Annotated in this window: 65 protein-coding genes (1 of these 65 cut by a window edge); 4 read left to right on the top strand and 61 right to left on the bottom strand. The window is 49.1% G+C overall.

Going from position 1 to position 56,269, the window contains the following annotated elements; all coding sequences use genetic code 11:
* The 39 genes from ACFO8Q_RS07330 to ACFO8Q_RS07140 form a co-directional block, all read right to left on the bottom strand.
* A protein-coding gene (locus tag ACFO8Q_RS07330) for a tyrosine-type recombinase/integrase (RefSeq protein ID WP_380025110.1) crosses the window boundary here: on the bottom strand, window positions 1-996 show its 5' portion. The gene continues 45 nt to the left of window position 1, outside the view; the window shows 996 of its 1,041 coding nt (coding positions 1-996); the start codon lies at window positions 994-996; the stop codon falls past the left edge of the window.
* A 403-nt stretch (window positions 997-1,399) separates the two neighbouring features.
* On the bottom strand, window positions 1,400-1,630 hold the full coding sequence (locus ACFO8Q_RS07325; protein ID WP_380025109.1) for a hypothetical protein: 231 nt from the start codon (window positions 1,628-1,630) through the stop codon (window positions 1,400-1,402).
* A 63-nt stretch (window positions 1,631-1,693) separates the two neighbouring features.
* Entirely contained in the window at window positions 1,694-2,539 is an 846-nt protein-coding gene (locus ACFO8Q_RS07320) for a hypothetical protein (RefSeq protein ID WP_380025108.1), read from the bottom strand.
* Between the two features lie 7 nt (window positions 2,540-2,546).
* Window positions 2,547-4,151 carry an S-layer homology domain-containing protein gene (locus ACFO8Q_RS07315; RefSeq protein WP_380025107.1) on the bottom strand — a complete coding sequence of 535 codons (1,605 nt, stop codon included), beginning with the start codon at window positions 4,149-4,151 and terminating at the stop codon, window positions 2,547-2,549.
* 51 nt (window positions 4,152-4,202) lie between these two features.
* Complete coding sequence (locus ACFO8Q_RS07310; RefSeq protein ID WP_380025106.1) at window positions 4,203-4,643, bottom strand: Tad domain-containing protein; 441 nt, start codon at window positions 4,641-4,643, stop codon at window positions 4,203-4,205.
* Entirely contained in the window at window positions 4,643-5,062 is a 420-nt protein-coding gene (locus tag ACFO8Q_RS07305) for a hypothetical protein (protein WP_380025105.1), read from the bottom strand. The genes ACFO8Q_RS07310 and ACFO8Q_RS07305 overlap by 1 nt, the downstream gene beginning before the upstream one ends.
* 2 nt (window positions 5,063-5,064) lie before the next feature.
* Window positions 5,065-5,484 carry an A24 family peptidase gene (locus ACFO8Q_RS07300; RefSeq protein WP_380025104.1) on the bottom strand — a complete coding sequence of 140 codons (420 nt, stop codon included), beginning with the start codon at window positions 5,482-5,484 and terminating at the stop codon, window positions 5,065-5,067.
* Between the two features lie 4 nt (window positions 5,485-5,488).
* The gene (locus ACFO8Q_RS07295) at window positions 5,489-5,695 is read right to left on the bottom strand and encodes a hypothetical protein (RefSeq protein ID WP_380025103.1); all 207 of its coding nucleotides are present in this window, start codon (window positions 5,693-5,695) and stop codon (window positions 5,489-5,491) included.
* A gap of 19 nt (window positions 5,696-5,714) precedes the next feature.
* A complete protein-coding gene (locus tag ACFO8Q_RS07290) occupies window positions 5,715-5,948 on the bottom strand; it encodes a hypothetical protein (protein ID WP_380025102.1) in 234 nt (77 codons plus the stop codon).
* Window positions 5,949-6,301: 353 nt separating this feature from the next.
* Window positions 6,302-7,045, bottom strand: coding sequence for a type II secretion system F family protein (locus ACFO8Q_RS07285; RefSeq protein ID WP_380025101.1), 744 nt, complete (start codon window positions 7,043-7,045; stop codon window positions 6,302-6,304).
* Between the two features lie 452 nt (window positions 7,046-7,497).
* On the bottom strand, window positions 7,498-8,349 hold the full coding sequence (locus tag ACFO8Q_RS07280) for a type II secretion system F family protein (protein ID WP_380025100.1): 852 nt from the start codon (window positions 8,347-8,349) through the stop codon (window positions 7,498-7,500).
* A complete protein-coding gene (locus ACFO8Q_RS07275) occupies window positions 8,346-9,659 on the bottom strand; it encodes a CpaF family protein (protein ID WP_380025099.1) in 1,314 nt (437 codons plus the stop codon). The genes ACFO8Q_RS07280 and ACFO8Q_RS07275 overlap by 4 nt, the downstream gene beginning before the upstream one ends.
* Window positions 9,656-10,270, bottom strand: coding sequence for an SAF domain-containing protein (locus ACFO8Q_RS07270; protein ID WP_380025098.1), 615 nt, complete (start codon window positions 10,268-10,270; stop codon window positions 9,656-9,658). Before ACFO8Q_RS07270 ends, ACFO8Q_RS07275 begins: the two co-directional genes overlap by 4 nt.
* Window positions 10,267-11,631, bottom strand: coding sequence for an AAA family ATPase (locus tag ACFO8Q_RS07265; protein WP_380025097.1), 1,365 nt, complete (start codon window positions 11,629-11,631; stop codon window positions 10,267-10,269). Before ACFO8Q_RS07265 ends, ACFO8Q_RS07270 begins: the two co-directional genes overlap by 4 nt.
* Before the next feature lie 13 nt (window positions 11,632-11,644).
* The gene (locus ACFO8Q_RS07260; protein ID WP_380025096.1) at window positions 11,645-11,842 is read right to left on the bottom strand and encodes a DUF5049 domain-containing protein; all 198 of its coding nucleotides are present in this window, start codon (window positions 11,840-11,842) and stop codon (window positions 11,645-11,647) included.
* 15 nt (window positions 11,843-11,857) lie between these two features.
* Window positions 11,858-12,640 (bottom strand): DNA adenine methylase, encoded by a 783-nt coding sequence (locus tag ACFO8Q_RS07255; protein WP_380025095.1) that lies wholly within the window; start codon window positions 12,638-12,640, stop codon window positions 11,858-11,860.
* Window positions 12,641-13,048: 408 nt separating this feature from the next.
* On the bottom strand, window positions 13,049-14,404 hold the full coding sequence (locus tag ACFO8Q_RS07250) for a DNA cytosine methyltransferase (protein WP_380025094.1): 1,356 nt from the start codon (window positions 14,402-14,404) through the stop codon (window positions 13,049-13,051).
* A 39-nt stretch (window positions 14,405-14,443) separates the two neighbouring features.
* Window positions 14,444-14,719 carry a hypothetical protein gene (locus ACFO8Q_RS07245; protein ID WP_380025093.1) on the bottom strand — a complete coding sequence of 92 codons (276 nt, stop codon included), beginning with the start codon at window positions 14,717-14,719 and terminating at the stop codon, window positions 14,444-14,446.
* 29 nt (window positions 14,720-14,748) lie between these two features.
* Window positions 14,749-14,898, bottom strand: coding sequence for a DNA methyltransferase (locus tag ACFO8Q_RS07240; protein WP_380025092.1), 150 nt, complete (start codon window positions 14,896-14,898; stop codon window positions 14,749-14,751).
* A 125-nt stretch (window positions 14,899-15,023) separates the two neighbouring features.
* A complete protein-coding gene (locus ACFO8Q_RS07235) occupies window positions 15,024-15,167 on the bottom strand; it encodes a hypothetical protein (RefSeq protein WP_380025091.1) in 144 nt (47 codons plus the stop codon).
* Between the two features lie 53 nt (window positions 15,168-15,220).
* Complete coding sequence (locus tag ACFO8Q_RS07230) at window positions 15,221-16,159, bottom strand: M23 family metallopeptidase (protein WP_380025090.1); 939 nt, start codon at window positions 16,157-16,159, stop codon at window positions 15,221-15,223.
* 36 nt (window positions 16,160-16,195) lie between these two features.
* Window positions 16,196-17,695 (bottom strand): hypothetical protein, encoded by a 1,500-nt coding sequence (locus ACFO8Q_RS07225; RefSeq protein ID WP_380025089.1) that lies wholly within the window; start codon window positions 17,693-17,695, stop codon window positions 16,196-16,198.
* On the bottom strand, window positions 17,679-20,150 hold the full coding sequence (locus ACFO8Q_RS07220) for an ATP-binding protein (protein WP_380025088.1): 2,472 nt from the start codon (window positions 20,148-20,150) through the stop codon (window positions 17,679-17,681). Before ACFO8Q_RS07220 ends, ACFO8Q_RS07225 begins: the two co-directional genes overlap by 17 nt.
* On the bottom strand, window positions 20,147-20,863 hold the full coding sequence (locus ACFO8Q_RS07215; protein WP_380025087.1) for a TcpE family conjugal transfer membrane protein: 717 nt from the start codon (window positions 20,861-20,863) through the stop codon (window positions 20,147-20,149). Before ACFO8Q_RS07215 ends, ACFO8Q_RS07220 begins: the two co-directional genes overlap by 4 nt.
* Window positions 20,864-20,972: 109 nt before the next feature.
* On the bottom strand, window positions 20,973-21,221 hold the full coding sequence (locus tag ACFO8Q_RS07210) for a hypothetical protein (protein ID WP_380025085.1): 249 nt from the start codon (window positions 21,219-21,221) through the stop codon (window positions 20,973-20,975).
* A gap of 22 nt (window positions 21,222-21,243) precedes the next feature.
* A complete protein-coding gene (locus tag ACFO8Q_RS07205; RefSeq protein ID WP_380025084.1) occupies window positions 21,244-22,074 on the bottom strand; it encodes a conjugal transfer protein in 831 nt (276 codons plus the stop codon).
* A complete protein-coding gene (locus ACFO8Q_RS07200) occupies window positions 22,071-22,496 on the bottom strand; it encodes a DUF4320 family protein (RefSeq protein WP_380025083.1) in 426 nt (141 codons plus the stop codon). The genes ACFO8Q_RS07205 and ACFO8Q_RS07200 overlap by 4 nt, the downstream gene beginning before the upstream one ends.
* A 70-nt stretch (window positions 22,497-22,566) precedes the next feature.
* Entirely contained in the window at window positions 22,567-26,790 is a 4,224-nt protein-coding gene (locus tag ACFO8Q_RS07195; protein WP_380025082.1) for a CARDB domain-containing protein, read from the bottom strand.
* Window positions 26,791-26,856: 66 nt separating this feature from the next.
* A complete protein-coding gene (locus tag ACFO8Q_RS07190; RefSeq protein WP_380025081.1) occupies window positions 26,857-27,084 on the bottom strand; it encodes a hypothetical protein in 228 nt (75 codons plus the stop codon).
* Window positions 27,085-27,153: 69 nt separating this feature from the next.
* The gene (locus ACFO8Q_RS07185; protein ID WP_380025080.1) at window positions 27,154-27,996 is read right to left on the bottom strand and encodes a type II secretion system F family protein; all 843 of its coding nucleotides are present in this window, start codon (window positions 27,994-27,996) and stop codon (window positions 27,154-27,156) included.
* A 14-nt stretch (window positions 27,997-28,010) separates the two neighbouring features.
* Complete coding sequence (locus ACFO8Q_RS07180; protein ID WP_380025079.1) at window positions 28,011-28,799, bottom strand: type II secretion system F family protein; 789 nt, start codon at window positions 28,797-28,799, stop codon at window positions 28,011-28,013.
* Between the two features lie 5 nt (window positions 28,800-28,804).
* Entirely contained in the window at window positions 28,805-30,061 is a 1,257-nt protein-coding gene (locus tag ACFO8Q_RS07175; protein ID WP_380025077.1) for a CpaF family protein, read from the bottom strand.
* Window positions 30,058-30,918, bottom strand: coding sequence for a hypothetical protein (locus ACFO8Q_RS07170; RefSeq protein ID WP_380025076.1), 861 nt, complete (start codon window positions 30,916-30,918; stop codon window positions 30,058-30,060). Before ACFO8Q_RS07170 ends, ACFO8Q_RS07175 begins: the two co-directional genes overlap by 4 nt.
* A complete protein-coding gene (locus ACFO8Q_RS07165) occupies window positions 30,876-31,631 on the bottom strand; it encodes an RcpC/CpaB family pilus assembly protein (RefSeq protein WP_380025075.1) in 756 nt (251 codons plus the stop codon). Before ACFO8Q_RS07165 ends, ACFO8Q_RS07170 begins: the two co-directional genes overlap by 43 nt.
* Window position 31,632: 1 nt before the next feature.
* On the bottom strand, window positions 31,633-32,121 hold the full coding sequence (locus ACFO8Q_RS07160; protein WP_380025118.1) for a prepilin peptidase: 489 nt from the start codon (window positions 32,119-32,121) through the stop codon (window positions 31,633-31,635).
* Between the two features lie 81 nt (window positions 32,122-32,202).
* Window positions 32,203-32,526: a hypothetical protein gene (locus ACFO8Q_RS07155; protein WP_380025074.1), complete on the bottom strand. Its 324-nt coding sequence runs from the start codon at window positions 32,524-32,526 to the stop codon at window positions 32,203-32,205.
* A gap of 155 nt (window positions 32,527-32,681) precedes the next feature.
* Window positions 32,682-33,311 (bottom strand): GGDEF domain-containing protein, encoded by a 630-nt coding sequence (locus ACFO8Q_RS07150; protein ID WP_380025073.1) that lies wholly within the window; start codon window positions 33,309-33,311, stop codon window positions 32,682-32,684.
* A gap of 73 nt (window positions 33,312-33,384) precedes the next feature.
* Complete coding sequence (locus tag ACFO8Q_RS07145; protein ID WP_380025072.1) at window positions 33,385-34,263, bottom strand: replication-relaxation family protein; 879 nt, start codon at window positions 34,261-34,263, stop codon at window positions 33,385-33,387.
* A gap of 77 nt (window positions 34,264-34,340) precedes the next feature.
* Complete coding sequence (locus tag ACFO8Q_RS07140) at window positions 34,341-36,767, bottom strand: type IV secretory system conjugative DNA transfer family protein (RefSeq protein ID WP_380025071.1); 2,427 nt, start codon at window positions 36,765-36,767, stop codon at window positions 34,341-34,343.
* Window positions 36,768-37,306: 539 nt separating this feature from the next.
* Between ACFO8Q_RS07140 and ACFO8Q_RS07135 the strand changes: the two genes are divergently transcribed.
* Window positions 37,307-37,771 carry a hypothetical protein gene (locus ACFO8Q_RS07135; protein ID WP_380025070.1) on the top strand — a complete coding sequence of 155 codons (465 nt, stop codon included), beginning with the start codon at window positions 37,307-37,309 and terminating at the stop codon, window positions 37,769-37,771.
* 11 nt (window positions 37,772-37,782) lie between these two features.
* Here ACFO8Q_RS07135 and ACFO8Q_RS07130 read toward each other — a convergent pair whose 3' ends face one another.
* A complete protein-coding gene (locus ACFO8Q_RS07130) occupies window positions 37,783-38,196 on the bottom strand; it encodes a hypothetical protein (RefSeq protein ID WP_380025068.1) in 414 nt (137 codons plus the stop codon).
* 49 nt (window positions 38,197-38,245) lie between these two features.
* Window positions 38,246-38,641 (bottom strand): helix-turn-helix domain-containing protein, encoded by a 396-nt coding sequence (locus tag ACFO8Q_RS07125; protein WP_380025066.1) that lies wholly within the window; start codon window positions 38,639-38,641, stop codon window positions 38,246-38,248.
* A gap of 164 nt (window positions 38,642-38,805) precedes the next feature.
* Between ACFO8Q_RS07125 and ACFO8Q_RS07120 the strand changes: the two genes are divergently transcribed.
* On the top strand, window positions 38,806-39,042 hold the full coding sequence (locus tag ACFO8Q_RS07120; protein ID WP_380025065.1) for a helix-turn-helix domain-containing protein: 237 nt from the start codon (window positions 38,806-38,808) through the stop codon (window positions 39,040-39,042).
* Window positions 39,043-39,499: 457 nt separating this feature from the next.
* Here the strand turns inward: ACFO8Q_RS07120 and ACFO8Q_RS07115 are convergent, their stop codons facing one another.
* The 13 genes from ACFO8Q_RS07115 to ACFO8Q_RS07055 all read right to left on the bottom strand — a co-directional run bounded on the left by ACFO8Q_RS07115 (window position 39,500) and on the right by ACFO8Q_RS07055 (window position 47,667).
* Entirely contained in the window at window positions 39,500-39,949 is a 450-nt protein-coding gene (locus tag ACFO8Q_RS07115; protein WP_380025064.1) for a hypothetical protein, read from the bottom strand.
* A 281-nt stretch (window positions 39,950-40,230) separates the two neighbouring features.
* Complete coding sequence (locus ACFO8Q_RS07110; protein ID WP_380025063.1) at window positions 40,231-40,749, bottom strand: hypothetical protein; 519 nt, start codon at window positions 40,747-40,749, stop codon at window positions 40,231-40,233.
* A 10-nt stretch (window positions 40,750-40,759) separates the two neighbouring features.
* The gene (locus ACFO8Q_RS07105) at window positions 40,760-41,899 is read right to left on the bottom strand and encodes an Alp7A family actin-like protein (protein ID WP_380025062.1); all 1,140 of its coding nucleotides are present in this window, start codon (window positions 41,897-41,899) and stop codon (window positions 40,760-40,762) included.
* Window positions 41,900-42,065: 166 nt separating this feature from the next.
* On the bottom strand, window positions 42,066-42,551 hold the full coding sequence (locus ACFO8Q_RS07100; RefSeq protein ID WP_380025060.1) for a hypothetical protein: 486 nt from the start codon (window positions 42,549-42,551) through the stop codon (window positions 42,066-42,068).
* A 142-nt stretch (window positions 42,552-42,693) separates the two neighbouring features.
* On the bottom strand, window positions 42,694-43,224 hold the full coding sequence (locus ACFO8Q_RS07095) for a hypothetical protein (protein ID WP_380025058.1): 531 nt from the start codon (window positions 43,222-43,224) through the stop codon (window positions 42,694-42,696).
* Window positions 43,225-43,362: 138 nt separating this feature from the next.
* The gene (locus tag ACFO8Q_RS07090) at window positions 43,363-44,013 is read right to left on the bottom strand and encodes a hypothetical protein (RefSeq protein WP_380025056.1); all 651 of its coding nucleotides are present in this window, start codon (window positions 44,011-44,013) and stop codon (window positions 43,363-43,365) included.
* 318 nt (window positions 44,014-44,331) lie between these two features.
* Window positions 44,332-44,730 carry a cupredoxin domain-containing protein gene (locus ACFO8Q_RS07085; protein ID WP_380025054.1) on the bottom strand — a complete coding sequence of 133 codons (399 nt, stop codon included), beginning with the start codon at window positions 44,728-44,730 and terminating at the stop codon, window positions 44,332-44,334.
* A 50-nt stretch (window positions 44,731-44,780) separates the two neighbouring features.
* Window positions 44,781-45,158 carry a hypothetical protein gene (locus tag ACFO8Q_RS07080; RefSeq protein WP_380025052.1) on the bottom strand — a complete coding sequence of 126 codons (378 nt, stop codon included), beginning with the start codon at window positions 45,156-45,158 and terminating at the stop codon, window positions 44,781-44,783.
* 104 nt (window positions 45,159-45,262) lie between these two features.
* The gene (locus tag ACFO8Q_RS07075) at window positions 45,263-45,619 is read right to left on the bottom strand and encodes a hypothetical protein (protein WP_380025050.1); all 357 of its coding nucleotides are present in this window, start codon (window positions 45,617-45,619) and stop codon (window positions 45,263-45,265) included.
* Window positions 45,606-45,917, bottom strand: coding sequence for a hypothetical protein (locus tag ACFO8Q_RS07070; RefSeq protein ID WP_380025048.1), 312 nt, complete (start codon window positions 45,915-45,917; stop codon window positions 45,606-45,608). The genes ACFO8Q_RS07075 and ACFO8Q_RS07070 overlap by 14 nt, the downstream gene beginning before the upstream one ends.
* Before the next feature lie 18 nt (window positions 45,918-45,935).
* Window positions 45,936-46,421 carry a cytochrome b/b6 domain-containing protein gene (locus ACFO8Q_RS07065; protein WP_380025046.1) on the bottom strand — a complete coding sequence of 162 codons (486 nt, stop codon included), beginning with the start codon at window positions 46,419-46,421 and terminating at the stop codon, window positions 45,936-45,938.
* 130 nt (window positions 46,422-46,551) lie between these two features.
* On the bottom strand, window positions 46,552-46,899 hold the full coding sequence (locus tag ACFO8Q_RS07060; protein ID WP_380025045.1) for a hypothetical protein: 348 nt from the start codon (window positions 46,897-46,899) through the stop codon (window positions 46,552-46,554).
* Between the two features lie 24 nt (window positions 46,900-46,923).
* A complete protein-coding gene (locus tag ACFO8Q_RS07055) occupies window positions 46,924-47,667 on the bottom strand; it encodes a hypothetical protein (protein ID WP_380025043.1) in 744 nt (247 codons plus the stop codon).
* A gap of 150 nt (window positions 47,668-47,817) precedes the next feature.
* Here ACFO8Q_RS07055 and ACFO8Q_RS07050 point away from each other — a divergent pair, with 150 nt between their 5' ends.
* Window positions 47,818-49,116, top strand: coding sequence for an IS110 family RNA-guided transposase (locus ACFO8Q_RS07050; RefSeq protein ID WP_380025041.1), 1,299 nt, complete (start codon window positions 47,818-47,820; stop codon window positions 49,114-49,116).
* 385 nt (window positions 49,117-49,501) lie between these two features.
* Here the strand turns inward: ACFO8Q_RS07050 and ACFO8Q_RS07045 are convergent, their stop codons facing one another.
* Genes ACFO8Q_RS07045 through ACFO8Q_RS07035 form a run of 3 tightly spaced genes read right to left on the bottom strand, consistent with a single transcriptional unit; the run spans window position 49,502 to window position 51,445 of the window.
* Window positions 49,502-49,627 (bottom strand): hypothetical protein, encoded by a 126-nt coding sequence (locus ACFO8Q_RS07045; protein WP_380025039.1) that lies wholly within the window; start codon window positions 49,625-49,627, stop codon window positions 49,502-49,504.
* A 40-nt stretch (window positions 49,628-49,667) separates the two neighbouring features.
* Entirely contained in the window at window positions 49,668-50,756 is a 1,089-nt protein-coding gene (locus tag ACFO8Q_RS07040) for a sensor histidine kinase (RefSeq protein WP_380025038.1), read from the bottom strand.
* A gap of 5 nt (window positions 50,757-50,761) precedes the next feature.
* Window positions 50,762-51,445 carry a winged helix-turn-helix domain-containing protein gene (locus tag ACFO8Q_RS07035; RefSeq protein WP_380025036.1) on the bottom strand — a complete coding sequence of 228 codons (684 nt, stop codon included), beginning with the start codon at window positions 51,443-51,445 and terminating at the stop codon, window positions 50,762-50,764.
* Window positions 51,446-51,624: 179 nt separating this feature from the next.
* Here ACFO8Q_RS07035 and ACFO8Q_RS07030 point away from each other — a divergent pair, with 179 nt between their 5' ends.
* Window positions 51,625-52,926, top strand: coding sequence for an IS1380 family transposase (locus ACFO8Q_RS07030; protein WP_380025034.1), 1,302 nt, complete (start codon window positions 51,625-51,627; stop codon window positions 52,924-52,926).
* Between the two features lie 308 nt (window positions 52,927-53,234).
* Here ACFO8Q_RS07030 and ACFO8Q_RS07025 read toward each other — a convergent pair whose 3' ends face one another.
* From ACFO8Q_RS07025 to ACFO8Q_RS07010, 4 genes are all read right to left on the bottom strand, one after another.
* On the bottom strand, window positions 53,235-53,828 hold the full coding sequence (locus tag ACFO8Q_RS07025; protein WP_380025032.1) for a class I SAM-dependent methyltransferase: 594 nt from the start codon (window positions 53,826-53,828) through the stop codon (window positions 53,235-53,237).
* A 32-nt stretch (window positions 53,829-53,860) separates the two neighbouring features.
* Entirely contained in the window at window positions 53,861-54,172 is a 312-nt protein-coding gene (locus ACFO8Q_RS07020) for an SHOCT domain-containing protein (RefSeq protein WP_380025030.1), read from the bottom strand.
* A gap of 282 nt (window positions 54,173-54,454) precedes the next feature.
* Window positions 54,455-54,733 carry a group II intron maturase-specific domain-containing protein gene (locus ACFO8Q_RS07015; RefSeq protein WP_380025029.1) on the bottom strand — a complete coding sequence of 93 codons (279 nt, stop codon included), beginning with the start codon at window positions 54,731-54,733 and terminating at the stop codon, window positions 54,455-54,457.
* Window positions 54,734-54,795: 62 nt separating this feature from the next.
* Window positions 54,796-55,467 carry a reverse transcriptase domain-containing protein gene (locus tag ACFO8Q_RS07010; RefSeq protein WP_380025027.1) on the bottom strand — a complete coding sequence of 224 codons (672 nt, stop codon included), beginning with the start codon at window positions 55,465-55,467 and terminating at the stop codon, window positions 54,796-54,798.
* Window positions 55,468-56,269 lie beyond the last annotated feature (802 nt).

The following is a 56,269-nucleotide window of genomic DNA, read 5'->3' as shown; positions in this document are numbered from 1 at the left end:
GTGACGCATGGGTGAGGCTTTGGTATGCTGCAGTTTTTTTTCGGGTTTCCAAAGATTCACATAGACTTTTACCATGTCCTGCGTCGTATGACCCAAGATTTCTTGTAAACTAAACGGGTCGCCGCCGTTTAAAATATAGAGTTTCGCAAATGTATGGCGCAGGGTATGAGGGCTGATTCGTACTCCAGTAAGCCCCGCCTCTTGTCCATAATCTTTGAGAAGTTGTTGGAACGTACGAGGCCGAATGGGTTTACCGTCGATAGTGACAAAGAGAATATCGGTCGCAAGTTCCCCGCGTATCCGGATGTATTTCATAAGCACTTTTCGTACTTCGTCACTAAAGGGAACATCCCGAGGTCTCCGGCTTTTGCCCAATACCTCCGTCAAAAAGCAGCGTTTCAGATCTACTTGCGGCACTCGTAACCTTAAGATTTCTCCGAGCCGGAGTCCAGTATCGATCATCAAAGCGAGCATCGTATAATCCCGGTATCCGGTGAACTTCTGCTGATCCGGCTGGGCAAGCAGCGCCACTACCTGTTCTTCCGTAAACGACGGTATGACGGGTTTGTGTCCACTCCTTATTTTCAGATGATAAGTCGGATTTTCGGTAATCCACCCTTCCCGCTGCAAAAAAGAAAAAAACCGTTTCAAAGTCTTGATCCGGTTGTTAATTGTAGTCAGTGCATATTTTTTGTGCTCCGCCATATACATAACAAAGTGTGTACGGATGGCTTCGACCGATACACCTGTAATTTGCGCCATAATCCCCTGCTCCTGGAGCAGCCTTTTATAAGCCCCCAAGTTTTCCCTTTCGTACTCTACGGTTCGGGCAGAGGCAGTCTCCGATTGTTTGGCACGCAGGTACAACTCCACGGCTTCCTCCCAGGTCAAATGTGTGCCAGAACCATGATACATTTCCGGATCGTACAGGGTATTCGATCGCCGACGAGACTGGGGGGACTCCTCACGGCGAAACGGTACAATGTGTCCCGACATCTTACTTCCTCCTTCCTTAAAACTTGCTTTATTTACACTGTTTGATCCAATTCCCCTAGGTATCAGGTGCTCAAGTTGCTCAAGTTAAGAAAAACGGCTTTGTTACTTTCCGCTACTCAAACTTGAACTTATTGAGAGTCTCAAAAAAACGGGAGTCTTAAAGCCCGCCGCCTTGACAAGTGGCACATACGGTCAATTCGGGATTTTGTTCATATCCTTTACGGCTTTTAATCCTGTTTTCCTTACACTTGCGGCATAAAACCATAACAAAATTCGGGTCTCCGTGTGTCAAATCCAAATACGCCTTTCGATATAAATCAACCCCATTGGGTTCTCAAATCCTTTCTGCACTCTACTTTTCATTGTAAAAGTGGAGATTTGTAGAATTCTCTCTTCTGCAGCCTCACGAATTTCTCCGATTTCGAATGGAGTACTGAAACTCTTCCCCTTGCCGTAATTCAGTGATCCCTTTTTGCCGAAGATAGTCCTCGAGATTTTCCCGGTAGACTCGGGCGCATTGACCATTACTCTCACGAATTACCAGATACTCGTCACCAAAAGCATCCTTCTTTCGGCTGATCAATTCGGCCACCGTCATTTCAGCTTCCTCTCCTTTTGCAATTTCGCCATACACCGCCGATCGGCTCCTTTGCAAAGGGAAGAGGCCCCTCAAATGAGGAGCCCCGATTTTACTTAATCATTCATACAATCGTACTTTTGGTGGAGCGGGCGGTGTAGCTGCCGGCGGCAGAACCGCTTGTACTGTTAGAGAACCAGTGACACCCTTGTATCGTGCCGTGATTGTAAAGGTTCCTTGATTATCCGGTATAAAACTGGGACCGTTACTCCAATTGGCAGCGTTCGTAATAGAACGACTGGTTCCATTACTATAAAAAGCAGTTGCCGTAAACGAATAGGTTTCACCTGCTACTAAGGAAGTCGGCCCGGAAACTGCAATTCTCAATACGTATGGAGTAGGAGGAGTCGGGTTGCTGGGACTTGAGGTATCATTGCGACCTCCGCTTCCGCTTGAACTGCCGGAGTTGCTAGATCCCCCCTTGTCCTGCTCCTGTTGTGGAGAAGTAATTTTCACAACCCCGCCTCCCCACTCTCTGTTTTGAGAGGTAGCCCAGTCAACACGATTCCCACGTGATTCGTTATCCTTCCGGACCGGGGTACTGTCAACATATGTGTGTCCTTCCCCATAAATATCCCCAAACCCGCTTAATTTACCGTCTTTGAAAATCGGTACCGTCATATAGGTATTCTTCATCCCATCTCGTTGATCCGCGTTAAATTTTGGAATACTTGCTCCTACAGCTTCACTGACAGTACCATCTGTGGGGATCAGCCTTCCTTTTCCGTTATCCTTCGCCTGCGTGACATAGCTTGTACCATCCCTCTTGACAACTCGCACCTTATTTGGCCCTTCATAATGGACGATTCGCCCATCCGGCAACGTATAATCCGCATAAGCCACTCCGGCAAGGAATAAAAAAACGAGCGTGAATATCCACGCCCGCTTACGAAGCTTCTTTTTCATTTGGTTGTCATCCTTTCTTTTTATATTTTTTCAAAACCTGTTCGAAACGTTTCCCCAGCTCCTGCTTATGAGCTGTTACCTCTTCCTCTTTCATGGATTGAATTTCCCGCCAGAAAGGATCATCACTCATTTCTTCCCAAACAATCCCGTCAATGCTTCTAACAATGGAACCTCCGCCAAAAACATTGAACAATACCCAAAGGCTTTCTACCATATCTTCTGGTGGTTGGTTAGCGAATCCCACTAGATTCCCTGCCTTGAGATAGAATAAATGGTGGATTCCCTCTTTTTGTGACAATGGTTGTTTGGATTCCAGAGTTTTTACGAGTTCTGCATTCGGTGTCTCCTTTGTCGGAACATTCATGATTCGCAAAAACTGAACTTTTCCGGGAGATGCTTCCTGAAACACTTCATTTAACGTCTCTACGGCATCTTCCTGTCGGGGATTGTCGTAGTTTCCGGTATATTCGAAGGCATAGTAGGTGCCGCTTTCATCAATATATTTAAAACTTAGCTCACGGCTAACAATCGGTTCCTGAAAATTAGGCATAGGCCAGTCCTTCTGATTGGGAGATGGCACCACGATTGGAAAATCTACAACCGCCCATTTGCGATTGGCCTGACGTTTTATCACAATTATAAATGGATCGGTCTTCTGCATATACCATTGTCCATCCATCTTTTGGCTAATTCCCAGATACCAGGATACTATGGCAAAGTCGTTGTTAATATATTTTGGATAAAACTCCCCCTTCCAGACCCAAGGACCTGAAATATCAATTTGTTTCATCGAACGAGCCGCCATCAGATAGGTTCGGTATTGTTCAATCGCACGGTCACTGGCAAAGGATTTCAAATCTGACAAATCGAGCGTATCCCTTTTTTGGGTGAATGCCTCTTCCCAGCCGGCATCAATAAACATATCCGCAGCTATTCCCGGTTCCCACGCGCCAATAAATTTATCAGATGCATACGGACTTTTCGGCTTATTTACCTGAAGCGTATTTAATAGCATCGTAGCGGCCTCAGCCCGTGACGCCTGTCTTTCGGGACCAAACGAGCCATCAGGATACCCGCTTAAGATCCTGTATCCCGCCGCTCTGGAATTATCCTGATAGTATGGGTGACCGATCGAAACGTCCGAAAATATTTTCTCCATCGTGGTTTTCTCTCCGTAGCGGTCGGCTGCTCTTGCTGCCATGCGGGCAATTTCTTGTCGGAGAATCGGTTCGTTGGGTTTTAATTCTGCTCCGTAATCTCCTTCTTTTAGCACGCCCATGTTCCATAGATGTGAAACAGGCAGGTAATACCAATCCTGCTTGTCCACATCTCTGTACGGAATGGCAGCTGAAACCTCTTTACTGTCCCCAATGGCGTTGCTTAGAGCAGTAATAAACTCAGCCCTTGTGATGGACTCGTCCGGATGAAAGGTTCCGTCAGGATAACCAACAAACAGCCGTACGGCGGATACAGTATTGATCGTGGCTTCCGCCCAATGTCCCTGACTATCCGGAAAGACAGCCGTTTTTGCGGAAGCTTTCCCTGCCAAAGAGGGAGAGAATCCTGTCAGCAAAAGCACCAGGCTAAGTGTCAAAATGAGGTATTTTCGCATTCCATTTTCCTCCTTTTCCAGAAGGTTCCTTTTTCATAATTTTAACTCTCTTTACGAATCAAATCCACCTGTTGATCGAACATGAAACGGCCAAGGGGCAATCCCGGGATATCCCAACGATTGCAGGAACTTGCTTGTTAAGGGGAGCGGCACCTCCGCGCGAGCATCAATCAGAAACCGATTGCGGCTCACTTTTTCATATAGAACCGAATGCAGGGTGACATCACGAAGAATCGGCTTTTGTTGAAGATTCCGATGAAAGGTTTGCTCCGATTTCCTCTTTGCCAATGTTTCATCGATTTCCGGAATCCAATGATTGGGGCGCCCCCAGCGATCCCAGCTATCTGGAACCATTTTGATTTGAAGAGCGCCAGCCATCGCAGCCGCATCTTCCACGTTTAACAATTCATAGCGGACCGCCACCGCATAGCCGACATCGACAGACAGGCAGATCGTGCCCGCCAACACAAAGATCAGAAGGACTTTTTCCATTAGGATCCCCACTCTCTGGGAAACGAAGATGTTGCGTGAAAAGGGATTGTATCATCAATGGCAATCCCAAACTTTTTCAACGAGAAAGGGAATTGAAAGCGGTAATAGACCGTTACGGTCGAGTATTCCCCGTCCCGAAATTGGATCCGTACATCGCGTGAGGCTTCAAATTCCGGGTTCGTTGTGGAAATCGCCCCTGCTTGCAGTTCTTTTCGGATAGCCTCAGTCACACGTCCGGCATCCTCAACCCGCGCCGCCGTTCGGGCTCCAGAGGCGGAGGCAGAGGAGACCACTTGATAGGCATGAAAAAACAAAGCTGCATTAGACAACAGGAGCACTCCAATCAATAGCAAAGGGATCGTCAAAAAGGCATGTTCCAGAAAAACGCTTCCGCGTATGTCCTTCCAAAACCGCCGCATGGTCAACCTCCTCTCCACAGTAAACTCCCTACAGCCAACGCTAGCGGCAAACCATAGGGAACGCCCGTTTTTCGTATGGGCATTTGCTTTCGCCAAGCCGCAAAAACGGCTAAAGGGATCGAGTATACGGCTGCCCAAAACCAGATGCCCAGCAGTGCCCAGGGTCCCCAAAGCGACCCGAAGGACATCATCAAGCGAACATCGCCTCCTCCCAACCACCCCCTTTGATAAGGAATCAGGAGTAAACTGGCTACCAGTATTCCGGTAAAGGATTGAAGAAATCGATCCGTGAAAATAGAAAGGAGGAATCCCGCGACGATCCCCCCTATCGTTAACCAGTTTGGAATGGTCCTAGTTTTCACATCCGTCCAAGCGCTTAGGCCCGCCAACAATAGTCCCAGTGTATCTGTGATTGGAACCACCGGCCTACGCTCCGATCCGGGAAGACCACCAACTCTTCAATCCTTGAATGATGGTGGTAAACAAATCAATTAAAAGAGGGCGTACGGTCCATATCACGCCCCCGATTACAATCGCCAACACCATATACTCCCAGAACTCCAACCCGCTGCGATTCTGGAAAAAGCTTTTTGACCATAACCAGACCTGTTTCCACTTTTTTCCCTTTGTCATTCTGCCAACCTCCCAACACTTATTTCAAACGTTCATAAAACCAGTAGGCCTTTGTATAGGTACGTACCCCTTTCTGTACCGGGATCCCAACCGTCGCTTTGCCATTCCCGTTCCAGCCCTTCTTATTGGCTGTTCGGATAGCAAGTTCGTCTGCCTGACTACCGTATATCTCCTCTCTTGTCCCCTCAATGGATACATATAGCCCTGCCATCGCATTGATGGGATTTACATAGCGGGCCTCAATCACGTGCATGATGGATCACCTCACAGCTGCTTCAATGGATCAAAAAACCAATAGATTTTGCTCTACATCCTCTGCTGGACCACTTGATCCCGACGGTTTTTCTCCCCTTCCCATTCCATCTCGCCTTCACAAGCCGTCTGTATGACCAGTCAATCGGCCCCCACGCTTGGTTCTTCCTTGGTTCCCACGATCTGTACCACCAATCTGCCGCGTTCCCGACTTGGGATGGGATGAAAGTACCCACATAGCAAACAGGCAAGGATCCCAACTCGTCAAAGGTTTCTCGTCGTCGTACAGCAAACGATAATTTCAGTAGCTTAGGTATTGCCCCGCGCTCCTTATCAATTGATAGAAAGAACGTTTCACATAGGGAGGTTTTGTTTCAGTGATTCCAGCATCACGACAAATCCCAGAATGAGGATCGGAACAAAAATAAACAACAGCACCACAAAGAAGAGACGAACCAGAACGTCTTTGATCTCTTTCTTCGCCCGTCGCTGATAATCCCGATCCATATAACCTTTTAGATTTCGTAGTTTCTCCGCCATGGCCTCGGGTCCATACCGATCCCCGTCCACCAGGACACGCACCCACTGGTTCATTTCCCGTACCTGAAGCCGCCTTGCACTTTCAAACAAGGCTTCCCGGAATGGACGTCCGGCTTGAATTTGCACCAGCAGGATCTGGGATTCTGTTCCTAACGTCCCTTCAGCCCGCCGCAACACATCAAGCAAGGTGGTTTGAAAATGCAGACCGCTTTCCAAGAGAGGAATCAAAACGGCAATTCCTTGCCGGACCTGTTTCCGCACCTCCCTTTGCCGACGTTGGATATGGCCCCGTATCTTGAATAACGGGAAACAAAATCCGGTTGCCGCAAAAAAGAACGGGGCAAACATCCCTCCTTGTACCGGCAAAATAAGCCCCAGAGTCCCCAGCAAAAGGAACATCAGAAACTGGCGGCTACAAAAGGAAGAAACGGTTTCTTCGTTGGGGCGGCCTGCGGCATCCATTTGGCTTTCGATCCACTGCAGGTATTGTTTGGGTAAAAGACGACAAGGCAGGTTTTGAAATTGATCTTTCCATGATTCAGACTCTTCCGGTTTCATTTCTGGAGAGGACTCTTGTTTTATTTGCCTCCACAAACCCCAAAGAACTACCAACAACAAAAACGGCAGTAGAACCCAGATGGCCATTCACCTCCTTCACACGGTTCCTGCAAGAGATTTCTCACCCATTTATAAGCCCTTAAGTAAGTTTCCGTATCAAAATCGGCATTCAAAACCTACAATTCAAAGTTCTTGCCGTTTAGAACCTGTTCGAGAGCCTTTCGTAGTGCCGAGTCACTCGCGATTAACACAATTTCCTCTTTCTCACGCCCCACCAAATCCGCTACATCCCGGCGGAAATTAATTGTAAACGAGACTGCTGAGAATCAAATTGACCATTTTACTTCTTTCAATCGTCACTCTTTTCATTTCCTACACCCCTAAGCAAGGCCATTTGTTTCTTTCACAATCTCACTTTTCGCCCACAACTTCCCTTGTTTCGTCATGGCTCCTTATACATCCAATTTTGAGACCATCCGCAATGAAATTCCCAGTCCGGCCAACACCGTTAAGGTGGCTCCGATAAACAGCGACACAAACCATCCTGCTGCAAATAACGGAGAAATCGTCGGCCAAAACCAAACCAACAGTCCGAGCATCAGCAAGGGCAGGAGGTAGGCGGACAACCGATACATGCCGGTCTCGGTCCGTAAATCTGCTAGTAGTTCTTCTTCCTCCTCCCATTGGGCTGCCAGATCATCCAACGCATCCGCCATGTCACCGCCTTTTTCGGCCACCATCTCAACCAAGGTGGTAAGAATCTTGAGAGAATCAATCCCCGTCCGCTCAGTCATCCGTCGAAGGGCTTCTCCTTCTGCCGAACCCAATCGGATTTCTGCCTCCATCTGAATCAACATACTTTGCAGGGGTTCCGGTGTTTCTTCCTCTACACGGTGAATCGCCTCTACCCAGGGTCTTCCCATACGCAAAACGGTAGACAGTCCGCGAAGCGCTTCTTTCCATTGCAGGAAACAGCGGCGTTTCCACCACCATCGGTACAGGCGGTCAGCCAAAAACGGACCGCCAAGAGCTGCAAGTCCACCTACAATCATGTATACGTTTTCCCTATACATTTCCCAGGCCCAAAGACCGGCCGTACAAGGAAGGAAAAATCCTAACAGAATGATTCCCCAGGAGCGCACTGGATGCTGAGGAAACCAACGGTCCAATTGGTTGAACCAGCGGGATCGGCCCGCAGTTGTACCAAGCAGAAACGATCGGAATGCAAAGCGTTTCTCTTGTTTCCTCCACCACCATGCATAGATCGCCAACCAGAGAACAATCGTAACCCCCAACCCGGTCATGCGGTTGCGCCTCCTTTCAAAGGAACCTGGATTCCCCATGCCTGAAACTCACTGGCCAGGCTTGGACTTATGCCTTTAAACGTCAGCTTGCCAACGGGAACTCCATGATTCCCAATCCCTGTTTGAACAAATTCAAAGATCGGTCGGGGAACAATCTCCTGATCCGTCCGCGTGACCTCGCAAATCGATTTTAGATAAATCTGATACCCCTGTTTTCCTTCGGCCCGTTCCATTTGGATTAGGATACGAATCCCCTCTGCCATCAGGTCGTCGACAACAGCGGCAGGCACTTCACCGGCGGACAGGCTGAGCATTTTCAGGGCGGACAAGGCCTGCTGCGGACTCCCTGCATGCACGCTTGTAATCACCTGATGTCCGGTGTTTGCCGCCCGCAGTGCATCCAAAGCTTCCGGTCCCCTCAATTCCCCGATCACCAAAACATCCAAGTACATCCGCATGGCTGCCCGCACATACTGACGAAGTTTGTATCCCTCCCCGTTCGGTCCGGGAAGGACTTCTTCCATGGAGATCACATACGGATGGTCCGGGCGCAGTTCCCGCTTCTCCTCCATGATCCCCACGATACGGTGGGGCGGCAGAAACGGCCGGGATAAAAAATGCTGGATCAAAGTGGTTTTCAACGAACCGGTATTGCCGGCAATCACCCAGGAGAGTCTCCGTTTTTGCACGGCATGCAGAAACTCGATAATTTCATCTGTCAAAATCCCCATTCGGCATAACTCGTCAATGGTTAAAAAGCGGGAAGGACGGCGGATGGTGATGATCGTTCCAGACGCCGTTTTCAAAGCATGCAAACGGGAGCCATCCGTCAGATCCAAATCCACCTCGTGCGTCGCCTCGTCGAAACTTCGTCCTGATTGGATCGCCAACCGATGCACAAACCGGCGGCAATGTTCCTCATCACGGAACCGCCGCTGCTCAAACCGCCACCGCTTTCCGTTTTGCGTAAAATGGATGAGACTCGGTCCAATCACCTGGATATCGGAAACCCCCTCCTCATGAAACAGTGGCTCCAATGGGCCATACCCGGTCATTTCCTGCAGCGTTTCCTGCAGCAGATGCTCTTTCTTTTCCCTCGTCCATTGCGGGTAACAGCTTTCAATCGTATTCAGGATCAATTTCGATAGGGCCTGTGTAGGTCTTCCCTCCTCACCCTGCTGAAAGTGATGAGGACGCAATTCACGATAGACATCCCGCAAAATGGTTTCCAATTGTTCACTCGGCGCAGCCGTTTGCACCGGTACGGTGGTGGCCCATTCCGGACGCCTGTTCCATCCCTGAAACCTCACGATTTCACCGCCTTGGGCAGCAGTGCAATCCGAACCTTAGCGCCGGAGGAGCGGATCGCATCCACATCGCGTACTTTTTCGGGGGGTATGGCTACCAGCATCACATCGTCCCGCTTCGCCAAAACTGGCGCTTCCACCACCACCCAGCTCTGTTCAGTTCCCTGGCGGATAAAACCGCTGATAACCACCTCGTCTCCCGCCTGTACAAAGGCAGAATCTGACGATTCCAAAGGAAGAGGCATTGCCACTTTTCCCCCTTGCCCCGAATAGAGCATCATCCCCGCCCAAGAATCGACCGGCAGAAGGTGCCCTTTTCGTAAAGGAGAACCCGGAAGGATCCCCATGGCCGTGTACTTTCCGATCGCTTCTTCTTTGGATTTGATGGCATCCTCTGGTACAGCGGAACGGGGAAGCCGATGGATTTCCACATCCGAGGCAGCCAGGGGTGTAAACTCCGTCAGTGCATGCGTGACCACGAGCACATTCACCTGATCCCCTCCCTGCAGTTGCCTTTGGATTTGGAACCCTACGAAGACGGCAAGAATCGCCGCCAAAGCAAACAGGAGCGTCGACCGTTTCCGCTGCCCTTTGAATTGGAAAAATCGGTTCACAGATTCTCCCCTCCGTTTCTTGGTTTTCGCATGAATGTGTTTCGGATCCGAAGCGTCCAGGGGCGGGGGCGGCTTTCCAACCCGATTCCCCATCTTTCCGCATACTGTTGTAGTTGCCGAACATACGGGGAGTCCGGTTGGGTCAAAGCGACACAGCGCCCGCTTTTGCCCTCCTGTTGCACCAACGGATCCTCCGGCAGTGCAATTGTTGGCTTCCAGGGAAGAAACTCCCCGATTTCCTCCAAGGAAATCCCCGCCGGCCCGGTTCGATTGAGAATCAACTCTACTGTGTGTTGTTCCTGCAGGACAGGCGTTACATAAGGAACCATCTTTCGAAGGTTTTTCACGCTGGCCGGTTCATCGGTTGTCATAAGCGCCACGCGATGGGCTTGTCCCAACATAAAACTCGTCAAATCGTCAAAGAAGGGCGAGGTGTCAATCAGCACCACCTGATACTGTTCTTTCAACCAGACAAACAACTGGGCAAGCGCCTCTTCCGTGATCCCCGAAACATCCATATAGGAAGTAGGGCTGGCCAGCATAAAAAATCCCGCTTCATGCCGAATGAAGCAGGATGCTAATTCTTCGGGATCTCCCAAAAGGCGTACGGCATCTGTAATGGTCCGTCGCGGGTGGATGTGCAGGATCGACAACAAGGTGCCCAAAAACAAATCCAGATCCAACACGGCAACGTGTACCCCGTGTTTGGCAAACAGTGCGGCCAAGTTCAGCAGAAATGTCGTTTTTCCGATTCCCCCTTTTGCCCCGTACACAGCCAGCACGGTGGCCTCTCCTTTCTGCGAAACCGAAGGGGGTTCAACGAATAAATTCGTTTCCTTAATCACTTCTTCCACCGTTTTTTCTACAGGCGGTCTCGGTGAGCTTGGTGATTTGGATTCGGATGCTGCCGGTTTTTCTGCTGCTGTACTTGCTCCCCACTTTTCTTCTATCCCTTGCTTGTCTGTCTTCTTTCTGCGCTGCGATAACGGCAGACCATCCGAAAGTGGGGAAGTAAGCTCCAAATCCTCTCGCTCATTCGATCGTGTGTTGCCCCTTTCACTTTGTTCCTGCAGTTGCTGAAGGACTTTTTCAACCGGCCAATCAATCAAGATCCATTTTTCTTGAAAATCCGCACCCTCTTCTTCTTGCGAAGTGGAATCCAGCAACAACCAGACGTCCCGTCCTTTGTTCCGCCAAACCTTTGCCAGCGTTTGCCACTGCCCATACGTAGTATCAAGCACAATCGGCAAATGATCCTTCACCTGGTTTTCCCGATGTATCACTTCGACCCGCAGACCGGCATTCCGCAAGTCACGAATCCAGTCGTGCCGTTCCTGTGGTCGAAATATCTGTAGTTTCAAAGACATCACCTTCTTACGAAGAGACAATTTCAAATCCTTCAAAAATCCCCTGGATGTAGTCCCGTTTATGATCTTGCATCCAGAGAACGGTTTCCGTATAGCCCCACTTTGCGGCATAGTACATCACGGCCCCGTAATCCAACATATTGGTGACTCCCGAGGACCGAACCGCTTCTAATCCATCAAACACCTTTTGCGACACCTGCACCATTACAAGTTCCCTCCTTCACTGGACTTTGGTCGGATCGTAGTTGGTGATAAACCATTCTTTGACCGTTTGGCGCCCCTCCGTTTGTCGGGAAATGCTGTATCGGGTTTCCACCGACTCCATGAAAAATGGAGCATACCACTCCCGTACCAAAGGATGGTCATTGATCGTAAGCAAAAATTTTCCTTTCACCTGACAGAGCAGATCCCGTAATCGTTCATGGTCTTCCTGTGAAAAAGGATAGAGGTAGCCGGAAAGTCCCAAATACGGAGGGTCGACATAAAAAAAGGTGTCCTCGCCGTCATATCGGGGGATCACCTCGTCAAAACTTCGGTTTTCAATGTAGACACCGCGCAGCCGCTCGTGGGCCGGACGAAACTTTTCTTTTGCCTGAGAGAAATCATAGGCCGGTTTCGATTTCGCATAGCCCCAATCGTTGCTGTTGTTATACTTGCCGCCAAAATGACTATACACCCGGTAATAAAAATCATAAGCCCGGGTCACCGGATCCCGCTCTTCCTCCCGCCGTCTCAAAATGCGTTCAAATTCATCACGGGCATACAGTGCCCATTCGAACCGTTTGACAAGTGCCTCCCAATCTTCCTGCAAAACGCGGAAAAAATTCACCAATTCACTGTTGATATCCGAAAATACTTCTATTTTTGAACGTTCTTTACCGAAAAGTACCCAGCCGCCTCCGCCAAAAACTTCCACATAACAGGAGTGATCCGGGATACGTTCAATGATCGCCTTTCGCAATCGGGATTTCCCGCCCTGCCAACGAATCGGACTGTTAATCACCCACTTCACCTCTCTTTAAAGATCGCAATCCGCGTTTCCAAAAACGATTCATCGTCAATAGTTTCATTTCCGATTGCTTTGAACCATCATCCAGGGCACGAACCGTTTTCATCTGATGCTTCTTCCTGTTTGCATCAGGAATAATGCGATGTACACGATATCAAAATCCGAACCTCTTCAAATCTTCCTCACAGATGAATTTTCGTGCCTGTACAAAAGAGGTTTGAATGACTCGTGCAGGATGATTTCGGCAAGCGGTAACAAAGCGACCTTGACAGTCCTTAGGTCCGTGTATCACTCCCCTCAGAACATACTCTTTCTCACAGATTGGACAGAAACAGAGATTGTCCCTTTCGATACTCACCGTGTTCACCCCAACCTTTTAAGAATCTTGTTCGATCCCAACGGCTACTCCATTTTTCCAATGGCTTTGTTTTTGTTTGTTTTCTTCTTTTGCAACGCATCTGCGATGCACATCGCTAACAGGTAGGCCATCCGGGGTGGAACCGCATTTCCCACCTGCCGGTACTGGGCGCTTAAACTCCCGTAAAATACAAAGAAATCGGGGAAGCTTTGGATCCTCGCACATTCTCGCACCGTAAACCTTCTCGGTTTGGAGGTGTTGGGATGAAAATGGGCACCGGCGAAGAGGGTCATGTTGGCAGTAATCGTCGGATTGGGTTTTTCCCAGACACCTATTTTTTGGCGTCCCTTGATCAAATTCGCTCTTGCAGGAAGCACCTGTTGAAGAATTTCAAACGGAATGACCCCCTGCGGGTTCGCATGCGACACCATCTTGAGAATCATTTCCTGCTCACGGGGAACGGGGCCGTGATTCGGATGAAGACCTGCCGCTCGATAGTGAGCCGTGACGGTCTTGGCAGGCTTGTCCCAGTCGGTTGCACGATTGGCCTGCTCGTACTTCCAATTCAGGTTGACATTTTGAAACAAGTGGCCCTGATGATTGGGGGGACTTCCCGGATGAGCCAGATCCACATCTTTGGCCAGGTGTGCTGTTATCGTCGCGCTTGGCTTCCCCCAGTCCATGATCCGGCAGTCGTATAATGAAGCACCCGTTCCGGCTTTTTGGAGCCGGTTCTCCATGGATTGCGTTCGCAGTTTTGTCAGATGGTGATTGGGCACTTCTGCCTCGTTTGTCAAAGGATCCGGAAGATCGCCGATCACATCCCGCAAAACCGGTCTCGTCGGATCCAGCACAGGCCATTGAAACTCCACCTTCAAATCCTGCCGGAAACCAATGATAAAAATTCGTTCCCGTGTTTGCGCCACACCATAGTCCCATGCGTTCAACAGCTTCCAATGCAGATGAAACCCCGCCTGCTGCAACAGTTCCATAATTGTGTCAAAATGGGGACGCTGCTTTTTACTCAGCATTCCCTTCACATTTTCCATGAGGAAAAACTTGGGCTGCACTTCTTTCAGAATGCGGGCATATTCATAGGGGAGCTGGTTTCTGACGTCGTGGGGATCCCGTTTTCCTGCCAGGCTAAATCCCTGACAGGGCGGCCCGCCCAGCAGCCCCAGAATTTCGTGATTTCCAACCATTTCTCTCAATCTTTTTCCAGTCAAAGTCCTTACATCTTCCCGCAGCACTTTCGCACCGAAATGGTTGTTCTGAAAGGTGATTAACGCGGTACGATCCAGATCCACTCCCAACCGCACCTCAAACCCGGCTTGCTTAAAACCACAAGAGAGTCCACCTGCTCCACAAAATAAATCAATGCAGGGTCCGCGATTGCCCATCCCCTATCCCTCACCTTCTCCGCAAAAACGAAGAACGAATCAGTACTCATCTGGCAGCAATGCGGTTGCCACCCAGCGGTTTCCGTAGTCGTCAAAGATGATCCAGATCTTTGTGGGCAACGCCACATTTAACGTTTCAAGCGTCTTGCCATTCCCATCGGTTGCCTGCACCTGACTACCCTTTGGATGAAACGCAATAAAAGTCGATAGATGAAGATGCTTCTGCGCCGTCCCAAACAACGTAGCCAAAAGAACAGGGGACAATTGAAGACGCTTCACCCCTTGTGTCATGACCTGTTCGACCGGTTTCGCCATGCTTGATTCCTCCCTTTTGTTCGATTCGATTAAGGCCATAAAAAAAACGGCTTCCAGTTGGAAAGCCGCTTTTTTGCCATCTCGACATACTGTGGATTCAATTCAAGTCCAATAAAATTCCGGTTGTGTTTTCGTTCCACCAGACCCGTGGTGCCCGTGAAAGTTGACTTTTTCCGCATAACTCCCCTCCTTCCTCAACATTGGAAGCTCTGCCATGCTCCATATTCAACTGGCGATTTGTTGCTCGAAGTGAATCCTGGTTTTCTATCAGAAATAACATGTGGTTCATCCGGAATGGCCTTCGTCACTTTCTCAGATTCTTTTGATAGGACAGATCCCGTCGAGCGGCAAAACGCCATATCGCCGTCGAAAACAACATTCCCAACACTAGAGGCGACAGTTGGCCCTTCACATCTTTTGTCTTGGCCGCTTGCATCCCGTTTCTCACGCTTATCCTCCTCCCCTTGTATGGAGTTTTGTGCTTGACCAAAATCCCAAACTTTATTTTCGGGAACGATTCGGTTGTCGGACCATGGACAAAGGATCCACGGGCTTTCCCCCAACACGGATTTCCAAGTGGAGATGAGACCCCGTTGAACGGCCAGTGCTCCCGACCGCACCGATTTGTTCCCCCCGATGCACTCGGGTTCCTGGTGTGACAAACGCCGCTGACAAATGGGCGTACCAGCTTGTGACGCCACCCGAATGCTGAATCACAATCAAATTGCCATACCCGCCGGAGTCTCGTTCCGCCAGAACCTGTACGACGGTTCCGTCCCGGACCGCCAGTACGGGGGTACCAATCGGCGCCGGAAGATCAATCCCTTTGTGAAAGTCCTGCTTCCCGGTCAAAGGATCCGTCCGTCGCCCGAACCCGCTCGAGATGTCATGAAATCCCGGGAGTGGCCATATCCACTCCTTGCTGCTAGGAATCAGAGATTGGTAGACTTTCGTCCAATGAAGGACCTCCTGCACAAACGAATCGGCATCGCGGTAACGGCGCAGGGATGTCTCTATATTTTTTGGATCGTCCAGAGATAAAAAATGGGCTGCCGTATCAATGGCATCCCACGGGTTATTCGGATCCACCCGGTTGTCGTTGTCGCCGTCAATTCCATACAGGGTCCATTGCTCATGGGAAAACGGAATCCACCCGATTCGATCCAGTTCTTCCCCTGGATGCTGCCCAAAGCCGGTGGTCACCTTCGACAAAGCGGCCAATAGTGACCACGGAACACCATATTTGGCCTCCGCCTGAAAATAGATGGAAAGCAGAGCAGTCGGAACTTCCCCCTCTTGATTCGGCTCTTTTGCATACCCGGAGTCCGAACTGACCACCGCTCCCAGCAAGGCCGCCGTGATGGCAAACACTAGAAAGACGGTCAGCATTCCGCTCACTCCCAGGGAACCGATTAGACCCCACAGCCATTTCCGTTTCATGTTCCTCCTCGTCCTGTTCCTTGACTCTCTCCCCGGTTACTCAAACCACTTGCCCACCCATTTTTTCGTTTTCATCCACGTTTCTTTTGTGTCACTCCAGTGCCGTTGAACCTCCTGCTTGGAGTGATCATACACATCGTGCGGCGTGGGGGATTTGATCGCTCCTAACAACGTCTGCAGAATCCGTTTCCGGTAGAGCAGAGCCACCACAAACAGAATGGCGACCAAAATCTGCTGTATCATTAAAAAACCGGAAGAACGGGCCAATACGTCCGCCAGCAAAAGGGTGACTCCGACGTAAAACCCATACACGACTTTGGTCCCCAGTGCCCCCAGTAACCAGGCCGTCCAGCGGAGGATCAGGGCAAATCCCCGTTCCGGCACCATCCCCACCAGAAAAATGACAGGAGCGATCAGAATCACGGCCAACGCAATCTCCTGCGCCACCACCATAATGCCTGCCACCACCGCAATGAATAAAAGGAAACAGATACTGGAGAGCAAGGACAAAAGCAAAATCAACCCCCGTCCGTCGACGCCCTGTCCTCGAAACAGACGGGAAATATCGTTGTGGTTTCCGTGATCGATTTGGGAGTCACCCATCACCAGCCGGAGAATTCGCCGCTCTTCAGAAGTAGACGGGTACTTGCGGATGCTGTTTGCCCACGCATCCCCTTCCCGGATATCAAGCGTCAGTTTGGCCTCTTCCGCCAGTTTCCGGATTCCCTCCACCTCGTCTTTCGTCATGCGAACATCGCTGGCATCCTGACGGTTAAATTCCCCGATCTGCCAGGGTCGGTCCACCAACAGTTTCCACAGCCGGTTGGACGTGGCAATCAGTTGATGGTCCGCCGCTTCCAGCGGATTACGCAAAACATCCCCGGTGATCCGTTGATAAGGCGAGGCGACGGATCCCATGACCACCTGCGCGATCCGGTCCACCGTGACCGATACGGCCCGAACCGATTGTCCGGAATGGCTCATGAACCAAAGGCTGCCGGCCAAAATGAGAATGGCCCCCAACAGTCCCGACCAGAGTTGCGTCGTCTGATTGTCCCAATACCCTTTTTTGACCGCCCACACAACCAGGAAAATCAGGGAAAACGGCAAGAAAGGGACAAACAGGCTGTTCTTTAACCCGCTCATCAAAGGGGTTACGACTTCCAACTGCTGGTTGATCAAATCGGTATGAAACGCCAACTGCATCAACCAGATCGAAAGATGAACGATCAGTGTATGGATCATAAATCCCACACCATAGAGACCGTTGCTGATCACGGGCAGTGGATCGTTGAGCTTGGGTTTGATGCCGCCCCACTCCCATTCAATCATGTCATAGCCGATGTCCCAGCCGTAATGGGTCACGGGAAACGCGCGGTAGTCGAGCGTTCTATCGCCTGCCTGCACCCCCAGATCCTCCTCCTGCGGGAGCCATTTTTCCAGCATATCGCTTTCGGCAAACGCGGTCTTCAAAGGAATCATAAGCAGGATCCAGATCATCAACCCCAACAGGAGTCGTTTACGTTTGAATGTCACGGGGTGTCCCTCCTTCCGAAGGAGAGGTATTGAACAGCTCCAGCAAATCGGAAGGCAGCGGCTCGATCCGTACCCAGCCGATCCGTCCTTCAATATCACGCATATAGCACTCCCCGGACCGAAGATCGCGGAATGATTGCCGCATGTCCTCGTCATCCCGGTCGAGCCCCAACAGAACCAGATTGTCACGAACAGCGCGGGGGTCTTCCGTACGGAAACAAAAGATGGAACCGAGGTTGTTGCGGATCTCTTCGTCGGACACATCGGACGGGTTTTGCGTAACGATCATCGGCACAATGTCAAAACTCCGCCCCATCCGAATGATCTCGTCAATCAGCAAAGCCCCTTCGGGGAACGCCTTCAACATCCAGGCTTCATCAATGCCAAAGATTTTCAAGACATGGGTCGGGCTGTGAAACATAAATTCCCGGCCAAGAGAGGCGACCAGATACATGAGACCCAGACCGAAGCGCTCGTTAAAGGTGAGATTTGTCCCCACTCTCTTGGGAAGGGGCAATCCGGACAGACTCACCACCACAAACCGGACGCCGGTTAAATCGGTGATCCCTTCCCCGTCTTTGGAAAAGACAAATTTTCCATACGGACTTTTGGCATAGGTCTGCAAACGGGTCGCGCAACGCCGGGCCTCTGCAGCCATGGCTTCAACAGGTAACTCCTCCGCCAACTCTTGTAAGATGCGAATAAGCTGAAACATATCCCGCTTCGGCTGGGAAAACACCCGTTCCACGGCTTCCAGGATGACATCCGCTCGCTCGTCGTTTTTCGTGCCTTCCAACAGTAAGCTCAAAAAATCAAGGGCAATGCTGTGGCAGCGCTCTTCACTCTCTGACAGACGAAACGGGTTTAAACGGGTCGGTGAATGGGGAGCAAAGTTCAAGACCGCCATCTCCCGCTGGAACTCCGGCAGTTGGGCAAAACAGTGATCTTCCCCTTTCGGGTCAATGGCGAACACGATTGCTTCTTGATTGAATGCTTGATAGTACAGCGTTTTTTTCAGAACCGATTTCCCCGATCCAAGGGTACCAACAATCACAATAGCGCCGGAACGGTTCAGTTCCTGCGACATCGGGCGGCGAAGGTCCAGCAGAACCGGAATCCCCTGACGTGTCCGTCCGATGTAGTCGCCCAACGGGTCCCCGATCTCCCGGCTGCCGTGCAGCATGGCGGCCGCGAGGTAGTTGGGGTCCATCGGAATGGTGTCTTTTAACATGGCGATACCCGGCACAAATTGCAGAAATCCTTTTGCCTGATCGCCCGGTGCACGCACCACCCGAATCTGGCGGTTGCTGTACAGTTGGCTCAAGGTGGTGGCGCGGGCTTCCACCTCTTCCCGGTTCGATCCGGCGACATTGATCCAGGCATCCACATGGATCAGCGGCATTCCTTTCTGTAATTTGTTCTCCAGCACGCGTCCCCGTTTTCCAGCCCACTCCAGGCTGATGGGGGCCTCTTCCGCCGCCTCCCGGTACTCCCGCCGCTGGTCGCGCAACGCTTTCCGGTTGCGTTGCAGCCCCTGTGCCGCTTCATGCGGCGATTCCACCCGAAAGCGGAGGCTTACCTCGGTTGGAAAAGGCAGATCCTCCAACAGATACAGCCATTCGCTGCCGGCCACCGGAACTTCCTCCGGGACATCCACCACATGAAAAAAGGCCTGGTAACTTTCGACCCGGCCTTCGTCGTCGTGACGGACGATCCATGTCTTCATTTTTTCTTCCGCAAACAGCTCGCCTTGCAAACTGGTAAGCAATGACGTTTTCGGTCGCACCAGCACCCGGTCGCCCCGAATGACGATACGACCGATCGGCTGTTCCCCAATGATCGGCGGCGGTTCCTGCACCGTTCCCCGAAAAAAGCCGCGGCGAATCAGCCATTCAATCTCCTGGGGGCGGCAGCGCTCCCCTTGCAGCAGTTCGGCAATTTGGCCAAACTGAAGCTGCTCCGCTGCCAACGCGTCCTCCATCTGGCGGACATCGATTTCCCCTCGCGGGCGCAGCCAAAACTGGTCTTCCACGATTTTTCCCGTATGGGACATCCACTGCTTGAACGTGGCCCCGGTTCGCGCCCAGCCGGACAGGTCCACTTCGGGAAGCCCGCGCCGCAGCAGGGAGAGATGAAGCATCAGGTACAAGGTTCGCCGCCAGGGACGCCGTTCATGAAACCGATCAGTCACCGCTTCCGCATACCGGGTGTATTCGCAGCCCTTGCCCCGCTGTTTCTGTTTCCATTCGGACGCGTCCATTGTTCGGGTAACAGACAGAAGATGGCCTTCTCCCCGGTACGCGGTAAAAAATTGTGCAAATGCGCCGATGGCCGCCCGCTTTTTTTCTAAGGATTGATAGGCATACGGTTTGAGAGGAATCCGATACGCCGCCCATGGCGTCTGCTTGAGATCAAACAAGACGTTTTCTTCCCAATACCGGACGGGAAACTTCACCCCGAATCCCCTCCTTTTACCACCACATCCCACTGTTTCCTTTCGGCTGGCCCTTGCACCGTGATCCGGGCAGACCCGTATGTCGAGAAGCGCACCGGTTTTTGCATCAGCGGAATCTGATGAACGCCCATCGTCAGTTCTTTTCTGCCCCGTTTGCCAGCCTGAATCGTCAGCCGTCCTTGTTTCTCCTGCCATGTAACAAGAGTGGGTTCTCCCATGGAAAGAGTGTGCAAACCTTTTACTTGCCCCGTGTACATTCGAGCGTCACTCATCTCGACCTGCTCCCCACCGGTACCCGAAAGAACTTGGCGGTAGACGTTGCGCCATCTGCCGGTCCATCGACAGCGGCCCCGCACCGGACGAAATGCCCGATGTTCCCAGTTCAGGAACCATTTTGGGCGGATCGTATAGCAAACCAAATCCCATAAAAAAGCCGGAACCGTTTTTCCGGCCGGGTCGAGTTTTATGCTCCAGTAGGCGCACGCAATGGGTCCTACGGTCATCCCAAGCAACGGATCAAAGGGAAGCAGCCAACGGAAAAGCGGGAACACAAAGTAGAAAAAGAAGAATACGGCCAGATAGAAAAACCATAAGACAATCCCGTCCCGCTGAATCGGCATCCACAATTTCATGTCGCCAATTTGATAGATCACCGGACGGATCCGGTACAACGCTCGATAGGATGCGGCCGTTTCCACCTGTTCCGTTTCCATCCCATCCCTCCTCCCGCAATCGTGTCAGACATCTCATTTTTCTTGCCGTCTTTTTTCCGGCGTACGCCGGTTGGCTTCTGAAATGGAAGAACGAATTCAACTTGCTTTTTCACTGCAATATGTTTGTAAAGCCTCCGTCCTCGATATGCAATTTTTTCAGTACATACCCGGCCAAAAATTTGACGATCCCCGGAAAGAAGACGAAAATCGCCAAAATCGAGGACAGCAGAATATGGCCCCACAGCCGGTTGTTCTCTCCATTCCAATACATTTTCACTCCGCGATAAATCGCGATGGTCAAAAACGCGGCTTGCAATAGCCGCGTCAGTGTCAAAATCAGTACGTCTAGCCAGTCCATCGAATGTACCCTCACTTTCTCCCTAGCGAAGGCTGGCAATAAAATATTTGCCTTGGTCTTCTGTCACCTGCAGCGTATAGATCTGCGGGACGATCACCCCTGTCGCCTTATCCTCCACTGCCAGGCGGATAACCGCCTCATACGGTTTGCTTCCGTATACGTCAAGGGTCTGAATTTCTTTCAGCTCGAGCCACCCGCCAAGCGGCCGGATCGAAACGGAGGGGGCGGTAAAATTCGCGAGTTCCGAAGATTCTTTCGCCCGAAAATAAGCGGTAAAGAATGCTTCCAGCGCCGGACGCATGGCATCCCGGACTCCTTTCTCCGCTGCCGGGCCATGGGCACGCGGAGTCCCCGCCTCCGGCGGGATGACATTTTGCAGGAGAGGCAGCCCATCAATGACCGGGTTGCCGCCAGCATCCCATGTAACAGGGACCCGCAGTTCCATCATTCTCGCTGCGGGAGTCGATAGCTGCGCCCAGACGCGTACCTGCCAGTGGGCCTCATCCAATTGGTTCATGCCCATCTGCTGCACATCGGATACGATCTGCCGCTGTTCCTGTTTGGGAAGCTGAATCCTCGCCGCTTCTTCCAGCATTGCGGGGGCCACATACGGACGCAACCGCTGTTTCCGCTGTTCCATCGTTTCTTTGCCGTCCCACGTTAACCAGACTTGGGAAAAACCAGCGGCAAATGACCCTAGTTCCTGGAGACGCGCCGCCTGCTGAACTGTCATCCCCGGTGCAGTTGGAGGAGTAGGAGGTGCTAACAGATTACCGATCACCCCCAGTGAACTGATGACGAGCATCAGCCAAAGCAGGATGCGAAGCGTCCAACGCATTCCCTCCCGCATCATGGCTCATCCCCTCCTTCCTGATTTTTGACGGTCTCCTCTTTCGATTGAACAGCTTCGTGTTCCGAATGAAAAGGTGGTTCCTTGCGGCTGATTCCGACTCTCGTGACTTCTACCGGTACTGACACATCGAACCCAAACAGCCGAAAGGAAAGAAAGGGAACACGACCGGTCAAGGTAATGGTTACCTCTTCCCCATTTGTCCCGACAGGAGTTGCCATCACGGACCACTGTTCCGGCTGCAGATGCGTTTTCTCCATCCAACGTGTCACCTGCTGCGCCACCCGTTCATCCATTCCGCCCTGCTGTTCCATCCGCTCGATCGCCGTGTCAGCGACGTTTTCAACCGATAACACGGTTGTCTGCCAACGCAGCAGATCTGCTCCCACCAACAGGAAAAACAGCAGAAAAGGCAGGATTAGCAAAAAATCAAGACTTGCTGTCCCGCGACGGTTCCGAAAAAAGAAACGCCACCTCGAGAGGCGGCTGTTCCTGTTAGGGAAGGGAAATGGCATTGGATTTCACCATCGCTGAATTTCCCGCCGGATAGCGGGCTACGACAACATATTCGTAGGCCCCCGCTTTCACCGAGGTGTCTGTAAATAACGTGCCTTTGTCCCCACTGACGCGCCCGGCAAAGGTCCGGATCGGCTCCCCGGAAAATTTGCGGTAGATCAAATATTCTTCCGCCGCTTTCGGTACTTCCCAGGTCAGCAGAACCGTCCGCTCATCCACGGTGGCCTTGACATTGACCGGATCAAACACTTTGGACGGTGAAAAGCCGTCCAGCGGAACGACCTGAATGGGATCCGCCGACAACTTGGGCGTCAGGGTGCTGCCATACGTTTCCCGGTACTGGGCCTGTACCGAATAGGTATAGGTCCTTTCCAGCTCTGCCGTCGTATCAACGAACTGGAGCCGGTCTCCTGTAAGAACGGCAATCAGTTTTTGATACAGCGAGCCTGCTTCCTGCCGGTACACAAAATAATGAGCGGGTGTCCCCTTGGCCGCTTGCCACGATATCCGGACGCTTTCACCCACCTGCTTGACCTGCACAATTTTGCTGGCGGATTCCTTCGAGCCGTCTTTCGGGTCCCAGCCTGTAGAGGGAGACGTTTCCAACCGAACCGGTGCGGATGCCGCTTTGTCCGACTCTTTGCCATCCTTCCAGGCTGATACATAATAGGTGTAGCTCATACCGGGTTTGGCAGACTCATCCACATATTGCAATCCATCCTTGATACGGGAGGCTAGCAGCAAAACTGGACCCTCATTCACTTGCCGATAGAGGTTGTACGCTTCACTGTCCGCCGCAGGCGGTTGCCAGGAAACCCGAATCTTGCCGTTTTCCGCTTTCGCTTCGACACCGATCGGCATTGAAGGTTCCCCTGCCGGTACGGTGACCAAAACAGGGGGAGATACGGCTTGCACGCTCCCCCGTTGGGCTACCACCCGATACTGATAGCGATGAGACGGTTGCACGCCCCGGTCCGTCCAGAAAACCGTGTCCCCCGTTGCCGAGACTTTCTCGACCTGTTGCCAATCACCCGTTTCGCGCCGTTCAAGAATATACTCGTCCGCCCCCTTCACCACGGTGTTCTCGAACCTCACATCCGTGGAGGAGGCTTGCACCAGCCGCAGGATCGGGCTGCCGGTAAAGGATGCGATCGGTCCGACCGGGCTTGGCAAATCGGACTCCGTACCGTCGGCATCGACGGTAGTGACATAGTAGTGTATCTGCTGGCTCGATTCCCACTCGAAAGGATCCTCATAGCGGGTGGTCCCGGCTGGCAGGGAGGCAATTTTCTTCATTTCTTCCCCGGACACCTGCCGATACAGGTTGTATGTGACCGGCAGGAGGTTCCCCGCTTCCCGCCATTGAATGACCGGTTTCTTGCCCCATTTGCTGAACCGGATGTCGACGGGTGCCAGCGGTTTCGGGAGAAGGAGCGCTGCCCGAGTATCGGCCGCTTCGGAGCGATTTCCCGCATCGTCCACGGCGATCGCCCGGATGACATAGGTTTGATTCGGTTTTGGTTTCAGGACAGCCGTTTCTTTTCCTTTCGGAATTCGAACTGCTTCGGTCCATTCCGCCCCTTCCCGGTCTTCTTTCAGAAGCAACAACACGGCTTCCAAATCCGGATCCGCTGGGTCTTTCCAAGTCACCTGCAATGTACTGGTTTGTTTGTCGGCCTTACCGGCGAGGCGATCCACCGCTTTGGGGGGAAGGGTATCATTGCCGGTGCGGACGGGAACCTTTACCCCGGTTGAACGATTGCCCGATGCATCCACAGTATGGATTTCGATGACATAATCGGTTGCGGGCTTGACTCGTTCAAAGACATACCGGTTCATCCCTGCCGCCACACGGACAGGATCTCCGATGACGTTGCCCTCGTTGGAAAGCAGTCGTAATTCAGCCAATCGATAGTCGTCATCCGCAGGATCTGTCCACTGCACCTGAATCGAGCGTCCCTGCGGTCCGGATGTTGCACGGACATCCTTCACGTCTCCTGCCGGAACCGTATCTTTGGGTGTGGTAACAGTCTGCACGATCCCGCTTGACTTTGCACCGAATGTATTGACCGTTTGCATTCGAATCGAGTACGACGTTTCCGGCTGCAAACCGGCGAAGGTCGCTTGTTGAACCCCTTTTTCCACACGAATTGGGGTGCCTTCCCCCGTTCCGTTACCACTTAGAACCAGTTCCACATGATCCAAGATGGTATCTGCCGGATCCTGCCAGTGAATGGTTATGCTTCTCCCGTCAGGGGCAGGAGTGAAGCGAATATCGTTGACCTCTAACGGAGCCAGGATCACCATTTTGGCCTCGACTGTATTGTTATCCTCACGGGCTTCCGCCAGTTGGGAGGCCGCGTCCGCGACAACTTTGAACGTGGACATGCCGGCTGTTTGCGCCGGGAGGTTTTCCAGATTAAAGGATGCAGTTGCGCCTGTAGCCAGTCGATCAAACGTTTTTTGTAAGATCCGCGTTCCATCGCGGTAGACGTCGACCTGAAAGGTTCCGGCATCCCCCTGCCCCACATTTTGAACGGTGATTCGCGCCGTGAAGGTTCCGCCTTGCGGAATCGTATCCGCCGGCAGGAACGAAATCGAAGGAACCAGATCGACGCGGTGGAGCACCCGGACGGATCCCGTGATCTCGTTGTTCGCTTCGTTTGCTTCCGTCACTTGCTTCCCGGTATCGACGATCGCTTTCAGGGAGTGGGTTGTTGGATTGGAAGCTTGATACGAAAAGGAGATAACCCTGTTTTCCCCTGTCCTTACACTTGCAACCGTTTGTTCCCCAACCAGGTTGCCATCATCATAGAGGGAAACACGGAATGTTCCTGCTGCCTGTTCCCCTTCGTTTTTTACTTGCACGTTTACGGTAACGGTCTCTTGATCCAATACAGACTCACTAGGCGTGGTGGTCAAGGAAACTGGGAAAAGATCCGGAAGCCCATTGATGTGCACCGGCAGGCTTGTCCAATCGCTCCAGGCATCATAGCGATCCATGGCTCGGACTTCAACCGTGTAATCGCCGCCGTATGCCATTCCCCGAACTGTACCCTGGAAGTCCGCAGTGGGTACCTCCCCGCTGTCCCAAACGACCTCGTCCCCTTTTTTGACCCGCAACTGCACCTTCTCTTGCGGATGCCCGTCAGGATCGGCATAGTTCCAGAACAGAGTGGGCGTTATGCTGTTTGCGGAATCAATCCGTAAGTTGGAGACAGACGGCTTCCGGTTGCCTACGGCAATCCGGTGTGTCACGGACACCGATTCTCCTGTCGGGTCGGTTGCCGTTCCTGTCACTTCCCACACTCCAGGTTCCGTCAAGCGGACGTGGATCGTCGGGGTGGATCCCAGGAAGATCGTACGTTCACTCGGTGATAAACCGGCCCAATAATACCGCAGCACATCCCCGTCCTTATCCGATCCAGTAAGCGTAAACTCGAGATCGGTCGTGGGAGTGATCGATCCGGGATCGACTCCCGGGGGAAGCGTCACTTTGCTGTCTTCCACTTTCGGTGGCGTATTTTTCTGGATTTGCGAAATGATTTTTTCGTAGGCACTGCGTAAATCGTTCGTATTGTAATAGGCTCCGGCTGTTAGACTGGTGACTTGGGTCGCCTGCCCCCACGCATCCGCACCTGTGCCGATGATGTTCAGGACAACGTTGTTGTGATGCAGGAACGTACCCATTCCCCGCGCGTCATACCCGTTTTCCGAGCTGATAAACGGCGCATCGGTGATCAGGATCAGCATGCGGCCTGCCGTCGAACGCCCTTCCTTTTGGAACTTTTGGGTCGCGGTATACATGGCGTTGATATCCGATTCCGGCCAGTCGCCCCCGCCAGTTGCCCGCAGTCCGTTCACCCACGAATTAAACGTGGCTGAACTTTTCGTCATACCGTACCACCAGGGACCGCCATCGACACGGACATCTTTAAAGTCCAACAGGCCCAAGCGATAATCAAATCCCTCTGCCTGCAGCTTGTTGGCAAACGAGGCGGTTTCCGTTCGGACCTGGTTGATCCAACCGGACATGCTTCCTGTGGTGTCGATGGCGACAATCACATCCACCGTCGCCGACACCAATGTTTCCGTTGGAGCCGCCGAACTTCGCCCTGGTAAGACCACAAGCACCGCCAACAGCAAGACCAACCAACCGATGCCCCACCGTTTACGAAAAAACAATATTTTTGTAAGTTTCATACCGAAAAGAATCACCTCCTGCCATTGGCGTAAAAAATAGAAAGGGAGGAAACATCCCACCCTTTCTTAGTTCGTCCAAAGCCCGCCGCTGTAGTTGATCGACGTGTTGGTCAAAACGCTTTGGAAAAGCCCATGATCGCCAAGCAGCGCTGATCCAAAAGCCGCAATCCCCGCAAACAACAGTGTTCCGAGCCCCATTCCAGCGAGCAGCTTGACCATCGCAAGGTTTCCCTCGTCAATCGAGGCAATCCCCCGTTCGTCTTTCAACCAGTTCACAATTCGCTTTTTCAACATTTCCTTTCGGCCCTTGTCCCCGTAAACAGGGCCTTCCTCCTCTCATTTTTTGAAATTAAAATGCATGTATTAAAACGTGCGGAGTATCCGGGAAATCCCGATCCCCACACTGAGTACGGGCAAAGTGATAAGACTGGCAAACAAAATCAAATTCGGCCATTGCAAAAGCTGGGGCAACTGCCGGGCCTGCCGCCTCCATCTGTCCTGTTGTTCCTGGCGAAGGGCGAGATAGGCAGCACGCAGAGACCGCTCCATGCCATCCGCATGGACCGTCATCGTAAGCTTCAGAAGGCCGGCAAACCTCCGGGCATACGGCGAATCCATTCGTTTAGTCCACCGTTCCCACGCTCCAGCTGCATCCCCGGTCATTTCCATATCCGTGAGCAATCGCCTCATCTCCCCTTGCAGGGAAGCCGACATGGTTTGGCTTGCCCCGCGAACCGCGACCAAAGGAGACTGGCCGGCCAGCATTCGTTGCAAAATTCCCAACTGCAGCAGAGGCAATTGGCGCTCCCATTCTCGTCGTAACGCCTGGGCCTCACGATGGATTTTCCGGACCGGACTCTGGTAGGCGAGCGAGGCACACAGAGTCCCGAATAGCAGCCCTCCCGGGTGGAAGTTATACAACCATAGGGTTATCCCTGCCAGGAAAGCGGAGCACCCATACACCCATTGCCGGCGTACAAGTGATTGCAGCGTCTCAGCCCGATCCAACAATTCCAAGTCGTGTTGCAACCGAATCACGGACCTGGAAGATTTGATTTCCTTCTCCAGACCGGAGTATGCCCCCGCCAGTCCGTGTTCCCACCCTTTCTTTGGTTTCGTTTGAATTCGCTTAAGGGATGAAAACCCAATCGAAACCAGGACACATCCCCACAATCCCATTGCCAGCAACCCCCACTGCATTTCCATCCTGCTCACCACCCCTACTGGATCTCGAATTTCTGAATCTGCTGCCGTACCCAAATGAGACACCCGGTATTCAGAAAAAACAAAGCGGAAATCAGCAACTGGCCGGGTACACTGTGAAACAAATCGTCAAAATACACGACACTTATCAGCCGGAAGAACACCAGCTCCACGAGGAACAACACAAACAAATGGCGTGTCTCCATCTGTCGGGCCGCGACTTCTCCTGCCAGTTCCCCAGCTTTCGTGTTCGCTTCTTCCAGTAAGCTGATTACATCCTCCAGCAGCGCTCCCCCCAGCGGTCCGCCCACCTGTTCCAACAGGCGGGCCACTTCCAGAAAGAAGCCTGTTTCTGAAAGGAGAACTTGGTTCGGCATATCCGTCATCGCTTGATCGAGCGGTACGCCTACCTGCTGTTGCCGGAAAATCCTCTGGAAGAGGGGCTGGATCTCACTTGGAACGTACGGCAGACTCATCTTGACTGCCTGTCCCCATTGGCCGCAAGCCAGATAGGAAGTGTGCAGCGTCCGCACCGCTTCGCCCATCAACTGACGCATCCTTTTCAAGTGTCGCTGACGAACCCAAAGGAGAAGTTCTCCGGGAATGGCATACGCAAAAAACGCTCCCATCCCAATACCCAACCCGTATATGTCCAGTAGCAGTCCGAAACTGATGCCCAGCCCAAACGAAGCACTCAGCAAGACACCGTACATCCAACCACGAAGGGGCCAGCCCAGCGCACGAGCTTCCGGAAGATAACGCCAGGGAACCATCCACGGGGCTTTTTCCCCAATCTTTCGCTTCACGGTTGTCACCCTCGTTTCAATTTGGCCATCAAGGTGGGGGAGGGACGATTCAGCCGATCCCAACGACCTTCACGATACCGAAACAAAGGAACTACACTGGCTTTCCTGTTTGGATCTTGTATGACCTCCGCCACCTCCGTGACCCGGTACCGGTGCATCTGGACAATCAGGTCCACAGCCTTGGTAACCATCGCTTCTGTATACTCCGGATTCAACTGCCGATCTGTACGCAGACACATCGCGACCAGCCGTTGCAAAGCGTCTTGTGGATTGTCTGCATGCATGGTGGTCCAGCCGGAATGGCCCGTTTGAAAAGCTTCCAGCACGAGGGATGCTTCCGTCCCCCTTATTTCCCCAAACAAAAAGCGCCTCATATTTTGATGAAGCGCGTTTTCAAACAACTGTTCCAGTGTGATTCGGCTGGCTTCGTGACCACGCAAGCGCGGCACCACACTGAGGATGCATTTGTTTGGATACAACTTCTTGAGTTGCAATTCCGGAACAGTCTCTGCAACCAAGATCCCGTCCCCGTCCGGAATAAAGGCAACCAAGCTTTGCAATAAGGTCGTTTTCCCGGATCCAACCGGACCGCTGATGATGCCTGTCACCCCCGCTTCCATCGCGGCAGCCAATAACTGCCAAACCTCCCGGTTGAGAGTCCCTGATTGAACATACTCCTGCTCTGTCCAACGGTTCGCCCGGTATTTTCGGATAATAATGGTGGTTCCGTTGTCGGCAACGGGAGGCAACATTAGGTTGACCCGCATTCCGCGCACATAACAGGTGACAAAGGGCTGTCCCGTTGTCAGCGATTGTCCTGCGGCATGAGCGATCTTTCGCGCGACATACGTAATATGTTCTTCATTCTGAAATCTGGCGGGAACTTGGATCTTCTCCCCCTTACGCTGCACCCAAATCTCATGCGCATTCGCGACGACATCCGTGATTTCGGGATCGGCCAGATACGGTTCCAACACGCTCCAGCCAAAAAGTTCCCAATAGACTATGCGGCTGACTTGCTGCAGGTCCTCCCCGATTAAGCCTGTTTGTTCCCGAATGTAAGTTTCCACGATACGCCCTGTATTCTGAGGGGGTTCGGGGTTTTCCGGGAAAAGGGGCTGTCGCAGAAAATAGTCACGCAGTTCGGCCACCAACGTCAAACGTCGTTCACCCGACAGCCAAACTGGAACCAGTCGAAAGCGGATGCGATGACGTCCAAGCGGAGTCGAAACATAGGCTTGGATCATGTCCTTTTCATTCAAATGGGAAGCCCCCTTTCGTTTTTCTTGGACAGCATTTCTTTTTCCATCTGGAGCAAAACCTGAAAAAGCTGCCGAAGCGCCTTCCGGTATCTCCAAGAGAAAGGACGTGCGGGAGTCAGAGACGACTTGCCCAAGCTCCCAACAAACGGAAAACTTGCAACCGGTTGCGCCCACTCCTCCGGTTTCTGTGTTTCAACCCAACAGATCCTCCCCGGTCGCCAACGGTTGTGGATCGACAGCATGCGCCCCGGAACCCCCAATGTCTGCATGAGGGACATTCGCTGTTGGGCAATCCGGTAATTGCCTTCCGTTTCATCCAGTAGCAAAATACAAACCTCCACGTTCTGTAACGCGGAAAGTGCCAAGACCGAATCGATTTCACTGGGAATATCAAGCACCACCCATTGAAAGCCTTGTTGTTGGGTCTGCCGCAGCAGGTCGGATATAAACGTTTCCGGTTCCTCGGGACACTGTTCAAACCCCCGGAGTCCGGAAGGGGCCAAGACGTGCAGTCGGGCAGATAGCTTTTGGGTGCCTCTCGTTTTCACTCTGCAAGCAGCCCCATCTTTTTTTGGCTGTTCTGGCCGCATGAGATATTCGTTTAGCTTCCAATTCCGTTTCGTCTGCGCATCCAATACGGCTGTTTCCAAACAGCGGTCCCGATCGGCCAGTTGCCACACGGCAGCCGTGCTGGGATACCGATAATCCAATTCCACCAGAAGAACCTTGTGGTTTTCCGAAGCGGCATGAACGGCAAGCTGTCTTGCAACCGTGCTGGCCCCCATGCCGGGTTTTGGTGAGTACATACCGACAATCAACGTTTCCCCTCCTTCCCTTGCCATCTGCTTTTCAGCCATTCTTTGGCCTCTACTGGCTGAGCATCATCCGCGTCATTTCCTCGGCTCACCACCACCAATGTCCCTTCCTGTTTGGCCGACAGCAGATAGGGGATGTCTTGTTCCGCCACCCGGATTGTCAGGTAGGTTTCAGATGAAGAAAACGAAGGTGTCGGCACAAACGAAAAGAATCCCGGCTTTTGTACGGGATTCTCCTTTGCTGGGTCCGGTACTTTTCTGTCTTGCAGCCCAACCACTTCGATATTGGTCAACAATTTGCCGGCAAAACTGCCGTTCGTGGACCCTCTGACGACAAACCAAATATCCACATGCTCTCCCCGTTGAACGCCACTTCCGCTCCGCATCGCATCCTCAACCGGGATCGAGACGAACCGTTCTAGCGGCTTCAATGCTTCCTTCTTGCTTACTTCGGACTTCGGAATGATGTGGGAGAGATAGACAAAGCTGTTTTTGGGAATGGAATACCCAGATGTTGTCCACATGTTATTCACATCATTCACAGTATGAGCCGTCCCTGGTGGGACTGCCATCTGCGGCAGTTGGATCACCTTCAGGGAGGAAGTCGTGATGGGGCGATTTTCCGGGATTGATTCGACCGTTACCACTACAGGAGTCAAAATCAAACGGTCCTTCCAAATATAGAGGCCGATTCCGCCCAATACCGTTGAGATCAACATCGCCAACCCCAAAACACCCAACCACTGTTTTCTCACATTAACCACCTCCCTCCACCCCCATCAAGACCATCACGAACATGAACAGACTGGCTGCAGCAATACACAGGGAACCGGGATATTGGCATTTCCTAGTCGAAGACCCTTGCTGAAAAAAAGCCGTCTGCCAGAACCGGAAAAGGGTTCGCTCATTGATTCGCGGAAGCAGCGTCATCCCGGCGTGAATCAGAAGGGTGGAACCTATCAAAAGAGTTGTCCCCCATGGCGGAAACACAACTCCATTGATCCAAACGATTGCCACCAGAAACAACTTGCTGTCGCCAGCTGACCAAACCTTCCCCTTCTCCATGAGGAAGCAGAATCCGACCGCCACGAGAAAAGCAGCCGCATACATCGCCAAATATTCAAAATGGTGCTGGAAGCTTGCCATCATCACCACAATCCAAAGACCGGCTGCCATAGGTGGCAGTGTAATAAGATTGGGAATTCGCCGTTCTTGCAGATCGGTTACAATGGAGCATGCCATCACGAAAAACAAAACACTGCCTACCATCCAGATCCAAAATTCCGTAAGCTTTTCTCTCCTTTCAACAACCAGTCCTCAAGCGGCTTACCCTTCCATGATCAATTGAAGGACATGCTGCAGGGTTTCGGAATCGATTTGTCCTTTGTACCGGGCGTAATCATACCCTTCATGATTGACAACAAGCACCCGGTTCCCGTCTGTCAAAATGAGAATTCGATCCTGACGGTTGTTTTTGATCACATCAACATCTTGTAAGTCGACTGCCTGACTCATTTCCAGCACACCAATTTGATAGATGGGAACATTCTGATACTCCGCTATCCGAACTTTCCAGGGTGAAGCGAGATCGGGAATCCCGCGGCTTTTACGTTCCCAACCATAGATTTTGAGGAGTTGAATTCGCTTCATTCTCTTGCCCCCCCAATGGACCAAGTCTTTTGTAAAATCTCTATTCGATCGCATACAAAAAGCCGCTTTTTTCGAGCGGCACCTTGACCCTCTCTGAAGTTGTAAATGGAAACCTATGTCCTCCATAACGATACAGTCACGATTCACGGGATCCTTTACAAGCATTTTGCTAAAACGGTATTACGAGATTGTTTGGCCTCATACAGGAGTTGATCCGCTTTTTGAATCGCGGATTGGATTTGTGATCTTGATCCGGTGGAACAGCCGGCGCTTACCGTGACCCCCGTTTCCCGCAATACGGTTTCCCGGATCCGGTCGGTGATCTGGACAGCTGTGTTCAAGCCTGAATGGGGGAATACAATCAAAAATTCTTCCCCTCCCCACCGAATGACATGATCCGTTTTCCGAACGGAACTTTCTAGGATTTTACTTACTCGCTGTAACAGCTTGTCCCCTACCAAATGGCCATGGGTGTCATTAAATTGCTTAAACCAATCAATATCCAGTAGGGTTATGGAAAAGGGATCCTGTAGGGAAGCAAAAACTTGGTCTGCATAGGCTCGATTCGGCAACTCTGTGAGAGGGTCATGCCACCGCTTGCGATAGGTAGACTCCAGCCAAGATCCAAACGCATAGTAAAACACGACTTGTAAAATGGTAAGTACGAGAGCGGACGAAAACTTGGAGGGAAGCGGTGACAGAACAGACCACCATATCAATCCCGAACCACCACCTAAAAAGGCCATTCCAAGTCGTATCACATACGGGGTTAACAGCCAGCGCATACGATCATATTCCCCCTTTCCATCAAAATGAAAGGTCTATTTACTCTCTTTAATTTTTTGTTGTGACCATATCTTACCTCTGAAACAGGTGGGATCTCAACTGCTTTCCGAGAAACACGACATCCCCTTGTGGGTTGTCCGGAAGCGTTGCCATCTGTTCCAATGGGATCCAGCTTCCTCCTGCTCCCAGCCATTTACTGTTCATCCCCTTATTCCAAACCGCTTCTTCATAGGAACACCAGACAGAAGGCAGTCGATGGCCCGCCAGAGGGCCCATCCGAAGTGCTTCCCAGAGCCGCATGATATGACCGGCGCGGGATTTCCCTTTTGTCAGGATCAAGACATGCACCCGTTCCACCTGCTGCCAGACTTGCGGCAACAGCACGCCATAGTTCCAGAGTTTATCCTGGAGTCTCCATAAATTCTCGGACCCGGTGTCATACTCCAGATGCAACATCAGCCGACGCCCGTCGGCAAAACGGTACGTACAGAGTCCGTCTGGTTTCAGCGGCAACTTCTTTTTTCCCGGTGGTCCTTCAAATTTTGCATACCGGTCCGCCGCATCACGGGTGCCCAACCACTCCACCAATCCCTCTCCCGGCTTTTGCAAACTTCCCGCAATCAGGTCAATAAAAAATTGATTCGTGCCATAAAGATGTTCCAATTGACTTGGCACTTCCTCATATAAGCGGGGAACGTGAGTGTCCGCTTCTCCATACAGGTAAGACGCTGCTTTGGCTCCGGAAGCCGTTAGGACGTATCCTTTTGAATGTCCAGGCAAAAACGGAAGGAACAAGGAATGAATCGCTTCCTGTTTTTGCAGGCTTTTTCCTACCCGATACATGCTGCTTCGTTTGTAGCCAAGCAGGATTGCCAGTTGTTGTGAGGTCAGCATTTGGTAGCAATATAAAGCCACCAAAATTTCTTTCTTGGCTTGATACCAATCCGGCATTTTTGAGTTCCCCTCCTTTCTTCCCCGCGTAGAGAGTAGATAGTCTGAGTTGGCCCATTCCCGTCTCTCCGTATTAGTTATAGGTTTTTCGCCTCACTTTCGTAAGGTGAAGTGGGATCGACAGTGGGATCGACAGGGGGATCGTCTTGGGGATCGGCAGGGGGATCCACAGGGGGATCGAACGGTTTATCCGGTACCCGGTTCCAACGCTCCTGTTTAAGACCCAACATCTGCTCGATTTCTTTTTCTACATCTTCAACCGGACGGCCATCATTCGCATCGGAAAAGGCCCATGCTTTCTCCACAAGCGATACGTCCCTTTCACGGACGATCTCGTTTTTCACGGTAAATAACTGTACAATCCCGCCTTTTCCTTTGCTTCGAACAATTGCTTCCAACTCGGGCAGGTTCATTAAATCAAGTGCTGTTACTTCTGGTTTCAGCCATTTCGCTAACCGTTCCGCATCTGGTCCTCCCAACTGTAACAAAAGTAGCGTTCCAACATTCCCCAGGATTGCACTTAGAATATTGCCGGGCAGTTGGGACAAGTACTGGGTGGCCAAAATCAGCGCTAAGCCGAACTTGCGATCCTCCGCCAGAATTTTTTCAATGATGCTCGTGGCGAACAAATGAATCTCGTCGGCCAAGAAAAAATGTGGCCGGGCGGCATGCTGCGGCCGCTTGCGACAAGTAAAGTGATATTCAATGAAAAACAAGCTGCTGATGATTTTCAGCAGATCCGGCACACAGCCGAAACCGTCGATCAAAACAATGTGCCCTTCGTCCATGATGTTTCGGGTCGAATAAAAGGTCTGTTTTTGACCCAACATCCTCCGTGACGACGGATAGGTCGTAAGCGCCCCCAACTTATTCAGAATCGGTCCCAAATGTTCGCTGATGTTTTTGATCTGGGAGAATTCTTGCAACCAAAAATGCCGTAAGTGCATGTCCAATTGTGGGATAATCTTTTGGCGAAAGGGTTCGCTCAGAAAGATTCGAGATACACCTAAAACCGTTTGCGGCGGACTCTGTAAAAGGCTCAAAAGTCCGCTTCGCAAATAATGTTCCGCCCGTGGACGGGCTCCCGGAAACAGTTGCTGTAAGGTAGCCACAAATTCTCCCGTAATTTCTTCCGCTTGCTCCGACTGATCGGCCTGAAACAAATTGAATCCTCTCGGCCGATCCGTTACTCCCAAGGGTACAAGATGGACTTTTGGATGTAAGGATTCCGGGATATGGCTTAACAGGGTGCGAATCGCCCCTCCATGCGGATCAAGAAACGTAAAACCGGGTGCATCATTTGGAAATCGCACCAAATTCTCGACCATTGGCAACATCATGGAAAGGAGAGTCGATGTTTTCCCGGAACCGGTCATCCCTGCCAAAAAGGTGTGCTTCAACATCTGCTCAACCGGGATATAGATCTCCCGGTTTTCTCCCGGCACATTGGATTTTCCAATGAAAATCCCTGATGCCGTCAAACCGGCCGGGGCTGGCAGTATTTTGGAGCGGGCTTTCTCCATATGGGAAAAGACAGCCTGTTGGCAGCCAGGCAGTTGCAGCCATCCTGCCAATTCTGTTGAGGTCAACAGAAATCCGGAAGTCGGAGTCCATTTCTTATGGAACTTTTCCATTCGCTTAGGAGAGATTTTGCGGAGGCGCAAAAAATGGGGAGCGCTCATCGCTCCCAACGCCACCGCGATGGTTTGCATCCGTGCTTTTGATTGCGAACCTGTAACATACAAACGAAAGAAAGTCCAGATTCCTGTCTCCTCTGTTTGTTGTTTTGTCTGCAGTTCCTGTAAAACTGGATGGTCTGGCTCCTTCAGACTTTTCGTTTTTGACCGTTCCCGACTTTTTTGCGGATCAGCAACCAATTCGTCCCAAACTTCTCTCCAAGAGAAAGTTCCTAGATTGGGACGATTCATGAGGCGTTCCGCTTTTCGGATGACGCGGGACAGTTCGCCTTTTGCAGCCGGCCACAGGGTCAGATCCAACCAAACCTCTTCCCCATCCTTCAATTTCCCGGCTCCTATGGCATACAACACCTCATGCAAAGGAGCTTGATGTCCCACCGTGAAAAACGGCAATGCGCAAAACGAATCTGCACGAGCGGAAACGATCTCCGCTACGATCACGTCTTTCCTAGGAGGAAGCTCAAGATTTGGGTGTTCTTCCAAAGGAATTAAATACACCTCAGGGAAAACGGCTTCAAAAACAGATTGAAAGCCCATTTTACGGATATCCGGTACAGCGAAATAAAACTTCACCTTCCCGGAAGGGCCTGCACAGTGCACGAGAAACCGAAAAGTAAGTTCCCCGAACTGTCGACGAAGCTTTGAAGGCAACCCCAAATTCTCTAAATTTCGCAGAAAGTATTGCACACTTTCCCACCCTGCTCCCGGAAATCCAGCTTGCGGAAGAGCCTGCCAATACTGAGTGGCCTGTACCGGTCCCTCTCCTGGTTTGCACCATCTCCGGCGTGACAGTAAAAAAGAGAGCAAAAGCATGCCCTCCTTCCCATTCCGGTGTTTAGTTGTTCAAAGGCCAAACCCATCATGTCATGCTCACCAGCACAATAAAGAACTAATTTTTGACTTCTTCACTCCTTTCTTGACACATAAAAAGGACAGGTACTCCGATTTGGAGCCTGTCCCATTTCTGACGCAATACCATACTACCACGAAAACCGTTTCAGTGGAGTCCCAACTTTGTTCCGACTTTATTCCTTTTATGTTTCAAAAACGTCCCTCTAATGCTCCATGTTTGTTCCAACTGTCTTGGATTCTCAGAGGCTTAGTTGGTTAAAACGTTCCTTGAACCTTATCTTGTGATCAGAGACAAAGTGAATCGTGATATTTGGGTGCTATTTTTAATTTTCCTGTACTCATTAAGGTAGCGATCCATTCTTTTTTCCTTGTCTACTTCAAATGAACACAAAAAGGATAGATAAGTATACATTTGTGCGATTGAACCTTCTGATTTCACCTGATTATAATGAGGGCACTAGGCGGAAAAAACTAAAAAGATGGGAGGGGTATTCTTGAACCAGGATCAAATCTATGATCGAGTGGAAGAATGGTTGCGCTCCTATCCTAAATGGAAGACAAAAATAGAAACGCTTAAGGCCGAGATGGAAAATTTCCAACGGATAACTCAACGCTTACAATTGGTACAAGGAAAATCTGAGGGAATGGTAACAAATCCAACCTTAGACGCGGTGATACGACATTTAGAAATATTGGAACACGAATTGCCTGATCTAGAATTTGTTACCCGTTTAACTGAGATAGCACTCCGTTCTTTTTCAGAAGAGGAACAATTATTTATCCAATTAAGGTTCTTTCGAAAACAAGCTGTCATGAAGGTTGCCGATCAATTAAATCTTTCGCGTAGTGGATTTTATAGACGACGCACAGAGATCCTCGAAAGTTTCTATAAACTGATAGGTGGAGAAAATGCCTTGATCTGGTTGGACCGTCTAGATGCGCCTTTATCCGTTCCTTAATAATTTTGTCCCTACCATGTTAAAAGTTGAACTAGTTCAAGAGGGACTCCCGTACGGATTGACAAATGTTCCTTCGTTTCACCTTTATCAAATCGGGTTCCACATAAGAGAAGGTGGGCAGCAAATGACAAAGGTTCTAGGGACATCGGTCCATTTTCGTAGAAGACACACACCTCACCAAGAGGATATTTTTGTTTCCGTTCTCGCCATATCGAATACCCAATCTCAATTGCAGCAATTGCTCGTTGCCATTCCGAAGAAAGATTTGAATTTACATAAATCTCTTGTTGTTCTAGTGTAACATAGATTCCTCGGATTCCCTCAGGCATGGGTTGAAATACAACCTTCATCTCTCTCAAATTCGCAATTTTGAAAGGATCATTCGTTCCATATTGTTGAATGAGGGCTTTGGCTGCTTCGACCATTATATCGAACCTCCCTCATATCTTGGATGTGAGGTTTCCTTTGCATAACTTACTTAGATTTTCTTTGTTGCCGACCCATTTCGTCTTTTTTAAATAAGGTTCGCAAAAATATTTCTAAAAACTGTTTTTGTTCTTCATTAAACGGTTTTCCTTGAAATCGTATCTCCGCATGGCCTAATATCCATTGCAGATCGACACTTTCCTTTTTTCGCGGTCTGTCGGCCTGAGAGTCCAGATAACCTGCTTCCCGTAAAAGTTGTTCATAAGAGGTTCCTAATCCTTGGGCAAGTTTTCGGAGGGTTTCCGGTGTCGGTTTTTTCCGCTTGTCTCTCTCTACCATTGAAATAGCCGCATGGGATAAACCACATAAATCTGCCAATTCCCTTATGGTTAAATCCATATCCTCTCTTCTTTTGCGCACATATCCTCCAAGACTTTTGTCCATTCAATCCTCTCCTACTGTTGGGAAACCATATTTCACATAATGGTAACACCCGTTTCCAACTGAAGCAATAATAAGAACATAATTGTAAACAAAAGTGTGATTGAAACTTTAAAAAATAAAGTTGTATAATGGTAACACACGTTACTGGAAGGAGTTGGATAGAAGTGGCTCGACCAAAGTTCTACATTCATCAGGAAGCGTTTGTGGAAGCTCGAATCGATAGTGGTTTGTCCCAACGAGAACTGGCAGAAGCAATCGACTATAGCTTCAGCCACGTGAGTCAGGTGGAGCGGGGGGAACGGCATCCTAGCCCCCGGTTCGTAGAAAAGGTCTGCAAGCTGCTTAATAAATCCCGCCATGAACTTTTTTACACTGAAAAGCAAAAAGATTTTGCATCTTAATCTTCTCCGGGACCTCGATTTGAATAAAACCAGTTTCGTTTCTAGGACAGGCCCACCTACTAAATCCATCTTTGTTTCAATCGTGGTCCCAATCCTACTTGAAAGGGGATTAAACATGACCTCGCAATCGGGTAAAAACGGAACTTTTTTGTCTCCTTCCAGTCTCCCTAAAGAATCCCAAACCAAAGAGAAAAAGTATCCGACCTCCCAAAAAGAGTATGAAAAGTTGATGAGTCACGATTCGTATCGGCGAGTTAAAGGTCGTATTCGGCAGCAACGGTGGGAATCGAGACAATAAAATAAGGTCTGGTTGGGGATATGCTCTCTAGGTTAGCCACGTTTTTACCAACAAAACGGTTAGAATCGCTCCAAGGGCCACATACATAATGTTCAATCCAAAGTAAGCCAACGCCACTGCAACAATTCCACCCATCATTCCAATTGATTAAATGGATTCTTAGTTTTCCGTCGTTTCAGACTTTGTGAGGAAATTTCTTTTCAAATACTCCACGGCAGTATTCGCTATCTTGTCTTCACCTTCGACAGTAATGTTTTTATTATCATTTTCCACAATATTTTTCTCCACTTTGGTTTCATTGCCTTTTAGATAGCTATAAATAAACCCGACGATTCCTACTAACAGGACGAGCACCGCCAAGACGGTCAGTGCATTCAACAGAAACTCAAAGAAGGAACCCAAAAATGTGCCGGACGTTCCTCCCATGACTCCACCCATCATGCCTTGCGCCATACCCATTCCTGGACCCATCATTCCCTGGCCCATCCCCATTCCGGACATTTGCATGCCTTGTGGAATTCCGGGCGAGAAAACCCTCTCCAACAACCATACTACAAGGATGCCAACGAACGAGAACAGAGACAGCTTTAACCATTGATTTTTAACCATGATGTACCCCCTCGTTTTACTGAGAACTTATCTTCAATATAAAAATTAACACAGCGATATGGATTGGTTATGGAGATTTATGCTTCTTTTCATGCTTAAGACTAAACATCGATCACGAATCATCGAGGTGTCCCCAGTTCCCGCGGTGATCTATTTTACTCGATAAAGAAAAAGCCCCTCTTCTTCAACCGCTGGGTGTGAATCAATATCCACCATGGATTGGTTGAAGAGAGAAGAGCATTATTTGGTTAAACTCGCGAATATCGAACCTGCTTCTTTACTCAATCGTCCATGAAGAACCCCACTAATTTGGCATGATACGAGGTACTGACTTCAAAGTCTGAATGTTTCTTTTCCCAAGTTGTTTCGGTTACCTCTGCTGGTTGTACTTCTTCTAGTTGATCTTTTTCTCTTTCAACGACTACTTGTTGTGTCTCTTTTTGTTGTACTGATTCTTGTTGCACCGTAGCAGTAGCAATTTCAAACGTAGAAGCCCCCAAAAACAAAGAGGGATTAAACGTCAATTGACAGATCCAGTTCCTTAGTAATTCTCTTGTAAAGGGATGATTGAACCAATCCCTCTGTTCCGGTGTCAAATACTCAGGTAAAGGAATCGTTATGGTTGGTTTTTCACCAATGAGCGCTTGATGAACACCATTAATAAAAAGTTGAGAAATTTTTTTGCCAAAACTTTCTTCCTCAGTTTCTTTAAGTTGACTGAGATACTCGATCACCGGTTTTGGGGTGTCGGCAGGCAGGCGGAAGGAAATCATCTGTCCCGGTTGAAATCCGTGTTCCATCACAGATCACCTAGTTTGTAACTTCGTGTGGTTGTAATCCCTTGTATTTGAGATATATTGTCAACAGTTTGAAGTACGCTCTTGCGATCATCCAAATACTTTCTTTGGAGCTTACAAACCGAAGCGGATATCCTTCCTCCTGTTGGTTAATCGTTTCAAGGTACGGTTTCAGGAGCAAAGACCCTCCGCCAATTTGGTAGGCAACACGGATGCTTGGAACCTTATTCCACACACTCTTAACCAATTTGTATTCTTCTCTGGCTAACTTGACCAAAACTTCATCTACGATGGGTTGAATGCTTGTCCGCTTTCCCTTGACCCAGATGTGATTTTGCGCTTCAGAATTGTCTGCGGTTATAACGTCCACCAATTGCTGTCTGCTTTGAAATTTGTAACCGAAATCCCGATAGACCCGATCAATAATCTCGTCGAGATACGGGGAAACCCCTTCTTTAATTCCGTCGGAATAAATGTTGTCCACCGTTCCGTCCGAGTGAATGATGGCGGCATCTGTGGAAAGACCTCCGATGTCATTGATGAGTACGGTCATCTTGGTAAGTTCTTCATTGCGAACCGAACCGTCATCATTGGTCGTCAAATCGATCAACGCCACGTGACCTTCGATATTGACCAAAACCTCTTCAAACTTAAGACGTACAATTTTTCCACTGAGTTCCGGAGTGTTTTTGAAGTGAACCTCGTGTCGGTTGTTCTTAATTTTCTCCTTAAACTCTTTGCGTTTTCCTCTTTTGGCTTCACTTAGAGGCAATCCCGTTGAAAGATGATATGTAGCCTCAATGACTCCATTCTTTTCAGGAATGTTTACGGCTGCGTCATACGCAAGCACCGTCAAAAGCATGATGAGGGGCTGGTCACTCTCTGATTTTTCCGATTCTGAGGTTAATTCGTCGTTATGAGAATAGCCTGCTGCAAGTTTGCCGACCGCGAATACCCCTTCCCCGCGCTTTAACGCACTGGATACAATCTTCACGTGTACCCCGTCCAACGGGTGTTTTTCCAGTTCAACGATTTCGCGTGAATCGCCAATCTCCGCAATTACATTGGGGATATAAATTTCTTCCTGCAAACTTTCAGTATACGCTTTTAATGCATCGTTGCCAATGTCCACTGCTGCCATACGTGTGCTCATCCTCGTTACCTCCCCACAGTTGCAAAACCAACATTTGTATACTAGCTGTATACAAATTTTACGATTATTCATTCTACACTAAAGAATGTTATTCCTTCCGAAACTCCAATAACTCGGTGCGAAAAAGGTAGCATCCGAATTGAATCGAATGCTACCTGTTCCATTATTACTGGTTGAGAACAATTTCTTTGTTTTCCGGATTTTTGAGGAAATTTTTCTTTACATAGTTATAACCAAACCCAATCAGCCCGACAACCAGAGCGACAACCGCCAAGATGGTGAATAAGGAAAAGACTGAACCAAAGATTGAACCAAGGGACGAACCGGCCATACCTGTACCCGAGCCCATCATACCGCCCATCATTCCTTGACCCATGCCCATGCCTGAACCCATCATCCCCATACCTGACCCCATCATTCCTTGACCCACACCCATACCTGACCCCATCATTCCTTGACCCACACCCATACCTGACTTCATCATTCCTTGACCGATCCCCATTCCAGATCCCATCATCCCTTGCCCCATGGACCCTGCACCGAACTGCGCCCCTTGAGGCATTGCGGGAGTGAAAACGATTTGCAGCAGCCAGAGCACCAGGATACCAACCAGTGAGAAAAGCGACAACTTCAACCAACGATTTTTAACCATAATGTACCACCTCTTTTAAGTTTGATCAGCTGAAAAAGTTTGATCTTCAATCTTAATTTAACAACCCGATATGGATTGGTTATGGAGATTCATGATTTTTCAATTTTACCGCGCCAACTTCTGTGATCGAAGGACATCTGTACTACTTTCGTTTCTGCCCTTTTGAAGAATCACCTTCAACGACAGGATTTTCTGCCTTGAATTCACCTTCTGCCGCAACGTTCTCCGCCTTGGTTTCAGTTTGAACGACAACTTTCTCTACCTTAACTTCACTTTCGACAACTGTTTTGTCTGCCTGGGTTTCGTTTTCAACAACGGTTTCCACAGATTGGGTTTGACTTGCAACCAGAGAATTCACCGCTTTAGTTTCATTTTTAAAATAGTTGTAAACAAACCCAATCAACCCGACGAAGAGAGAGATCGTAAGCACCATCAAGATAAGTCCGGAGAGGGAACCCAGCCAAGAACTTTGCGACATTCCTCCAATCCCCATCATTCCGTTCATTTTCTGGGCGATGCCCATACCTGATCCCATCATTCCCTGTCCCATCCCGAATCCAAACCGCTGCGTTCCCGGCGAAATTGCGGGTGTAATTACAGCTTGTGTTAATCCAAGCACCAAGACAGCAATCAGAGAGAACAGAGCCACCTTCAACCATCGATCTTTCACCATTATGCATCACCTCATCTTTATAAGTTTCAGATCACGGAAGCTTGATCTTTAATCTTAAGTTAACATCGAGATATGGATTGGTTTTGGAGAGCGACGCGACATATCTCGAATCTCTATCGTTTTTGCATGTCAAGGACATTAAGCCTTTGCGACATTCCTCTTAACCAAACTATAGATAAACCCAATTACCCCCACAAAAAGAACAATAACGAACAGGATCATCAAGATGGGACCGATGGAACTAAAGAGCGAACCCGTTAGAGCGCTGAACGTGTTGCCACCCATGTTAGTACCCATGGTTCCACTCATGTTACCGGACATGTTTCCATTCATCATGCCCCCCATCATCATACCGCCCATCATTTTCTGTGCCATGCCCATGCCTGAACCCATCATTCCCATTCCCATACTTGGACCCATCATCCCCATACCGTTGCCCATTCCGCCACTCATCGATCGCATGTTGGAACCCATGCCGTTGCTACCCATAGCCCCCATGTTTTGACCCATTCCACCAGCCATGGAGCCCATGCTTGAGCCCATTCCGCTGCCAATGGAACTCATAGTAGAGCCCATGCTACCGCCCGTAGAACTCATCGTTGAACCCGTTCCGGTTCCCATGGAACCCATGGTTGAGCCCATTACACTACTTATGGAGTTCATACCGGGCATTTGAATCCCTTGAGACACCCCAGGTGAAAGGAACGTCAGAAAAAGCATCTGCAACAATCCAATCACCAAGATGCCAACGAGTGAAAAGACAGCCAATTTTAACCATCGACTTTTCACTATATCGTACCCCCTCTTGATGAAATTTGTTTAAGATCAGCTGGAATGCTTGACCTCTAATATTAAACTAACATCGTGATATGAATTGGTTATGGAGAGCAATGATTTTTTCTCGACGTTTTCCGTGTCATCATCAAGACTTTGAAAACTGTTGTTCTCAGGAAGTGGTCAAAGCGATTGAGGTAGCACTTGAACAGTTCGCGAAGCTAACTCACTTTGATCATCTAGCCCATTCTTCGTGATAGAACACGCGTCTTAATCCGCGATAATTTATAAAAAAGGCAGCATCCGAATGATCGAATGCTACCTTTGCAATGGTTACTTCACGATAAGTTTGGCCGACATACTATCCATACCGGACAGCGTGCCTACCATGTTGAATTCGCCTTGACGATCGGCGACAAATTCAACCGACTGTTCTTGGTTAGGCGCTACATTGTCGATTTTAATGTTGGTTCCCTGAACCACCAGATTGTTCGGCTTATCCTCTTTATTCTTCAAGGTGAGCTTCACCTTGGTTCCTTTTTCAACGGCAACGGTTTTCGGTTCAAAAGACATATTATTCGCGGTTACCACGATCTCTTTCGTCTGGCTGTTTGTCTGGGGAGCCGAATTTTGGGTATTCGTTGACGCGGTTGGCTTGCTTGTTGAACAACCTACCAAAAGTCCAACAGACAGCAGTGCAGCAGCAAATGGAATCAACACTTTTTTCTTCATCACAAATCTCTCCCTCTCCTATAGTTGCTTTGTTTACTGATTAAACAACCTCATTGGTTTGAGGCTTTTTGAGGAAATTTCTTCACATATTTATAAGCAAACCCTATTAATCCCACAAACAGAGCAATTACTGCCAAAACTGTCAGCACTGTCAAGATTGAGCTAGCGAAGGAACCCAGAAGAGTACCGGACGACATGCCTGCGCCCGACCCCATCGTGCCAGCCATCATTCCCTGACCCATGCCCATACCTGAGCCCATCATTCCCATACCTGAGCCCATCATTCCCATACCTGAGCCCATGCCAGTCTGGGTGCCCTGGGGCATCGCGGATGAAAAGAGATTCTGAAAGATCGCTTGCAACAATCCGAATACTAAGATACCTGCCAACGAGAAAAGCGACAGTTTCAACCAACGATTTTTAACCATTACGCCCCCTCCTTTTGAGTAAAGATTTTAAGAAAGTTAGAATGTTTGTCCACCGATGCAATATAACATCGAGATATGGATTTCGTATGGAGATGACATTTTTTCTAAGTCCATAACATGCCCAAAATAATCGATCCCCCGATCAATAACGCGGTAAAAACGATTAATAGCACCGTTAGCACAAAATTTAAAGCGTCGTACAACAGATCAGTAGCCATCACTCCTTTCATCGTCGCCATCATGTTTGACATTGGGGTGAACCAATCAACAAAATTCATCTGCGCAGAGAACAAGTGTTTCATCATCGCGGTTCCCATTGTCAGATCCGAGTTCATCGCTCCTCCGGTCGAAATTTGATCAAGTCTCGGTGGGGAGGTCCACATAGCTAACAGTGATAACAAAAGAAACAAGGTTGTAAAAGAGAAAAGCCATTGATAAAATCTTTTTCTATTCTTTTTCATTGGCTGTTCCTCCCTCTCTGCGTAAAGTAAGTCCGATTTTGATACTAAGAGGAATAATCGCCAACAATAACAACATAAGAAAAGCTAGCATAAAGTTTAAAAATCCATCGTTAAGTGCAATCCCCATCATGGATGCCATCATGGAATTATTCATTGCACTCATCATTCCCATCATAAAGCTTTCCTGTTGAGTAGAAGATGTAACGGGGGCGAGCATCGAAATCAGAACTCCGGAAGCAACAAACAATATAAGCACCGCTATGGAGCGAATCGCGAGCACAGACCATCTGTTTGTCACACCATTCCCCCCTTTCTATTAATCTCCTTTGTTTTCTTTTTGTGAGATATCTTGTAAAATATAACGTTTCTTATAAATGTGCCAAACGATGCTTGCGATTGATAAAAGAGCCACAAATTCATGAACCGCGAAGGCAAACGTTCCAAACACATATGGAATATTTGCATGAAACCAGAGTAAAAAACCGCTGAGTATGAGCAAAATAGTTGTGAGAAGGGTGAATCCCGCGAAACCCTGTTTTCCGATAGGAAACCACTTACCCTTACTAGCGCTTCCCCTAACAATTCTTGCGATCTCATAAATTACAACCAGCACTGCCAAGACGATAAACAGAACGCCTACAAGTCGATGCACAAAGTCGGCAAGCGTAAAATTATATCCAAACATCCAGCCGAATTTGGCTCCCATCATTGCAAAGCCGGAAAGTGCCAGCAGCAAATAGAGAATCGTCCAGATCCAATGCGAAATAAAGTCAAATCGAACTTTAAGGACTTTTTCGGTCATAAAATCGTCCCTTTCTGTTTCTCACCACTTCAATCTACTTCAGATCGCTCACCATTACCGATTCACGACTTACTTCAGACGCTGCGCCTTGTTTGTGAGCCGGTTTTTATTTCTGATTTAATCGTACTTTTTAACTGCGTTCTGTTTCGACGGATTCTTCGTGATTAGCTTCAAGCGCCGAATTGCTGACGGTGTTGTCCTTTAGTATCCGTTTAAAGTACAGGAACATTCCGACACCCGCTCCAATAAGCAGCAGTAATACCACGCTCTGGATTGCTACATTTAAAACATCTCTCATAAACATACTCAGAAACATGCCCCTCATCGACTTCATCATCAAATTCATTGTGCTAGCGTTGAATCTGGACATTATAAACTCGATAAAAGATACAACTGCTAATGTAATCCCGGAACCGATGATTAATTTAAGCCAAGTTCCCTGTTTAACAGTCTCCAATTTTTTTAATCTCTCCAACATATTCAAATCCCCCTCTCTACTCAATTAGACGTTTTGGGTTATCGATTCTTTAGATCCTTTTTTCAATAAAGTTAAAACGTAACCCACTACCCCGACCAGCAATGTGATTACGAAAATAATCAGGATCAAATTAAACACCATTGAGATTTTATCAACCGTGGTTTGCGACTGCATTGTACCCATATTGCCATTCATATTGCTGCCATTCATGTTACCGCCCATGTTACCGCCCATGTTGCCAGCCATGTTGCCAGCCATGTTGCCATTTGAATTACCAATGGTGTTGCCGTTCGCGTTGCTTGATTGCGAGTTGTTTCCCATGGTGTTCAAGTTAGCCATAGTCTGGTTCATGGAGCCCATACCTTGTTGAACTATTCCAATTCCCTGCTGAATCAAACTGATACCTTGTTGCACGGAATCCTGTTTTTGTTCATCCTTTTTTCCTTGAGTAGCGTCCCCATTTTTATCTTTTGTTGAATCAGAACCCGCGTTCATTGCGCCACGGCTTTCAAGGATTTTATTGACACCTTGATTAATCATGCTCATTCCTTGGTTTATTGAGCTCATCCCTTGATTCATCATTGGTATTTGATTCGCCATCGACATTCCGGCATTCATACCGGGCATATTATTCATCCCTTGCATGTTGTTCATGCCCTGCGTATTGTTCATGCCGGACATGCCTGACATATTGTTGTTCGACATTCCAGGCATACTTTGCATTCCTTGGTTTGTTGACGTGCTTGAATCACCCATGCCCATGCCCATTCCGGATGCCTGGTTTTGGGAGGATTGATTGTTTAGGAGCTATTCCTGTAATGAATTAAATTGTGGTTTGCAAAAGAAAGAGCGCCTCCTGTATGCTGGGTCTCGGAATGGCGCACATTCACTGCCCTAATTAAGAGGAGGACGCTTACTATGAAGCATAGCCAATCTAGCAAACAAAATCAACGTATTCAGCGAATTTCTGATACCACATTGGTGATTGGAACAGACATCGCCAAACACAACCATGTGGCCCGAGCTTTTAATTACCGAGGCATTGAACTTGGCAACCGGTGCTTATTCCAGAACGATGAACAAGGCTTACTGAACCTTCTGGCGTGGGCAGAGTCCCTAAAGCAGAAGAACGGCATGAACGACGTCATTCTGGGTGTTGAGCCAACTGGTCACTACTGGTTTTCCTTGTTCCACTTCCTAAAGGGACATGGTATCCAGGTGGTGTTAGTCAATCCACATCATGTCAAGAAAAGCAAGGAACTCGACGACAACTCTCCTACCAAGAACGACATCAAAGATGCGAAAGTCGTCGCCAAACTCGTCATCGACGGTCGCTACACGGAGCCGCAGCTCCCGGAAGGCGTCTACGCCGACCTGCGCGTGCTGATGAATCAGCGGGATCGTCTATGCGGGGATTTGAACCGCGTGAAAGGAAGAATCCACAATTGGTTGGATCGCTTCTTTCCCGAATATACGCAAGTCTTTAAAGATTGGGAAGGTAAAGCTTCTCTTATCACTCTTCAGCACTTTCCATTACCACAAGATGTGGTGAAAGCCGGTGAAACATCGATCGTGGCCACATGGAAGAAGAATGACGTGAAGCGTGCCGTGGGCCCCAAAAGAGCACAGTTGCTGTACGGGAAAGCCCAGAAGTCCATCGGCCTTACGGAAGGCGTTACAGCAGCCAGGCATGAGCTAGCCATGTATCTGGAGCAGTACGCCATGCTGTGCAGGCAAATTGAACAACTGATGGAGCTTGTGAAGGAACTGGTAAAACAAATCCCCGGCGCCTCCCACATGATGAGTATCCCTTGCATTGGACTCATCACCGTGGCTGGGTTTCTAGCGGAAGTCGGGAATTTATCCGGTTATGACCACAGCCAGCAAATCGTACGCCATGCGGGACTTAGCCTACGGGAAAACAGTTCCGGCGAGCGGAAAGGACAGACGACGATCAGTAAGCGTGGCCGCTGTCGCCTCCGAGCGTTGCTGTTTCGGGCGGCACTAACCATGGTCGCTAAGAATCCGGAATTCCGTGCACTGCATCGGTATTTCACCACACGCAGGGATAACCCGCTGAAGAAAAAGCAATCGATGATCGCCATCTGTAACAAGTTAATTCGCGTCTTATTTGAGCTTGGAACCAAGCAAAAGGAATACGACGCCCGTAAGGTGCTTGGCCCCCATCGAGAGGCTCAATTACAAGCAGCAGCTTAATTTAATTACAAGTTTAGCAACTCATCTCTTTCTGCGCTTATGACACAGATTGATCTTTGACAAACGAAGCACGGATAGGCTGGGACCAATTTATTCCATTAGGGCAACGACCCCGTTTAGGAGCTTGCCCGGCCTCCACCCCTTGAGAGGTAGAACGAAGGAATGTAAGGGCATAGACCCAGGGAGATATGGGAGGGTTAACTGCAAGGGTACATGTGGAGATCCATTTGCGACCATAGGTTTTTAAAACGAGGTAGCACCACCTCTATTCCCGCCAACAGGTCGATCCCATATTTTCACTTTTCGTCAAATATTATCCATGGGTGCTTCGTACGTCAAAGATGAAATATTGTGATAGAGCGAGAAAAACGTAGAAAACATTAATTTATTGAGGGAGTGATTGAACCGCGGTAACCAACTTGTCTTTATAGAGAAATGCGGCTCCTCCAGCAAGTCCGATCAGCGACAGCACTAAAGTAAAAATCATAAGTTTTTTGAAAAAGCGTTTCATTGCTTTCTCCCCTTTCTATAAAGCGATGTTTTATTAAATCTCAACTTGTTAATGGAAGAGAAAATGAAAATCTGCTGCCTTGTCCCAACTGACTTTCCACCCAGACCTTTCCGCCATGCAACTCAACCAGTTGTTTTACAATTGCAAGCCCCAGACCAGTTCCTCCCGTTTTTCTTGAACGGGATCGATCCACCCGATAGAAGCGTTCAAAAATGCTTTCCAATTCTTCCTCGGGAATTCCGGTTCCCGAGTCCTGCACGGAGACGATCACCCCATGCTTCTTGTCCTCCTTAATGTCCACAACAATCCTGCCTCCATTGGGCGTATGCCGGATTGCGTTGCTGAGCAAGTTGTGCATTACTTGATTTATTCTTTCCTGATCGATATTTAAGACCGGTATAATCTGCCCCGTTGAAAAACTTAACGAGATTCCCTTCTTTTGAGCGAGGATAGTTGCTTCTTGAACGATCCTAGACAAGAAGGTCCGAAGATCGGTTTCCTGCTTGTGAAGCGTAAGTTGTCCATTCGAAGCCAACGAAAGATCTCTCAAATCCGTGATTAGACGGGTAAGGAGCAACATCTCCTTATGGATGGATGCGAGTTCCTGCTCAGAAGGAGGAACCATTCCGTCCATCATTGCCTCAACGCGACATCGCGCCACCGTCAGCGGGTTACGAAGTTCGTGCACAATGTCGGCGTAAAATGCTCTTCGATTTTCTTCAGTCTGCTCTAACGAAGCAGCCATGCTATTAAAGCTCTTTGCCAATTGTCCGATTTCATCGTCCGATTTAACTTGTACCCTTTCTCCAAGATCACCATTTGCAATCCTATCAGCCGCCTTGGATAGCTTTCGAATCGGACGGGTAATCAACAAAACAACCAGAAAACCGGACGCGAAAGAGATCAGGATTGATATTAATCCGGCTAAAATATAGGAGAAATCTAAAGCTTGAAAGAACCGATCTGTCGATCCCCCAAAAGGGTTGAACATCATTTGCATGTGCTGACCCGGAAAATAGAAATCAAGCGTGATTTTAAAAATCGCTCGTGCAAGCAACGCCATAATTCCCATCGAGATAAATGAGACAATGAAAAACGCGATCGTCAATTTTTGCGACAACTTGTTCATATGCCTCACCTCTTGAACTGATATCCAACCCCGATAACCGTTAGTATATATTGGGGTTTCTGCGGTTGATCCTCAAGTTTGTGCCTTAGATTTTTGATGTGACTGTCCAGGGTTCTTTCAAAACCTTCATATGAATACCCATACATCGCTTCAATTATTTGAGGTCGAGAGAGAACCTGTCCGGCATTTTCCATCAAAACCGCAAGCAATTTAAACTCTGTCGGAGTAACCTGTATTTCCCTTCCGGTTTTCCAGACCTGGAGTGACTTCCTATCAATGACCACCTCGTCAATCATCAATCGGTCCTGGTCTGTTTCCGGACGCCATAAACGTCGCAACAGAGCTTTGATCCGGGCAACCACTTCGCGAACACTAAACGGTTTTGTAATGTAGTCATCTGCTCCAATGTCAAGTCCAAGAAGTTTATCACGTTCTTCATCCCGAGCGGTAATCATGATGATCGGGACGTTTGAACTGGAACGAAGAGTCTGACATACTTGAATTCCGTCCTGACCGGGCAGATTCAAATCAAGCAAAACTAACGTAGGGTTCAATTGATGAAAAACTTTTACCGCTTCGATTCCATCCCCGACAATCTCAACGTCGAATCCTTCATTTTCCAAATATATTTTTAACGTGTCGGCAATTGCCAGTTCGTCTTCAACAATCAAAATGGTATGCCCTTTCATTTCCTCGCACCCCCTCGCTTCAATCTTTCTACGAGAATCGACATACCTTTTATTTTTTCGACACAGATAATCCCGAATTTCGAAAGTGACATAGCTTTAATTGCTAAAAAAGTGCCCTAATCTTTGGTAGAATGGTGTTTGTCGGAACAACATCACCCAAAGAAAGGAGCACCTGTTAGGTGAAGTCTACCACAAATACCTCCCAAATGAAAACTGAATTTACGTTAAAGAACGCTACTTCTTACGCCGGTGGCAAGGTTGTCTTGGATTTCCTTGAGAAAATAAAGCTGGAAGGTGCTTTTCAACAACTCGACTGTACCAAAGGGGGTAATTCGATCTTCCCTTTTTGGAAGATCCTCCTCTATCTTGTAGTCGGCTGGCTGTTCGGTTGTCAACGATTGTTCCACTTTCGCACCCTTCAGAACGACTCTCTCATCAAGCGATTCTTAGGTGGACGGTGTCCTCACCATTCCCTGCTGTACAAGGAACTGGGGCGACTTGCTGCAAAGAGCCCTTCTTTGAAGTGGCAACTTCGGCAGCTTACTCACCACGTCATAGCCCCTCATTTACCGGAATCTCTCATTCTGGATTTTGATTCAACCGTCGAGACGGTCTATGGAAACCAAGAAGGAGCAGAAATAGGAGTGAATTCAAACAAACCCGGTCGAAAGAGCTATCATCCCCTTCTCGTGTTTGAAGGGCAATCCCGTTTTTGCTTAAATGGGGTTCTTCGTCCAGGTAATACGCATTCCTCTACCAATGCGATTGAGTTTGCGAAAACCACACTCGAGTTACTTCCTTCCGGTTCCAATGTCAAATTTGCTCGATTTGACAAAGGGTTTGGGGGAGAAGAGTTTTACCGGTTTTGGGAACAGAAACGAATCGGCTATGTAGGAAAACTGAAATGGACAAAACGCCTTCAAGATGCGATTTCTTCTTGCAACCATTGGAAGCGGTACGTAGACGAGGATATCGTGATTGAAGGCATCACACTGATCTACCAAGCTACGACATGGAAGAAACCCCGGCGTGTCGTAATAATCCGGAAAGCCGAACGCTATGATTTGGATCAATTGCAACTGTACGATTTTCTTTGGGAGTATGAAGCGATCGTCACCAACCTGGATTGGTCACCGATAGACATCTGGCGGTTCTACAACCAACGGGCATGTGTAGAGAATTCGATCAAAGAAGCCAAGAACGGGTTCTCCATACATGCTATTGCAAGTTCCGATTTTGAAGCCAATGAAGTCGACATGCTCATCAAGCTTTTCACCTATAACTTGTTTCAACGCTTCAAGAAAGACTGTTGTGATCCCATCCACCAAGGGTTTACCATACAACGGTTCCGTCAGGACTTTCTACAAGTTGCAGGGATATTGGTGAGTCACAGCAGAACCGTGATCCTCAAAATCGCCGATTGTTTCAGCAATCGTTGGATCTTGGAGCAGATGATGGTAAGGGTAGCCCAATTGGAGTGAATTGGGAAAAAATTGAATGGAAACTACGAGAGCCCGTATCGGTGGGGAGGGGGAAAGTGTGCCCAAGAACGAGAAACAATTACCATATCATGTAAAAACGCTTCCAGTTTGCAGACCAACCCACAAATTCCCATTCGAATCGAGGGTCTCTATAATTGGCTTTCGAAATTTGGGATAATATAAAAAAAATTTGTGTTGAAAGTTTGTGGTATTTGTGATGAAAATGTGAAGTTCACCTTGTCCAACCAGCGAAATATCCGTAAAAATTAGAGAGATCCTTCTGGATCTCCCGAGGTTAACTCTTATTCCTATTTTTGGTTCAGTGTTTCGATCACAAGAAAGATATCCTTATAATAACGCTGAATCCGAGTAACTTTAAAACCCGCCTGCTTGATTAGTTCAAGGGTATTGCGGTTTAAATGACAGCCGTCACATAGTCGTTTCCATACAGGTGTCAGCCAGTCCTGTAATCGCCCCAGAATCGGATCATCCAACCGCACATGTTCAAAAAAAAGCACTTTCCCATCTGATTTGCAAACCCGATTAATTTCTGCCAATGCTTTAACAGGATCAGGTATCGTACAAAGTACCAATGTGTTAACCACCGCATCAAAAGAATTATCCGGAAAAGGGAGCTGCTCCGACTTAGCTGAAATTACCTCTATTGGAACATGAGCATTCTTCGCTCTCGTCAAAGACCGTTCAATCATTATAGGTTCCGGCTCGATCGCAATCACCTTTTGAGCCTCTTTGTAATATGGAAAGTTTAATCCCGTGCCTGAACCAATTTCCAAGACATTGCCGGGTAAATTGTGGACCAATTTCTTTCGAATCTCACGGAACCCTCTTTTTTCCAAAGGTTCCATCATCGTATCATACAACCTTGGAAACCATTTGCTCATTATTTTCACCTCCGCAGCAATCTTTTTTTCTCTTATTTTCTCCTTAACAAAAGGAGCTTCTGCTTCATCTCGTCCTCGCTGATCTCTCCCCGAGCGAATCGTTCCCTTATAATCTGGATTGACGGATCTTCTTTCCTGTCAAAAGCTTTTCCCAGCAATTTAAAGGTAAAGTATATTGCCAACCCAACGATAATGATAAAGAGTATCATAAAGAATAACATCATTAGCATTTTAAAAACCAACCCCCAACTGATTATTATTAATGAAAGAGCAGCGTAAAACAGTAAGCCGAGTATAAGCCAGAGTGTTAAGTTGAATATCCCCCACCAAATCTTTTTGGACATATCGGGGAGCTCCTCCTTGAAATTTTGATGGCATCGTACGTTTCTCACAATGCCAGTTGTTCCCCTCTGATTCCGGGAAATATACTTATCGTTATTCTCTTTTCAGATATTGTACTAACTAAATGTGATGAAAGTTTGATGTAGAGTAGAGAACTGAAATTTCATCGGAGGGCGCAAGCCCTCTTTTTACTTTTCCAACTCCCCCTTCATCAAACCGTACGTGAGGTTTTCCCTCATACGGCTTTCCGATGTTCTTCTTCCTTCGGCGTTACAGTACTTCCTTCAACTAGCGAGCTTCTTGAGCCCCGCAAACTGGGCCGCCATGGCCGCCTGTCGGGACTTGCTGTGTTTGTTACGACGGTTGCGCTTCTTGTTCCAGAACAGGGTGAGGCGCTTTCGGATATACCAGTCGATTTTATTCAGGAACTTATCGGAAAAGGAATCCAGTCCGTAGTAGTTCTTACACCCTTGTATCTTCGGGTTGAGTTCCTCCACCATCCGGTTCATCGTCCAATACAGACGATTGCGCGGCTCGGTTACTTCCTTCACCTTCTGTCTCATGTTCTTCATCGCCTTCTTCGAAGGGTAGCTGCGAAGAATAGAGACTACCTTGTTGCCTTTCATCATCTTCGGTATTTTCCGGTGGTGCATCCCCAGAAAGTTGAAGCCTTCTTCATCTCCCCAAAGGTTGACAAGTTAGACTTCGCCTTGTTCATCTCCAGTTCCAGTTTTCCGAATACCGCTTTGAGGACATTGATCGCCCTCAGGGCTTGCTCTTTGGTTTTGCAGAGGACGACAAGATCGTCGGCATAGCGTACTAGTGTTCCGGTTTCCGCAAACTTCTTTTCCCAGATCGTGTCCAGGTAGTTCAGGTAGATGTTTGCCAGAAGCGGACTGATGACGCCCCCTTGCGGACTTCCCAGGTCGGTTTCGTGAAACTGATCATCTTTCACGAACCCTGCCTTGAGCCACTTGCGGATGAGTTTCAGTATTCGGCGGTCACTAATACGTTGTTCCACCAGTTGCATTAGTTTCTCGTGCGATATGTTGTCAAAATATCCGCGAATATCGATATCGACGACCCAGTATACGCCTTTCTTTACGGCCCGCCGCTTCCGCCGTTCGCCTTGACCCGTTTCCATGCTTCCCAAAGAATGTCGCCGCGGTGCACCGTGCACCTTGTCGTACAGCGCGTGAAATCGCCGCCTGGGGTTTCCCTTGGCCGCTAGGTATAGTACGTTTTGGAGTTGTTGAGCTTTTACTTTGGCGTTGTTAGCAGATTTCACTGCATTCACTGACTCTTACCTCCTCCGGTACGTGAACAAAGCAGGGGTCCTTCCCTCCGCAAGGTTGTGTTGTCCTTGCTTCATGGGTACTACAACCCCCTCCGCCTCCCTCCCCGCAGCTCGCCATTTCACCTTTCGGGCTTATAGGTTCGCTCTTTACGGCTTTTACCGTGCGAGGTAGGGTTTCCCTAGTTTCAAGTCACAACTTTCTCAACATGCCGATCCCTATACACCGGAGAGTTCTTCCGCGCTGCGTTTCCAAGGACTTCACGCGTTCCGTGGCCTTCGCCCATATTTCCGGGGCTCGGCTCTCTCTTGTCCTGTTTAGGTTCTTTTTGACGATGCGGCAGGATTCACTTGATGTTACGGCCTGCTGATTCGCTCGCACTCCAGCAGGAGTTACTTTGTCACGGGGCTTCAACCTTAGGATCTCTCCACCAGTTGCCCGTCAGCTACGAGGCGACTTGGCTCTTACCTCGACCGGACTCGCACCGGCTAGTTGTGCCTAACTTGGCTAGGCGCGCGAAACAAAAAATCCATCGCAACAGTTGCGATGGATTCTCGTCAAAACTTCTCGCTTCTCTTTTCAATAGCGCGTATAAATCGCCACATGAAATAAAATGTCCCAGCCAAAAGCGCTAATCCCAAAAGTATTCCGATCCCCCAAAATGCAGCCATCCCAAACATCATATTTGGAGACATTCCCTGAATAGTCCCCGTACCCATACACATAATTTTTAATCCTCCCTCAATAAATTAATGTTTTCTTCGTTTTTCTCGCTCTATCACACTATTTCACTTTTGACGCACG

The sequence above is a fragment of the Effusibacillus consociatus genome, from assembly GCF_042652925.1.
GTDB classification, from domain to species: Bacteria; Bacillota; Bacilli; order Tumebacillales; family Effusibacillaceae; genus Effusibacillus; species Effusibacillus consociatus.
The sequence above is the reverse complement of the archived record's forward strand: the minus strand, read 5'-3'. Positions and strand labels throughout refer to the sequence as shown.

What these genes read in the sequence shown, in the direction of transcription:
- ACFO8Q_RS07130 (WP_380025068.1), bottom strand. Translation starts at nt 38,196, where the DNA reads ATGGTCGAAGCAGCCAAAGCCCTCATTCAACAATATGGAACGAATGAT.
- ACFO8Q_RS07245 (WP_380025093.1), bottom strand. Translation starts at nt 14,719, where the DNA reads ATGGCGAAACCGGTCGAACAGGTCATGACACAAGGGGTGAAGCGTCTT.
- ACFO8Q_RS07060 (WP_380025045.1), bottom strand. Translation starts at nt 46,899, where the DNA reads ATGTTGGAGAGATTAAAAAAATTGGAGACTGTTAAACAGGGAACTTGG.
- ACFO8Q_RS07025 (WP_380025032.1), bottom strand. Translation starts at nt 53,828, where the DNA reads ATGAGCAAATGGTTTCCAAGGTTGTATGATACGATGATGGAACCTTTG.
- ACFO8Q_RS07260 (WP_380025096.1), bottom strand. Translation starts at nt 11,842, where the DNA reads ATGGTGCAGGTGTCGCAAAAGGTGTTTGATGGATTAGAAGCGGTTCGG.
- ACFO8Q_RS07115 (WP_380025064.1), bottom strand. Translation starts at nt 39,949, where the DNA reads ATGGTTAAAAATCAATGGTTAAAGCTGTCTCTGTTCTCGTTCGTTGGC.
- ACFO8Q_RS07285 (WP_380025101.1), bottom strand. Translation starts at nt 7,045, where the DNA reads ATGAAACCGGAAGAGTCTGAATCATGGAAAGATCAATTTCAAAACCTG.
- ACFO8Q_RS07170 (WP_380025076.1), bottom strand. Translation starts at nt 30,918, where the DNA reads ATGGCTGAAAAGCAGATGGCAAGGGAAGGAGGGGAAACGTTGATTGTC.
- ACFO8Q_RS07250 (WP_380025094.1), bottom strand. Translation starts at nt 14,404, where the DNA reads ATGGGCAATCGCGGACCCTGCATTGATTTATTTTGTGGAGCAGGTGGA.
- ACFO8Q_RS07295 (WP_380025103.1), bottom strand. Translation starts at nt 5,695, where the DNA reads ATGACAAAGGGAAAAAAGTGGAAACAGGTCTGGTTATGGTCAAAAAGC.
- ACFO8Q_RS07075 (WP_380025050.1), bottom strand. Translation starts at nt 45,619, where the DNA reads ATGAAAAAGAATAGAAAAAGATTTTATCAATGGCTTTTCTCTTTTACA.
- ACFO8Q_RS07040 (WP_380025038.1), bottom strand. Translation starts at nt 50,756, where the DNA reads ATGAACAAGTTGTCGCAAAAATTGACGATCGCGTTTTTCATTGTCTCA.
- ACFO8Q_RS07050 (WP_380025041.1), top strand. Translation starts at nt 47,818, where the DNA reads ATGAAGCATAGCCAATCTAGCAAACAAAATCAACGTATTCAGCGAATT.
- ACFO8Q_RS07150 (WP_380025073.1), bottom strand. Translation starts at nt 33,311, where the DNA reads ATGCGCTGGCTGTTAACCCCGTATGTGATACGACTTGGAATGGCCTTT.
- ACFO8Q_RS07100 (WP_380025060.1), bottom strand. Translation starts at nt 42,551, where the DNA reads ATGGTTAAAAATCGTTGGTTGAAGTTGTCGCTTTTCTCACTGGTTGGT.
- ACFO8Q_RS07145 (WP_380025072.1), bottom strand. Translation starts at nt 34,263, where the DNA reads ATGCCGGATTGGTATCAAGCCAAGAAAGAAATTTTGGTGGCTTTATAT.
- ACFO8Q_RS07205 (WP_380025084.1), bottom strand. Translation starts at nt 22,074, where the DNA reads ATGATGCGGGAGGGAATGCGTTGGACGCTTCGCATCCTGCTTTGGCTG.
- ACFO8Q_RS07195 (WP_380025082.1), bottom strand. Translation starts at nt 26,790, where the DNA reads ATGAAACTTACAAAAATATTGTTTTTTCGTAAACGGTGGGGCATCGGT.
- ACFO8Q_RS07015 (WP_380025029.1), bottom strand. Translation starts at nt 54,733, where the DNA reads ATGAGACAGAAGGTGAAGGAAGTAACCGAGCCGCGCAATCGTCTGTAT.
- ACFO8Q_RS07215 (WP_380025087.1), bottom strand. Translation starts at nt 20,863, where the DNA reads ATGGAAACGGAACAGGTGGAAACGGCCGCATCCTATCGAGCGTTGTAC.
- ACFO8Q_RS07290 (WP_380025102.1), bottom strand. Translation starts at nt 5,948, where the DNA reads ATGCACGTGATTGAGGCCCGCTATGTAAATCCCATCAATGCGATGGCA.
- ACFO8Q_RS07240 (WP_380025092.1), bottom strand. Translation starts at nt 14,898, where the DNA reads ATGCGGAAAAAGTCAACTTTCACGGGCACCACGGGTCTGGTGGAACGA.
- ACFO8Q_RS07065 (WP_380025046.1), bottom strand. Translation starts at nt 46,421, where the DNA reads ATGACCGAAAAAGTCCTTAAAGTTCGATTTGACTTTATTTCGCATTGG.
- ACFO8Q_RS07085 (WP_380025054.1), bottom strand. Translation starts at nt 44,730, where the DNA reads ATGAAGAAAAAAGTGTTGATTCCATTTGCTGCTGCACTGCTGTCTGTT.
- ACFO8Q_RS07155 (WP_380025074.1), bottom strand. Translation starts at nt 32,526, where the DNA reads ATGAAGCGAATTCAACTCCTCAAAATCTATGGTTGGGAACGTAAAAGC.
- ACFO8Q_RS07045 (WP_380025039.1), bottom strand. Translation starts at nt 49,627, where the DNA reads ATGAAACGCTTTTTCAAAAAACTTATGATTTTTACTTTAGTGCTGTCG.
- ACFO8Q_RS07055 (WP_380025043.1), bottom strand. Translation starts at nt 47,667, where the DNA reads ATGGGCATGGGCATGGGTGATTCAAGCACGTCAACAAACCAAGGAATG.
- ACFO8Q_RS07105 (WP_380025062.1), bottom strand. Translation starts at nt 41,899, where the DNA reads ATGAGCACACGTATGGCAGCAGTGGACATTGGCAACGATGCATTAAAA.
- ACFO8Q_RS07035 (WP_380025036.1), bottom strand. Translation starts at nt 51,445, where the DNA reads ATGAAAGGGCATACCATTTTGATTGTTGAAGACGAACTGGCAATTGCC.
- ACFO8Q_RS07315 (WP_380025107.1), bottom strand. Translation starts at nt 4,151, where the DNA reads ATGCGAAAATACCTCATTTTGACACTTAGCCTGGTGCTTTTGCTGACA.
- ACFO8Q_RS07095 (WP_380025058.1), bottom strand. Translation starts at nt 43,224, where the DNA reads ATGGTGAAAGATCGATGGTTGAAGGTGGCTCTGTTCTCTCTGATTGCT.
- ACFO8Q_RS07125 (WP_380025066.1), bottom strand. Translation starts at nt 38,641, where the DNA reads ATGGACAAAAGTCTTGGAGGATATGTGCGCAAAAGAAGAGAGGATATG.
- ACFO8Q_RS07230 (WP_380025090.1), bottom strand. Translation starts at nt 16,159, where the DNA reads ATGAAACGGAAATGGCTGTGGGGTCTAATCGGTTCCCTGGGAGTGAGC.
- ACFO8Q_RS07080 (WP_380025052.1), bottom strand. Translation starts at nt 45,158, where the DNA reads ATGGTTAAAAATCGTTGGTTGAAACTGTCGCTTTTCTCGTTGGCAGGT.
- ACFO8Q_RS07020 (WP_380025030.1), bottom strand. Translation starts at nt 54,172, where the DNA reads ATGTCCAAAAAGATTTGGTGGGGGATATTCAACTTAACACTCTGGCTT.
- ACFO8Q_RS07190 (WP_380025081.1), bottom strand. Translation starts at nt 27,084, where the DNA reads ATGTTGAAAAAGCGAATTGTGAACTGGTTGAAAGACGAACGGGGGATT.
- ACFO8Q_RS07280 (WP_380025100.1), bottom strand. Translation starts at nt 8,349, where the DNA reads ATGACCGGGTTGGGGGTTACGATTGTTCTCTGGTTGGCGATCTATGCA.
- ACFO8Q_RS07305 (WP_380025105.1), bottom strand. Translation starts at nt 5,062, where the DNA reads ATGCGGCGGTTTTGGAAGGACATACGCGGAAGCGTTTTTCTGGAACAT.
- ACFO8Q_RS07110 (WP_380025063.1), bottom strand. Translation starts at nt 40,749, where the DNA reads ATGGAACACGGATTTCAACCGGGACAGATGATTTCCTTCCGCCTGCCT.
- ACFO8Q_RS07310 (WP_380025106.1), bottom strand. Translation starts at nt 4,643, where the DNA reads ATGGAAAAAGTCCTTCTGATCTTTGTGTTGGCGGGCACGATCTGCCTG.
- ACFO8Q_RS07210 (WP_380025085.1), bottom strand. Translation starts at nt 21,221, where the DNA reads ATGGACTGGCTAGACGTACTGATTTTGACACTGACGCGGCTATTGCAA.
- ACFO8Q_RS07185 (WP_380025080.1), bottom strand. Translation starts at nt 27,996, where the DNA reads ATGGAAATGCAGTGGGGGTTGCTGGCAATGGGATTGTGGGGATGTGTC.
- ACFO8Q_RS07320 (WP_380025108.1), bottom strand. Translation starts at nt 2,539, where the DNA reads ATGAAAAAGAAGCTTCGTAAGCGGGCGTGGATATTCACGCTCGTTTTT.